Annotated in this window: 33 protein-coding genes; 32 read left to right on the forward strand and 1 reads right to left on the reverse strand. The window is 36.5% G+C overall.

Annotated features, from left to right (window positions below; translation table 11 throughout):
- The first annotated feature begins 170 nt into the window (after window positions 1-170).
- The 31 genes from EJN67_RS10480 to murJ all read left to right on the forward strand — a co-directional run bounded on the left by EJN67_RS10480 (window position 171) and on the right by murJ (window position 39,007).
- A complete protein-coding gene (locus EJN67_RS10480; protein WP_129724261.1) occupies window positions 171-800 on the forward strand; it encodes a carbohydrate ABC transporter permease in 630 nt (209 codons plus the stop codon).
- Between the two features lies 1 nt (window position 801).
- Window positions 802-1,620 (forward strand): carbohydrate ABC transporter permease, encoded by an 819-nt coding sequence (locus EJN67_RS10485; protein WP_129724262.1) that lies wholly within the window; start codon window positions 802-804, stop codon window positions 1,618-1,620.
- Window positions 1,621-1,818: 198 nt separating this feature from the next.
- Window positions 1,819-3,087 carry an L-rhamnose isomerase gene (locus EJN67_RS10490; RefSeq protein WP_129724263.1) on the forward strand — a complete coding sequence of 423 codons (1,269 nt, stop codon included), beginning with the start codon at window positions 1,819-1,821 and terminating at the stop codon, window positions 3,085-3,087.
- A gap of 61 nt (window positions 3,088-3,148) precedes the next feature.
- Complete coding sequence (locus tag EJN67_RS10495; RefSeq protein WP_129724264.1) at window positions 3,149-6,163, forward strand: glycosyl hydrolase; 3,015 nt, start codon at window positions 3,149-3,151, stop codon at window positions 6,161-6,163.
- Window positions 6,164-6,317: 154 nt separating this feature from the next.
- Window positions 6,318-7,883 carry an FAD-dependent oxidoreductase gene (locus EJN67_RS10500; RefSeq protein WP_129724265.1) on the forward strand — a complete coding sequence of 522 codons (1,566 nt, stop codon included), beginning with the start codon at window positions 6,318-6,320 and terminating at the stop codon, window positions 7,881-7,883.
- A 16-nt stretch (window positions 7,884-7,899) separates the two neighbouring features.
- The gene (locus EJN67_RS10505) at window positions 7,900-8,922 is read left to right on the forward strand and encodes an SGNH/GDSL hydrolase family protein (RefSeq protein ID WP_129724266.1); all 1,023 of its coding nucleotides are present in this window, start codon (window positions 7,900-7,902) and stop codon (window positions 8,920-8,922) included.
- Between the two features lie 235 nt (window positions 8,923-9,157).
- Window positions 9,158-10,111, forward strand: a complete 954-nt coding sequence (locus EJN67_RS10510; protein ID WP_129724267.1) for a carbohydrate kinase family protein — start codon at window positions 9,158-9,160, stop codon at window positions 10,109-10,111.
- Between the two features lie 13 nt (window positions 10,112-10,124).
- The gene (locus EJN67_RS10515) at window positions 10,125-11,609 is read left to right on the forward strand and encodes a glycosyltransferase (protein ID WP_243641286.1); all 1,485 of its coding nucleotides are present in this window, start codon (window positions 10,125-10,127) and stop codon (window positions 11,607-11,609) included.
- Between the two features lies 1 nt (window position 11,610).
- The gene (locus EJN67_RS10520) at window positions 11,611-12,552 is read left to right on the forward strand and encodes a galactose-1-phosphate uridylyltransferase (protein WP_129724268.1); all 942 of its coding nucleotides are present in this window, start codon (window positions 11,611-11,613) and stop codon (window positions 12,550-12,552) included.
- A 74-nt stretch (window positions 12,553-12,626) separates the two neighbouring features.
- On the forward strand, window positions 12,627-13,604 hold the full coding sequence (locus tag EJN67_RS10525) for a LacI family DNA-binding transcriptional regulator (protein ID WP_129724269.1): 978 nt from the start codon (window positions 12,627-12,629) through the stop codon (window positions 13,602-13,604).
- Between the two features lie 115 nt (window positions 13,605-13,719).
- Window positions 13,720-15,093, forward strand: a complete 1,374-nt coding sequence (locus EJN67_RS10530; protein ID WP_129724270.1) for an ABC transporter substrate-binding protein — start codon at window positions 13,720-13,722, stop codon at window positions 15,091-15,093.
- Window positions 15,094-15,163: 70 nt separating this feature from the next.
- The gene (locus EJN67_RS10535) at window positions 15,164-16,048 is read left to right on the forward strand and encodes a carbohydrate ABC transporter permease (RefSeq protein WP_129724271.1); all 885 of its coding nucleotides are present in this window, start codon (window positions 15,164-15,166) and stop codon (window positions 16,046-16,048) included.
- Window positions 16,048-16,875 carry a carbohydrate ABC transporter permease gene (locus EJN67_RS10540; protein ID WP_129724272.1) on the forward strand — a complete coding sequence of 276 codons (828 nt, stop codon included), beginning with the start codon at window positions 16,048-16,050 and terminating at the stop codon, window positions 16,873-16,875. The genes EJN67_RS10535 and EJN67_RS10540 overlap by 1 nt, the downstream gene beginning before the upstream one ends.
- A gap of 26 nt (window positions 16,876-16,901) precedes the next feature.
- Window positions 16,902-18,353, forward strand: coding sequence for a glycoside hydrolase family 32 protein (locus EJN67_RS10545; RefSeq protein WP_129724273.1), 1,452 nt, complete (start codon window positions 16,902-16,904; stop codon window positions 18,351-18,353).
- Window positions 18,354-18,364: 11 nt separating this feature from the next.
- Window positions 18,365-19,312, forward strand: a complete 948-nt coding sequence (locus tag EJN67_RS10550; RefSeq protein ID WP_129724274.1) for a carbohydrate kinase family protein — start codon at window positions 18,365-18,367, stop codon at window positions 19,310-19,312.
- A 117-nt stretch (window positions 19,313-19,429) separates the two neighbouring features.
- Window positions 19,430-19,978, forward strand: a complete 549-nt coding sequence (locus EJN67_RS10555) for an HD domain-containing protein (protein WP_129724275.1) — start codon at window positions 19,430-19,432, stop codon at window positions 19,976-19,978.
- Window positions 19,979-19,997: 19 nt separating this feature from the next.
- Window positions 19,998-20,693, forward strand: a complete 696-nt coding sequence (locus EJN67_RS10560) for a hypothetical protein (RefSeq protein ID WP_129724276.1) — start codon at window positions 19,998-20,000, stop codon at window positions 20,691-20,693.
- Window positions 20,694-20,786: 93 nt separating this feature from the next.
- Window positions 20,787-22,850, forward strand: a complete 2,064-nt coding sequence (locus tag EJN67_RS10565) for a putative bifunctional diguanylate cyclase/phosphodiesterase (protein WP_129724277.1) — start codon at window positions 20,787-20,789, stop codon at window positions 22,848-22,850.
- Window positions 22,851-23,031: 181 nt separating this feature from the next.
- The gene (locus EJN67_RS10570) at window positions 23,032-24,051 is read left to right on the forward strand and encodes a hydroxyacid dehydrogenase (protein ID WP_165000839.1); all 1,020 of its coding nucleotides are present in this window, start codon (window positions 23,032-23,034) and stop codon (window positions 24,049-24,051) included.
- 40 nt (window positions 24,052-24,091) lie between these two features.
- Window positions 24,092-26,329 carry a helix-turn-helix transcriptional regulator gene (locus tag EJN67_RS10575; RefSeq protein WP_129724279.1) on the forward strand — a complete coding sequence of 746 codons (2,238 nt, stop codon included), beginning with the start codon at window positions 24,092-24,094 and terminating at the stop codon, window positions 26,327-26,329.
- A 189-nt stretch (window positions 26,330-26,518) separates the two neighbouring features.
- The gene (locus EJN67_RS10580) at window positions 26,519-28,171 is read left to right on the forward strand and encodes an extracellular solute-binding protein (RefSeq protein ID WP_129724280.1); all 1,653 of its coding nucleotides are present in this window, start codon (window positions 26,519-26,521) and stop codon (window positions 28,169-28,171) included.
- A 78-nt stretch (window positions 28,172-28,249) separates the two neighbouring features.
- The gene (locus EJN67_RS10585) at window positions 28,250-29,173 is read left to right on the forward strand and encodes an ABC transporter permease (protein WP_207208013.1); all 924 of its coding nucleotides are present in this window, start codon (window positions 28,250-28,252) and stop codon (window positions 29,171-29,173) included.
- 11 nt (window positions 29,174-29,184) lie between these two features.
- Window positions 29,185-30,045 (forward strand): carbohydrate ABC transporter permease, encoded by an 861-nt coding sequence (locus EJN67_RS10590; protein WP_129724282.1) that lies wholly within the window; start codon window positions 29,185-29,187, stop codon window positions 30,043-30,045.
- A gap of 121 nt (window positions 30,046-30,166) precedes the next feature.
- Window positions 30,167-30,730 carry a YveK family protein gene (locus EJN67_RS10595; RefSeq protein ID WP_129724283.1) on the forward strand — a complete coding sequence of 188 codons (564 nt, stop codon included), beginning with the start codon at window positions 30,167-30,169 and terminating at the stop codon, window positions 30,728-30,730.
- 128 nt (window positions 30,731-30,858) lie between these two features.
- Complete coding sequence (locus tag EJN67_RS10600) at window positions 30,859-31,689, forward strand: MraY family glycosyltransferase (RefSeq protein WP_129724284.1); 831 nt, start codon at window positions 30,859-30,861, stop codon at window positions 31,687-31,689.
- 16 nt (window positions 31,690-31,705) lie between these two features.
- Complete coding sequence (locus EJN67_RS10605; RefSeq protein WP_165000840.1) at window positions 31,706-32,863, forward strand: glycosyltransferase family 4 protein; 1,158 nt, start codon at window positions 31,706-31,708, stop codon at window positions 32,861-32,863.
- A complete protein-coding gene (locus EJN67_RS10610; protein ID WP_129724286.1) occupies window positions 32,829-33,752 on the forward strand; it encodes a hypothetical protein in 924 nt (307 codons plus the stop codon). The genes EJN67_RS10605 and EJN67_RS10610 overlap by 35 nt, the downstream gene beginning before the upstream one ends.
- Before the next feature lie 53 nt (window positions 33,753-33,805).
- A complete protein-coding gene (locus EJN67_RS10615; protein ID WP_129724287.1) occupies window positions 33,806-34,066 on the forward strand; it encodes a hypothetical protein in 261 nt (86 codons plus the stop codon).
- On the forward strand, window positions 34,047-35,759 hold the full coding sequence (locus tag EJN67_RS10620) for a GNAT family N-acetyltransferase (RefSeq protein WP_129724288.1): 1,713 nt from the start codon (window positions 34,047-34,049) through the stop codon (window positions 35,757-35,759). The genes EJN67_RS10615 and EJN67_RS10620 overlap by 20 nt, the downstream gene beginning before the upstream one ends.
- A 17-nt stretch (window positions 35,760-35,776) precedes the next feature.
- Window positions 35,777-36,619 carry a polysaccharide deacetylase family protein gene (locus EJN67_RS10625; protein ID WP_129724289.1) on the forward strand — a complete coding sequence of 281 codons (843 nt, stop codon included), beginning with the start codon at window positions 35,777-35,779 and terminating at the stop codon, window positions 36,617-36,619.
- 3 nt (window positions 36,620-36,622) lie between these two features.
- Entirely contained in the window at window positions 36,623-39,007 is a 2,385-nt protein-coding gene (murJ, locus tag EJN67_RS10630) for a murein biosynthesis integral membrane protein MurJ (protein ID WP_129724290.1), read from the forward strand.
- A 92-nt stretch (window positions 39,008-39,099) separates the two neighbouring features.
- Here the strand turns inward: murJ and EJN67_RS10635 are convergent, their stop codons facing one another.
- Complete coding sequence (locus tag EJN67_RS10635; RefSeq protein WP_129724291.1) at window positions 39,100-39,297, reverse strand: hypothetical protein; 198 nt, start codon at window positions 39,295-39,297, stop codon at window positions 39,100-39,102.
- A 389-nt stretch (window positions 39,298-39,686) separates the two neighbouring features.
- On the opposite strand from EJN67_RS10635, the gene rbsK reads away from it, so the two are divergent.
- Complete coding sequence (gene rbsK, locus EJN67_RS10640) at window positions 39,687-40,580, forward strand: ribokinase (RefSeq protein ID WP_129724292.1); 894 nt, start codon at window positions 39,687-39,689, stop codon at window positions 40,578-40,580.
- The last annotated feature ends 167 nt before the right edge of the window (window positions 40,581-40,747 follow it).

Consider the following 40,747-nt stretch of genomic DNA (forward strand, 5'->3'; position numbering starts at 1 on the left):
GGGAGGCCGCCCTGGCTGACAAATCATATGGGCGATGCTTGTCGTCAAGAGTGTGACCGGATACAATGCTAATTTATTTATCAGGATGGCTGTATTTTTCTTTTCCCTACAGTAAATTGACGCAATCTAAGAACACTATATATTTTACGATCGTTACAACATTTTTTAAAATGATATTAGGATTGTTTCTTGCAATAGTGTTGAATAGGGAAATTCGAACAGCTAATATAATGCGAAGTATCTATTTTATGCCGGCAATCATAAGTAATGTAGCAATAGCACTAATATTTTCTTCTATTTTACATCCTGATGGGATTTTAAATAGTTTTTTGAAAGCAATAAATATGGACTTTTTAGTAAATAATTGGCTCACAGATCCAAATTTAGTCATGTTTTCAGTTTCGAGTATAGAAGTGTGGAAGTGGACAGGATTTACAATGGTTATTTTGCTAGCCGGGCTTCAATCAATACCAACTGAATATTATGAAGCATGTAAGATAGATGGTGCAACTGGCTTTGATAAGTTTAGATATATTACATTTCCACTTTTAATGCCTTCATTTAATAATGCACTAATTATTTGTCTGGTTGGTGGACTTAAGGTTTTTGATATAGTTTATGCACTGACTGGAGGAGGCCCTGGTAATGCCAGTGAAGTTTTAAATACTTATGTTTTTAAGGCATATGGAAGAGGTTATTATGGGGAGGCATGTGCAGCCAGTGTTATTATAGGTGTGTTAATTGCAACGATAAGTTTATTTACATTAAAACCATTAAGATCAAAGGAGGTTGAAATGTAATATGTTAAAAAAGCTGAAAACTAAATTATTGGACATCTTTATTTTAATATTAACTATACCAATACTTGTTCCATTTTATATGTTGGTAGTAAACTCCTTTAAAACAAAAGCCGAGGCTGCGGAAATGACTCTTAAATTGCCAACTGAATGGAATATCATAGAAAACTATAGAACGATGGCAGAAGTAGGTAATATATTTGTAGGATTTAAAAATTCAGCAATTATTACGGTTTTGTCAGTAGCTCTTACTATTATAGTATCAGCTATTACTGCATTCATAATACAGAGAAGGAAAGAAAAATTTTCTAATTGGATATTTATATTTTTGGTTTTAGGTCTATTTATTCCTGGTTTTACTGTACCTACGGTTTTATTAATACATCGTCTTCATATACCGAAATTAATTGGTCTTATATTAATGAACGTGGTTGGTGGTTTGCCAATGGGCATATTTCTGTATGTGGGATATTTGAAGAGTATTCCTCGTGAAATAGATGAAGCGGCTATAATAGACGGTTGTGGATTGTTTAGGCTATTTATGCAGATTATTATGCCACTTGTAACTCCAATTACTGCAACATATGCTATAATATCAGTCCTTAGTGTATGGAATGATTTTGCAATGCCTTTATACCTTTTATCAGGTTCAGAAAACCAAACAATTACACTTGCTATGTTTAACTTTTTTGGACCTCATTCAGCTGACTGGAATCTTGTATTTGCATGCATAGTTGTATCTACTTTGCCGGTTATTATAATATATTTTACATTGCAAAAGTATATTATTGCAGGAATGGTAGGGGGATCTGTAAAGGGATAATTGACTATATTATTAAAGCTAGTGTATTAAAATTATCTAAAGATAAGGGAGATCTAATTATTTGTTGCCATGAAATATTTAAAGATAAATAAAAAAATATAATAAAACTGCCATGGCTCAATAGAAGATGGAAGGCTAGCTTTGAATTCTGTTAAAGAAAAATACAAAAACATTTGATAGTAGATATGGAGGACGTATATGAATATAGATAAGCATATTGAGCAGCAGTATATTATGGCAAGGGAGCAATATGCGGCCATAGGGGTAGATACTGAAAAAGCTATAGATATGACGGATAGGATACCTGTCTCTATACACTGCTGGCAGGGAGATGATGTTAAGGGCTTTGAATATGACGATCGTGAATTAAGCGGTGGTATACAGGTGACAGGTGCCTATCCTGGAAGGGCTAGAAACGGAGACGAACTGAGATCTGACATGGAAAAGGCATTATCTATGATACCAGGAAGGCACAGGGTAAACCTTCATGCCATATATGCAGAAACTAATGGTAAAAAGGTGGAGCGGAATAGGCTTGAGCCAAAGTATTTTGCTAATTGGGTGGATTGGGCAAAGGAACATGGGTGGGGATTGGATTTTAATCCTACATTCTTCTCCCATCCCCTAAGCGATGATGGTTTTACCCTTAGTCACCCAGATAGGGCCATAAGGCAGTTTTGGATAGAACACGGGCAGGTATGTAGGAGTATAGGGGAGTATTTTGGACGGGAGCTTGGCACTCCATGTGTAACCAATATATGGATACCGGATGGTTTTAAAGATATCCCTGCGGACAGGTTTGTACCTAGGGAACGTTTAGAGGCATCATTAGATGAGATATTGAAAGTTCCAATAGATAAAAAGTATAATCTTGATGCGGTTGAGAGCAAACTCTTTGGTATAGGTTCTGAAAGCTATGTGGTGGGTTCCCATGAATTTTATATGGGGTATGCCATAAAAAATGGTATACTTCTATGCCTTGATGCAGGACATTTTCATCCTACTGAGATGGTTTCAGATAAGATATCGTCCATACTGCAGTTTATACCCGAAATGCTTTTACATGTAAGCCGACCTGTTAGATGGGATAGTGACCATGTGGTGTTGCTTGATGATGAGCTGCAAAACATGATGCATCAGATAGTAAGGGAAGATGTATATGACAGGGTACATATAGCATTTGACTATTTTGATGGGAGCATAAACAGGGTAGCTGCCTGGGTAATAGGCGGGAGAAATGCCAGAAAGGCTATTTTAACAGCATTTTTAGAGCCTTCAGAAAAGCTTAAACAGGCAGAGATTAAAGGGGATTATACAGGCAGATTGGCCCTTATGGAAGAGTTAAAGACCTATCCAATTCAAGCTGTATGGGATTATTACTGTCTAAGCCATGGCATTCTCCCTAGGGAACGCTGGTTGGATGAAGTTTATAGATATGAAAAGGATATATTGAGCAAAAGGGACTAAAAAATTAATAAGACTATTAGGATATGAGGATTTTGAATAAAGATTATCAGGGGGGTTGAATATGGATATAAAATCATTTAAGGCTCCTTCTGCCTTGTATAGACCGGCACCATTCTGGAGCTGGAATGATAAATTGGATAAAGAGGAGCTAAAAAGGCAGATCGACGAGATGTCTAAAGGTGGCTGGGGAGGATATTTTATGCATTCTCGGGTAGGTTTAGTCACAAAATACCTATCCGATGAATGGATGGATATGATACGCACATGTGCTCAAAAGGCTAGGGAAACGGGAACTTATGCATGGCTATATGATGAGGATAAATGGCCCTCTGGTTTTGCGGGGGGCGAGGTATCTAAAAATCTTGAATATAGGAGTCGGGCATTGGTGCTTTTGACACAAGATAAAATAACAGAAGATGATAGTGTGCTTACTACATACACAAAAGATGGAATAACATATTATATATGTAAGCGTATATCTCCTACAGGAAACCCATGGTTTAATGGATTTTGTTATGTAGATCTTATGAATCCAAAAGCGGTAAGAGCCTTTTTAGAGAGTACCCACGAACGTTATAAGGAGTCCTGTGGAGAGTACTTTGGGAAAGAGATACCGGGCATATTTACTGATGAACCTTGTTACCTCATGGAAAACCACTATGATGTACCTGTACTTCCCTGGTCAGAATATCTACCTGACTTTTTTAAAGCATTAAAGGGATATAGCATTGAAGACTACTTAAAAGAATTATTCTTTGATATAGATGATTACCAAAGGATAAGATATGACTTTTTTGATAGCGCAACGCGGTTGTTTATAGAGAGCTTTACCAAACAGTATTATAAATGGTGCAAAGAAAACGATCTTCTTATGACAGGGCATTTTATGGCAGAGGATAATATGCCATACCAATTGCAATGGATAGGGGCAGCTATGCCTCATTATGAATATATGGATTGGCCAGGCATAGACAAATTGGGGAGAAATCTAGAGCAGCTTGTGACAGTAAAACAGGTAACCTCTGTAGCAGATCAGCTGGAAAAGGACAGAACCTTTTGTGAGGTGTTTGGTTGCATGGGTCAGCATGCCAGCTTTTATCATAGAAAATGGATAGCAGACTGGCAGGCTGTGCTGGGTATAAATTTTGTAAATCACCACTTATCATTGTATTCCATGCGCGGGGAAAGAAAACGTGATTATCCTGCAAACCTATTTTATCAACAACCATGGTGGAAGGAAGAGAAGGGATTTGCCGACTATATAGGTAGACTTAGCTATGCATTATCAGAGGGTAAAAGATGTGTAGATATACTGGTAATACATCCTATAGGGAGTGTATGGAGCCAATACTCACCACTTCATAAACAAAATGATCTGGCCATTGAGGCGGGAGTATATGATAGGCCATTTACCAATCTATCTAAGGAATTAATAGCTAACAAACTGGACTTTCATTATGGAGATGAGATGCTCATTGAAAAATACGGAGAGGTAAAGGATGGGAAGCTATCAATAGGAGCACATGAATATTCTGCAATAGTCATTCCACCTTGTTTTACATTAAGGGGTAGCACTCTATCGCTTATAGAGGAGTTTATAGCGCAATCTAGTCCTGAAAATGTAGTTATGATACAGCCCTTTGTTCAGAGGATAGATGGAAAATCTAGAGATATACATTGGCCGGAAGGTACTGTAAGATGCCAGACAGTGTCTCAGGCAATCACCTGCCTGGATAATATGTATAAAGATAGGATAAAGATAATAGACGACATGACCGGCAAAAATGCCAAAGCCATCATATGCCATAGACGAACGGACAAAGACGGAAGTTGGATATTTTTTGCAAATACTGAGGAGAACAGGGAGATTGCATCTACTATAAATATAGATATGGGTAGGCTGCCGGTAATATTGGATATTATGTCTGGAAAGGTATATAAATCTCCCGCCAAATTGCTAAACGGCAGGGTGGAGATGAAGGTAAAATTCTATCCAGGTGGTAGTTTGCTCTTATATTTTCCTAAAGAAACCATGGATGTAGGGGAGTGTCCTGCATTTTTAGATAGCGGGGTGGAGTTTGAAACCCATTATTCTAATGTTGAAAAGATGGACGAATGGGTGGCAAAACTAAATGGGCCTAATGTCCTACCAATAAACGATGTGACCCTTTATATGGATGGGGAATTGATTCTTAAAGATATGCCAATATCGAAGGCTTGGCATCAGATTTTTTATAAAGCTGAAGAAGGTACCCAATTTAAGGCTATATACAAGTTTAATGTCACAAATATCCCACAGGGCGAGATGTTTGCGGCTATTGAAGTAGCAGAAAATCTGGACCGTATATCTTTAAATGGGGACAAGATTAATGCCTTAAAGAAAAAGGGCGAGCTAGGTGCATTTGATAATGACAAGAGCTGGCTTGATATAAACTTTACAAAGGTACCCATCACAGGACTTGTAAAAGAAGGGGAAAACGAAATTATAATAGAGGGCAGGAAGATTAATAACATAACAGGTCCTGGAACTCACGTATCGGTAGAAGACTATAAAACACATACGCCTACCGAAATAGAGACCGTATATGTTGTTGGAGATTTTGTAGTAACAGACGAAGATAATATTAAATTTTCTATAGACGGTAAAAAAACGATACCGGATGTTTATGACCTGACCCGGTCGGGCTATCCATTTTATGCAGGTGAAGCAGAATTTATCACTGGGTTTAGTTATGATAATAAAAATGATAATAAAGATGATAATAAATTGTATCTAAAGGTACAGGATGTTCGTAGCGCATTTATTAGTCTGTATGTAAACGGTGAGTTTTGTGGTACGAAATATTGGGCACCATATGTATTCGATATAACCCAGTTTATAAGGGAAGGGAAAAATCTTATATCCATAAAGGCTGGCAATACTTTATTCAATGCTATGGGACCTAACAGGATGGATGGGATATTGAATGAAGAATATGTAGGTCCCTATACATTTATAGATTTTGATAGATATACGGAAAAATATACATTGGTACCCTTTGGCATTGGGCATGGGAGCTTGATTATATCGGATTAATATGGCTCTCCTATGATTTTTACATATATGCTTTATATATTTCTACATGGACCTTAATTTCTACAAATCATGGATATAAAAGGGTTTATTATGCTATAATAGGGTGCAGTAGCAATAATACTTTTTTATTTTAAGCAAAAAGGGAGGGCTAATTTTGCAAAGAGCATATAAAGCAGATGTGATCATCATAGGAGGAAGTCTTGGTGGATGCGCTGCGGCGTTAGCCGCAGCTCGTATGGGTAAAAAGGTTATTATGACAGAGGAGACAAAATGGATAGGAGGACAGCTTACAAGTCAGGCTGTACCACCGGATGAAAATCCTTGGATAGAGAAATTTGGCTGTACCATGAGCTATAGGCAGCTTCGAAATGGGATAAGGACATATTATAAGAATCATTTTCCATTGACACCAGAAGCCAGACAGACATTTTACTTAAATCCCGGCAATGGGAATGTAAGCAAGCTTTGTCATGATCCTAGGGTAGCTGTAGCTGTTCTTCATGAGATGATGGCTCCATATATACTAAGCAATCACCTTGTCATATGGACAAGGCATAAGATACAAAGTGTAGAAGTGGATAATAATCATGTAAGATCTATGATAGTAAAAAACCTTGATACTGGCGATGAAAAGATATTGACTGGTAGTTATTTCCTTGATGCTACCGAATGCGGAGATGTATTACCCCTTGCAAAGGCAGAGTACATAACAGGTGCTGAATCTAAACAGGGGACTGGAGAGCCCCATGCCCTAGAAGGGGAGGCAGATCCTTTAGATATACAGTCCATTACATGGTGTTTTGCCATAGATCATGTGGAGGGTGAAGATAATACCATAGAGAAGCCTGAGCAATATGATTTTTGGAAAAACTATAGATGCGATTTCTGGCCAGATTCCATGCTTAGTTGGAAGAGTAGTCATCCACATACATTGGAAACTAGAGAGCATACCCTTTTCCCTGTAGATGAGAGGCATTCCCTGTGGACATATCGTAGAATTGCAGATAGGAATAATTTTGTACCCGGTACATTTGATAGTGATATTACAATAGCCAACTGGCCACAAAATGACTATTGGCTTGGGCCTATATATGAGGTGGATGAAGAGGAGGCTAACAAACATCTAGAAGGTGCAAGACAGCTGAGCTTATCGTATCTCTACTGGCTACAGACAGAGGCACCACGCCCTGATGGTGGTATAGGATATCCCGGATTGAGGCTGAGAAATGATGTTGTAGGTACGGAGGATGGATTGGCCATGTACCCGTATATAAGGGAGTCTAGACGTATAAAGGCTGAATTCACCATTTTAGAACAGTATGTAAGTCCTATTACTAGGGGAGATGAGGGCGCAGTAAAGTTTGAAGATAGTGTAGGGATAGGGTATTATCGTATGGATCTGCATCCTAGTACCTCTGGCAGGAACTATATAGATATTGGATGTCTGCCATTTCAAATACCGCTTGGCAGTCTCATACCTGTTAGGATGGAAAATCTTATTCCTGCATGTAAAAACATAGGTACTACCCATATTACAAATGGTTCGTATAGACTACATCCTGTGGAATGGAATATAGGTGAGGCAGCAGGTATGTTGGTATCCTATGCTATGGATAAAAAAATATCTCCCAGGGTAGTTAGAAATGATAATGAATACTTAGCAGATTTTCAGCAACTACTTAGAAAACAAGGTGTAGAACTTGAGTGGCCTAAAATATAAGAAGGAGTAATGATAGTTGAAATATTTTAATATAACAGACGAACCCTTTTGTTTATCAGGATTTCCATGGATAAAAAAAAATAACCTATGCCGCTTGCCTGTAGATGCCCTGAGTATGTTTTCAGAGAGCATACAGACTTTAGCCTGGCATACATCAGGTGGAATGGTAAGATTTAAGACCAATTCCAATAATATATCCCTAAAGGTAAAGCTAAAAGAGTGCTATTTACATCCCAATATGCCCATGACCGCCCTATGTGGGTTTGATTTTTACCTAGGGGAAGGAACTGATAAAAGGTTTTATGGCAGCATATTCCCACAATATGATCAATGGGAGATTGAAGAGCAAATAGGGGATGGGCTAGATAAAAGATGGCGGGAGTGGACCATATATCTTCCAATATATTGTGGTATAGAGGATATACAAATAGGCATCAACGAGGATGCTAAAGTGCTCCCGCCTTCTAGCTTTACCGTCGAAAAGCCTATAGTCTTCTATGGCTCATCCATAACACAGGGGGCTTGCTCTTCTAGGCCAGGTAATGCGTATACACATACAGTTGCAAGATGGCTAGATGGAAATTTTGTAGATCTTGGTTTTAGCGGCAGTGCAAAGGGTGAAGAGGAGATGGCAGAGTTGATAGCCTCTCTGGATATGGAGTTGTTTGTCATGGACTATGATCACAATGCCCCGGATCAGGAACATCTTTTAAATACACATGAACCATTCTTTAAGATTATAAGGGAAAAGCATCCTGATATGCCGGTGGTATTTATGACTGCTCCCTATTACCATTATCCTATGGAAAGAAATGATTATGCGGATAAGGATAAGAGGAGAGAAATAGTGTACAGGACGTTTAAAAGGGCAAAAGAGGCGGGAGATGGAAATGTATATTTCTTAGACGGTTATGAATTTTTCCAAAAGTCCATGGCCGATGCCTGCACGGTGGATAATATACATCCTACGGATATAGGTATGTTTTATATGGCAAAAAGTTTGTATCCTATATTGTATGATATTCTAAAAAATAGATAATATTATAAGAGCCCTACGTATATACGTAGGGCTCTTATAATATTATCTAACATTGAATGCTTCATGTGTAAAATAGTAAAAAAATTTATATATAAATAAGGATAAGTAGTCTTGCCCTGATATATGGAACCGGTTGACATACACATGAATATAATATAAAATGCTAATTAGATAATCAAAGGTTGATAATGAATGTTTATGTTAAGTGTAGTTCATATATGAAGGAAGTGGGTACATGGGTAATATAGAAATCAAAGATTTAAAGGATAAAAAATATGATATAGCGACTGTAGGTGAAGTACTTGTAGATATGATCTCTACAGAATATACAGATGGGTTTGATTGTGACACTTATAGAAGATTCTTTGGTGGATCTCCCGCCAACATTGCAATGAATGTAAAAAAACTGGGCATAAACTCCACTATTATATGTTGTGCAGGTAGCGATGAAATGGGGGATTTTCTAATATCCAAGATGAAAATGCAGGGACTTGATACTAGTAATGTTAAGAGAGCATATTCTTCAACATCCATGGTACTTTTAAATAAAAGTCAATCTAGCCCTATACCGATATTTTATCGTGGTGCAGACTATAGAATAGTATTTGATGAGTCTATAGAAGATGTTATAAGGACATCAAAAATAGTTCATTTTTCTACATGGCCCATATCAAGGGAGCCATCTAGAAGCGCTATAGAGAAAATCATAGAGGTAGCTAAGGAAAGTGGTACTATAATAGGATTTGACCCAAATTATCATCCTGCATTATGGGAAAAAGGTTATGACGGGGTTTCATATATAAAGGGAATTATAAAAGATGTAGATATAATAAAACCTAGTGAGGATGATGCAAAGCGTCTATTTGGGGAAGAAAGTATTGATGAGTATATTGCAAGATTTTTAGATCTTGGAGCAAAATTGGTTATAATGACATTAGGTAAAGACGGGCTTGTAGCTTCTGATGGGAAAACAACAATTAGAATGGATAGCGTGGCAGACAATGTGATGGATACCACCGGGGCGGGGGATGCTTTTTGGTCGGGCTTTTATGCAGCTATTGTAAAAGGATATGATGTTAAGGATGCGATAAGGCTTGGAAATGCATCTAGTGCATATAAACTTAGATATACAGGTGCAGTTGTAGATTTTCCAAGTATAGATAGACTAAAGGATTTGTATGAAATATAAGGGAGAGAAAATTATGCATATAGCTTTTTTAAATCCACAGGGTAATTTTGATAGGAAGGATTCATATTGGACTGAACATCCGGATTTTGGAGGACAGCTGGTATATGTAAAGGAAATAGCCTCTGCAATGGCAAAACAAGGTCATAATGTGGATATAATAACCAGGCAGATAAAAGATAAAAATTGGCTTGAGTTTTCCAATAGGTTTGACTCTTATGATAATGTAAGAAACCTTCGGATTATAAGATTGCCTGCAGGTCCAGATAAATTCTTGGCCAAGGAATCATTATGGGAACACCTAAGTGAATGGGTAGATAATATAATAGATTTTTATAAAACTGAAGCAAAGATGCCTGATTTTATAACTACCCATTACGGAGATGGCGGTATAGCTGGAGCTATGATGTATGAAAAGACTAATATCCCCTTTTCTTTCACCGGTCATTCATTAGGGGCACAGAAGATGGATAAACTGGGGATCAATTCTGAAAATATAGCACAGATGGATGCTAGATATTATTTTACCAAACGAATAATGGCAGAACGCACTGCTATGTCAAACTCAAGCATAATATTTGTATCAACTGCACAGGAAAAGGATGAACAGTATACCCATAGGGCTTATAGAGATGCAGGACAGTTAGATGATATGGGAAAATTCTGTATAGTACCTCCTGGAGTAAATATGGATGTGTTTAGTGCAATGATACCAAATAAGGATGATGCCTTAGAAATGAAGGCATTCATAGATAATATGCTTAAGAGGGATATAGAAAATACTCGCATACAGCTTCCTTCAATAATAGCTGCTAGTCGTCTAGATCCTAAGAAAAATCATATAGGATTAGTGAAGGCATTTGCCAAAAGTAAGGAACTTCAAAAGAAGTCCAATCTCATTATAACCTTAAGGGGAATAGAGGATCCATTTCAGGATTATTCTTTTGTGAAAAAGGAAGAGAGGGAGATATTAGACGAGATAATGGGGATTATAGATAGCTATAATCTTAGAGGAAAGGTGTGTATTTTTAGTATAAATTCACAAAAGCAGCTAGCAGACTGTTACAGGGAACTTGCAAGTAGAAACTCAATATTTTGTTTGACTGCGATGTATGAACCATTTGGCTTGGCACCTATAGAAGCTATGAGTTGCGGGCTTCCGGTAGCTGTTACAAAGTATGGAGGGCCTAATGAGGTGTTAAGGGAAAATGGGGAGGAATATGGAGTGCTAATAGATCCCTTTGATGAGCAGGATATTGCTTTAGGTATTTTAAAGCTATTTGACAATTATGCTTTTTATAGGCATCAGGGAATTAAAAGGGTAAGTAGTAAATATACATGGGATGCAGCTGCACAAGGGTATATAGAAGGTATACAAAAGATCCTTTCAGAAAAAAAAGATTATCATATTTCAAAACTTCATCCTTATTTTAAATCTTCCAATAAGACAAATAGGATAGAGTTAGACTGGCTGACAAGGATATATCTAAGGGGTGAATAATATGCCGGAAATTAGAAAAGATCCTTTTACAGATGAACAAGTTATAATAGCGATGGAACGTGCAAAGCGCCCTACAGATTTTCATGATGATGGGAGTAATAAGGAAGAAAAGACGTGTTTTTTTTGTCGGGGAAGAGAAAAGTTGACGCCTTCTGAGACCTTTAGAATAGACGATGATAATGGGGAGTGGATAGTAAGGTCATTTCCAAACAAGTTCCCTATTTTATGTTCTGATATGACCGATGGAAACGGTATTCATGAGGTAATAGTAGATAATTGTGGGCATGATAAAAGCTTTTTTAATATGAATATAAAAGAATTTAAATATATGCTTTTAGCCTATAAAAATCGATATATTGCACTGTATAATACAGCTTCCACTCAATATGTGAGTGTTTTTAAAAATTATCTCAAAAAAGCAGGAGCATCCCTTGATCATCCCCATTCTCAGATAATTTCATTACCGATTATCCCTAATATAATAATGACAGAATTGAATAATTGTAAAAAATTCTATGAATATAGAGGGGAGATAATGCATCAAGTTCTTATAAGAGAGGAACGTGATAAGGGAGATAGGGTTATATTTGAAACGGATAATTTCATTGTAATAGCTCCCTTTGCCAGTAAATATAACTATGAAACTCAGATTATATATAAAAATAAAGGTTTATTTCAATCCATGACAGACCGTATAATAACTGAATTATCAGAGGTGTTCTTTGGCCTTTTTAGCAGATATGGTAATGTACTAGGAAGATTTCCGTTTAATCTTTTTTTACATGCCCATCCAAACTTGATGGAAGATGCACCTTATAATTGGCATCTTCATATTACACCAAGAGTATCTCAGCAGGCAGGTTTTGAGCTGTCAACGGGTATATATGTAAATGATATCCCACCTGAAAAGGCGGCTAAATTGCTGATTTCTGCCGGACATTGATGAAAGATTGCAAAAAATAATTCTTTGCTATAAAATAGATATAAAATATAAGGGACTAGACGGAGGTTGATGTTATGCCCACAATAAAGGATGTGGCAGAAAAGGCGGGGGTATCTGTAACAACCGTATCTAGAGTGTTAAACAATCGAGGTTATATAAGTGATGCTACCAGAAAAAAAGTTCAGCAGGCAATGAAACAGTTAAATTATCAGCCTAATGAGCTAGCACGATCATTGTATAGACAAAAATCTAATATAATTGGTGTAATTGTGCCAACCGTTTCACATCCCTTTTTCGGAGAATTGGTAAGTTCTATAGAGTATTATGCATGTAAAGGTGGTTACAAACTTTTACTTTGCAATTCTCATCTGGAAGCAGAAAAGGAAAAGGACTATATAGATATGTTGAGAAGGAATCAAGTAGACGGTATAATTATGGGTAGCCATACGTTGAATGTAGATGAATATGCCTTTACCAATTTGCCCATAGTAACATTTGATAGATGTATATCCGATAGCATACCGTATATAGCATCGGATAACTATGAAGGCGGACGTATAGCTACAAAATTATTGGTAGACCAAGGGTGTAAAAAGATAGCCCATATAAGCGGTAATTTAACCCTGAATTTATTGGCAAATAAAAGATATGAAGCCTTTGTTGAGGTAGCAGAAGAAAATAATGTGGGATATATAAATGTCCAAACAAGTATAAATGTTTTTGATGATACCAAATATGAGAAGATTATTTTTGACCTATTAAAAGAACACCAAGATATAGATGGAATATTTGCCAGTAGTGATGTTATGGCAGCCTACGCAATAAAGGTATGCAGGAGATTTGGTAAAAAAGTGCCTGAAGACATAAAGATAGTGGGATATGATGATATAAATATCGCTTCTTTGGCCATACCTTCTATTACTACCATAAATCAGCCTATAGACGAAATGAGTGAATTGGCTATAGAGCTTATTATAAAGCAGATAGATGGTAAAAGAGTGCCTACCAAAAACATATTTCCTGTTACTTTGGTTAGGCGGGAGACAGCATAAAATTTTTTTGTTTTTGTATGTCAATCGGTTGACATACATGGCCAATTAGTTGTATAATAAAGTTGCATTGCAGAAAGGACACAAATATATAATAATTCATATAAGGAGGATAACTATGAAAAAAGTAAAAGTACTGTCAATCCTTATTTCTTTATTATTGGTAGTTTCCATTTTATCAGCTTGTGGCTCCGATGATAAAAAGACAGTTGATGAGGAAACAACCAATGAGCAAACGGATCAACAAGAAAAGAAGGAAGATGTTAAAGATGATTCAAAAGGTTCAGGGGAAAAAGTAAAAATAAGTCTTCTTAACTCAAAGGGTGAAATTCAGGCCCAATTAGAAGAAAGTGCAAAGGTTTTCGAAAAGGATACAAATATAGAGTTGGAGATTGTTCCTTGTGCTGCAGGGCAATCACCTTTTGAAAAGGCAAGTTCGATGTATGCATCAGGAAATGCACCGGCACTGCTTATGATAGATACAGGTGATATAGCCAAATTTAAGGATAAACTTTTAGATCTATCCGATGAAAAATGGGTAAACGATGTGGTAGAAGGTGCTTTAAACGACTACAAAATGGATGATGGCAGGATGGTTGGTTTTCCTTTTGCTGTAGAAGGGTTCTCATTTATATATAACAAACAGATATTAGATAAGGCGGTTGGAGGAGAATTTGATCCTGCGTCTGTAAAAACTCGTAGTGATCTGGAAAAACTATTTAAAGATATTGAAAACTCAGGCGTAGCGCCTCTTGTAATATCACCAATGGATTGGTCATTAGCAGGCCATTTCTTACCGATTTCCTATATAACCCAATCCTCTGAAGGTGATGCATTTGATAAAATGGTGCAGGATTTAAAAGAAGGAAAATCAGATTTGGCGAACAACGATCAGTTTAATGGCTTGATTGAAACTTTTGATTTGATGAAGAAGTATAATATAGATAAGGAAGATCCATTGTCAGGTACTTATGATAGAGGGCCTGAGCTATTAGGTAGCGGTAAGGTAGGTATTTGGTTTATGGGTAACTGGGCATGGCCTCAAATTGCAGAATTTGATACTGCAGACGGACAATATGGTTTTATACCTGTACCGATAAGCGATAATGCAGATGACTATGGAAATAGTCAAATACCTGTATCCGTAACCAAACCTCTGGTATTGGATAAAGAACAAAATTCTGAGGAACAACAAGAAGCAGCTAAGAAATTCTTAGAGTGGATAGTATATGAGGATAATGGTCAAGATGCATTAGTAAACAATGCTCACATAATACCTGCGTTTAAAAATATTACATTGGAGCCTCAGGATCCATTGGCTAAATCTATTAAGAAGTATATGGATGAAGGGAAGACATTAGATGCACCTACTCTTTTGCCTCCAGATCATTGGTCACAGGTAGGCGCATCCATGCAAAAATATTTAGATGATCAGATAGATAAAGCTGGATTGGCCAAAGAAATTGAAGATTATTGGAAGACTGTAGAATAGATGGGACTATTTCAAGGGCGGGAGAAATGTCTACTCGCCCTTGATTATCTAATTATAGGAGGTGTAACGCATGGAAGGTAAAAAGGGAACTTGGGATAAGGTAAAAACATATCTCATGTTTGCCGGGCCCACAACCTTTATTTTCTTTACCGTAGTTATTCTTCCATTTTTATTTGGAATATATTTAACCTTTACTAACTGGGATGGTGTATCTAAAGATTATTCTTTGGTGGGATTTCAAAACTATGCATCGGTCTTTAGGGATCCAAAGTTTTGGAGTTCATTTTTGCTAACGTTAAAATATGTGCTTTTTATTGTTGTATTTATAAATGTAATTGCTTTTTTACTGGCATATTTGCTCACTAGTGGAGTAAAGGGACAAAATTTTTTTAGAGCAGGATTTTTTCTGCCGAATCTTATTGGAGGAATAATATTAGGTTTTATATGGCAATTTATGTTTTCAAATGTATTGGTATATATGGGAAAAGCATTGGGCATCCAAAGTATTTCAACTTCATGGTTGTCAAATCCTAATAAGGCTTTTTGGGCTCTTGTAGTAGTTACGGTATGGCAATATTCCGGCTATATGATGGTCATATATATATCTGGATTTATGAATATACCTAAAGATATATTAGAAGCAGCAAGTATAGATGGTGCTAATGGCTTTGTAAGATTAAAGAGTATAATACTTCCACTTATGGTTCCTTCATTTATAATATGTGTGTTTTTGTCTCTCCAAAGGGGATTTATGGTATACGATTTAAATATTTCTCTAACAGGTGGAGGACCATATAAAAGTACAGAAATGATTTCTATGCATGTATATGAAAAGGCATTTTTGTCCCAACAATATGGAGTGGGGCAATCTGAGGCATTTGTCTTGTTTATAATAGTCGCTGTTGTAACATTGCTTCAGGTATATTTTAGCAAAAAGTTGGAGGTAGAGGCATAATGAAAAAAGAGGGAACAATATCTAAATGGATAAAAGTTATAGTACTTGCTATTTTACTGTTTCTATATCTGGTTCCATTTATTTTGGTATTAATAAACTCCTTTAAACCTAGAAGTGCTATAATCTCCAATCCACTGGCAGTTAGTTCTCAATGGAACTTTTCAAATTATGTAGATGCCTTTAAAAAGATGGATTATCTGCATGGATTTTTAAATTCTTTTATAGTAACCGCCGGTAGTGTGATACTAATTGCTATTTTATCTTCTATGACCGCTTATTTATTTGTTAGGTACAAGTGGAAATTTAATAAATATATGTTTTTTGTAATGGTAGCATCTATGATAATACCATTTCAAGCTATAATGATACCATTGGTACAGATATACGGCTCAATAAATATGTTAAACAGCAAATGGGTACTTATTTATATGTATATAGGATTTGGTACTGCATTAGCAGTATTTATTTATCATGGATTTATAAAAAGCGTGCCTGCTGAGCTGGAGGAAGCGGCTATGATAGATGGTTGCAATAAATATCAGACTTTTTTTAAAATCGTATTTCCACTGCTCAAGCCTATCACCAGTACGGTTATAATACTCGATGTCCTTTGGATTTGGAATGATTTTTTACTTCCATCTCTAGTCTTAACAACCCAGAAACAAAGGACTTTGCCCTTATCTACCTATTATTTTTATGGTACCTATACGGTAGACTATGGATTGCTAATGGCTGGGCTTATGCTTACAATAATACCGGTAATAGTAATATATTTGTTTATGCAAAAATATATAATAAATGGCGTAATACAGGGTTCTATAAAGTAATCTTAAAGGAGAGTATTTAGACAATAATGGATATGTTAGAAAAGGCAAATCGGTTTGTGGAGCAAAATCAAGGGAAAGTAGTTAATAAATATAGACTTAAGTATCATTTGATGGGTCAATATGGTTGGATAAACGATCCAAATGGATTTATATATTACAATGGTAAATATCATCTTTTTTATCAGCATAATCCCTATAAAAGTGTATGGGGTCCCATGCATTGGGGCCATGCAACAAGTAAGGATCTTATAAAATGGGAGTACCAACCTATAGCTTTAGCACCAGATAAGCCATATGATAAGGATGGATGCTTTTCAGGGAGTGCTATTGAAAAAGATGGTATTTTGTATCTTCTATACACTGGCCATGTGATAGGAGATTCTGAAAGGGAAGATGATTATAGTGAAACCCAGTGTTTGGCTTTTTCATATGATGAGGTAAAGTTTATAAAATATGATCATAATCCTGTCATAGGAGTAGATGATATCCCAAAGGTTATTAGCAGAAGGGATTTTCGCGACCCCAAGGTATTTAAAAAAGGCGAAACCTATTATATGGTGTTAGGGTCTAATAATGCTGATGGCAGGGGCGTAGCTGTTATCTATACTTCTTCTAATCTTAAAGAGTGGAGATTTTTAAACACTATAGGAAACGAAAGAAATGATATGGGCAATAATTGGGAATGTCCTGATCTTTTTGAGTTAAATAATAAAGATGTGCTTATTGCTTCTATACAGCATTTTAGTGATGATGGGTCAAAGAGCCATAACGATGTAATATATGCTGTTGGAGTTTTTGATGCTCACGAAGGAAGCTTCAAATTTAAAGATTGCAAGGCAATAGATGCAGGCTTTGATTTTTATGCTCCACAGACCACCATTGATGAAAAGGGGAGAAGGCTCATAGTTGCATGGATGAATGAGTGGAATACGGAAAATCCTACTCATACACTAGGACACAATTGGGCAGGTGCTATGACTATACCACGAGAAGTGGTGCTTAATGGAGATAAATTGAATTTCTTGCCAGTGAAAGAGATTAAGGAATATAGACGAAATGAATTTCTACGAAAGAATATATCCTTAAATGGGGAAAAAGAGTTAGAAATCGGTGGAGATTGCTATGAAATGGAGATAATATTTGATGCAAAGGAAGCTGATGAATTTGGTGTAAAACTTAGAACTGGCAATACTGAAGAAACTGTTTTATCATATAGTAGACAGGATGAATTATTCAGATTTAACAGGGATAGATCCGGTATAGGTCCTAAGGGAGAGCGTCAGGCCAAGGTTGAGTTAAAAAATGGTTTGTTAGATTTAAGGATATTTGTAGATATAAGCTCAGTTGAAATATTTATAAATGGTGGAGAGGTAGTAATGACTGGCAGAATTTATCCAAGCGAAGATTCCAAGGGTATAAAGCTCCTATCCAAAGGAGAATGTAATATACTATCTCTTAAAAAATGGGATATCATGTAAGGAGAATGATGATGTCAAGGATATTTACTATTGGAGAGGCTTTAATAGATTTTATTCCAGCAGAAAAGGGATTAAGCCTCAAAGCAGTTACATCCTTTAAAAAGGCTCCAGGGGGTGCTCCCGCCAACGTGGCAAGTGCAGTGGCAAAGCTTGGGGGAGATAGTGCTTTTATAGGGAAGGTGGGGAATGACCCATTTGGAGATTTCCTAATAGATACTTTAGATGATACAGGTGTAGACACTGGATATATAATAAGAACATCAATGGCTAATACGGCATTGGCTTTTGTGAGTCTAAAACTAGATGGTAATAGAGATTTTTTGTTTTATAGAAATCCTGGTGCCGATATGCTACTTGAAGAGGATGAGATAGATAGTAGCTGGTTCAATAAGGGAGATATACTGCATTTTGGTTCTGTAGACTTGATTGAAGCTCCTGTGAAATACGCCCACATAAAGGCTATAAAAACTGTCAAGGCTAGAAATGGATTGATAAGTTTTGATCCTAATGTACGTCTACCACTTTGGGATGATAGGAAAATGTGTAGAAATACCATAAGGGAATTTATACCTTTTGCCAATATTCTTAAGATAAGCGATGAGGAGATAGAGTTTATAACCGGTATAAAAGATGAAAAGGAAGCTATAGATTCCTTATTTATAGGAGATGTTGGAATAATTATTTGTACAAAGGGTTCGAAGGGTGCAGCGCTTTATACTAGAAAATTTAAGGTCGAAGTCCCTGGAGAAGATGTAAAGGCAGTAGATACTACTGGGGCGGGAGATGCGTTTATGGGTGCATTTCTCTATAAAATGCAATATGAAAACATGGATGTAAAGGGATTGGAACAGACTATGGCATACAATATGTTGAAGTTTGCAAACAAAGCTGCATCCATAAGCGTAACTAGGCAGGGGGCAATAAGCTCCTTACCTTCAATAGAAGAGGTTGATTACTAAACACCAATATTTTTTTAAAAATATTGGTGTTTTTTTATTTTGTTTATTCAAAGTACATAAATTGAGGTATATATTATATAGTATTTAATATAATTATTTTAAGAAAGGAACAAATAGATGTTACAATATGCTATACAGGTAGCCTTAGAAGCCCATAAAGGGCAAAAGAGGAAGGGGACTAGCATACCATACATAGTTCATCCAGTGGAAGTAGGCATAATACTTGGACAAAATGGCGCAGAGGAAGAGGTTATAATTGCAGGTATACTACATGATACGGTGGAAGATACAGATTTGACCCTTGAGGATATAGAGAGGATGTTTGGAACAAAGATACGGGATTATGTAGAAGGGGTTTCAGAACCGCAAAAGGGCATACCTGGAGTTACCTGGAGGGATAGAAAAGAACATACCATTGAGTATATAAAAGGGGCAAAGTTGGAGGTTAAGCTTATTTCATGTGCAGATAAGTTGAGCAATATGCGTAGTATATATAATGATTATATTAATATTGGCGATGGGTTATGGGATAGGTTTAATGCCGGATATGATGAACAGAAGTGGTATTATATAAATTTAGCTAAAAGTCTATCAAGTTTAGGCAGGTTGAACTATAATATGTACTTCGAACTGTGTGATATAATAGGCAAAGTGTTTGGAGTATAGTGGTGAGGGGGAGTGGATGATGGACAGGCAGAAATATAGTGAATGGGTTGATTATATATTGAGTGAAGGGCGAATAAAGCCGCCTAGGAAATTTATCGAAGATTATGATAGATGGGAGCATAGGATTATGCTGGGGCGGTTGTTGGCCCATGACAGCCAATATGTTCCCGCCATAGAGTTGTTTGAGAGTATAGCATATGAGGATATAGAGGACATAGACCAAAAGATATGGGCGCTTATGGATCTTGGAATATGTTATTGGTTAGGAAAGAGGGATATGGAAACGGCTATAGGCTGTTTAGATGTGGCATTATACCTTGCTGAAGATGAAGAGGTAAAACTGAAATTCTCTAGACGAGGGGAGATATGGTACAATCGCCTAAAGCTCATAAAGCTAGTATATGGCAGTGAACAAGCTAATCGGGAATGCAATGATACTATGATATCCCAAATTCTAGCTGGACAGGATACGAAATATAACAGCTATCTATATTATGGATATATTTATAAGGGAGAAGAAGAGAGGCAAAAGGGTAATTTAAGCTTGGCCATAGCATACATAAAAAAGGCGGGAGCATATGTCATGGAAGATACCCATACATTAGAGGTGGAATATATGTATAAGGAAGATATGGAGGATTTGGACAAGGCCTATAAACGGATCTATAGCTATGTAAATAGTGCTGCACGATTTCCGGCCATGTTTATAATTTAGCAAATAGCACAAAAAGCCCCAATTTGTTGTCGAAATTGGGGCTTTTTATGGTATAATAAAATATATCAAAATCTTCCATGGACGGTGAATTGAATGAAACATAAATATGATGATATAGATATAGAATACATTAAAAATAGGATTAATCCCAGAACAGGGGCATTGAAGGTTGCTCTCATCTACGGGTTAGTAGTTGGGGTATCCCTTTTTTTTCTTAATCGATTTATGGTTTTAGCGCTAGATGATATGAAAATTGGGCATAAAATTACCCTTATAAAGGATGAAATCTTTGTAACTATAACCATGCTCATATTATATATGATCGTCCGAAGACAAATGACATTGCTTAAGAAGTCAGTAGATAAGGTATATGATGGATACCGTGAATTAGATATTGCAAATAGACAGCTAAGTGCTACAAAAGAATTGTTGAAGGAGAATTTTGAGACCTTAAATCAGCATCAAGATGAGCAGATAAAATTGCAAGAGAGATTGTGGCATCAACGCAACTTATCCAAAAGTATCATAAATGATGTGGGAGCTATAATATTAATGTGGTATCCCGACGGGAGCATGAATATATTCAACCCTTTTGCTGAGGAGATTACAGGATATAAGGCATCAGAAGTATTGGGTAAGCGGTGGATAGATATCCTCATTCCTCTAGAAGATCGGGAGTATATGCAATCTGTATTTGATAGAATACTAGAAAGTGATTTTTTAAGGCATGAAAACCGTATAATATGTAAAGATGGAGGAATGATGGATATACTATGGAGCAATAGTATATTAAGAGATAAAGATGGCAATATCTCTGAGATCATATCCATTGGAACTGATATAACAGAGCGGAAGGAGATGGAAAAGCGTCTGCATATGATGGCATATTATGACACATTAACCGGCCTTCCAAATCGTATCATGATAGAAGAGAAATTTGACAAATTGCTATCGGGACATAATGATGATGGGTTTAGAGCAGCAATAATGATTCTAGATATAGATAATTTTAAAAATATAAATGAAACCCTTGGTCATAATGTTGGCGATATGTTGTTAAAAAATGTTGCTAATGTATTGAAAAAATATATAAAATCACCGAATATGCTAGGGCGAATAAGCGGTGATGGTTTTATAGTAGTACTAAATAATATGCAGAATGTAACTGACATAATAGGACGCGTGATGGATGTACAGCAATATCTAAAGAGGACATGGTATGCAGATGGGCGGGAGATTTTTGTATCTACCAGTGTAGGGATTGCGTTATATCCTGACCATGGTAAAGATGCTTCCATTCTTATAAAAAATGCCTCTACTGCAATGTTCTATGTAAAAGAGCGTAGCAAGGATGATTATGCATTTTATATAAAGGATATGGAAAAGAATGCGTTTGAACGCATGGAGATGCTTAATATGCTGTGTAGTGCCATTGAAAAAGGGGAGTTTAGCCTTTACTATCAACCACAGGTGGATATAAAAACAGGAAAAATAGTAGGTGCAGAAGCACTAATAAGGTGGACTCATTCGAAGAGGGGTGCTATCTCTCCGGCGGATTTTATTCCCATAGCGGAACAAGGCGGATTAATAGGAAAAATTGATAAATGGGTAATAAAGGAAGTATTTAGACAGAAGAAGATATGGGATAAAAAAGGTTACAAGGATGTGGAGTTGTCTTTAAATATTTCTGCGAAGACCTTAATGTATGGTGATTTGATAGAATATATTAAATCCTTGATTGGATGTATGGATGTTACAAAGGATTATATATGCTTTGAAATTACGGAGACTGCACTATTAAATGATTGGGAAACTGCTATTTTAGTTATAAATGATCTGAGAAGCATGGGATTTAAGGTGGCTCTAGACGATTTTGGTACTGGTCATTCCTCACTCACATATCTTAAAAAGCTGCCCATAGATGTATTAAAGATAGACAGGCAATTTATAAATGATATAGATGAAAGTAATGATAGGGAAGGTTTAATTTCGCCATATATTATTCAAATGGCCCATGCCTTAAAATTAAAGGTGGTGGCAGAGGGGGTAGAAACTCCCAAACAGCTGAAATTCCTTGAAGATCATGGTTGTGATATAGGTCAAGGATATATATTTAGTAAGCCTATCTTACCTGAAAAAATCGAAGAAATGTTTTAAAATTCTATACCTTATGATTTTTCTACAAGTTCTTATACTTGTATATAGCCCGTTGAAAATGCTTTTTATAAAGTATGTAGAATTTAACATAGGACCATAAAAATAGATGGTTTACAAAGCATATAAATGATGCTACCCTAGGTATAAATTAAATTCTGCTTAAATGAAGGAAGGGATATATGTGAAAAATCACAAAGTGCTTGTTGCAATACCCGATGGATATACTAGGGATACATTCTTTACCCCCATGGTAAGAGATAGGATGGCAAAGATGCCTGGATTGGAATTCATATGGAATATGGGTACAAAACAATTTTCCAAGGAAGAGATAGGCAATATTTTAACAGATTGTAGCTCATGTATTTTGGGATGGGGTGCTCCTAGGCTTACTACAAAAATGCTTCAAGAAAAGGACCAACTTAAACTTATAGCTATATTAGGCGGAGGGGTAAAACCATATATAGAAGAAGATTTTTTTGACAAAACAGATAAAACACTCATCAATCAGACCGATGTTATGGCAAAATCTGTAGCTGAGGCGACCCTGGCATATATGTTGTCAGGACTTAGGGATATACCATATTATGACCATGGTATGAAAAATTCATTTCAGTGGAGAAGCGATAAATTTTTTAATCAGGGATTATTCTACAAGACCGTTGGCTTAGTTGGTTTGGGTAAGGTAGGTCGGTATCTTATAGAATTCTTAAAACCATTTAATGTTGATATCATCATATATGATCCATATTTGGACGCCAGTACTATAGAGGGAGATAATATAACCATAGAGCAAAATCTCGATAGCCTTTTGTCAAGGGCTGATATAATCTCTATCCATGCGGGCTACACAGAGGAAACCCATCACATGCTAAATAAAGCTAGACTCTCTAAGATAAAGGATGGGGCTTTACTCGTTAATACTGCCAGGGGAGGGATTATAGACGAAGCTGCACTGGTAGAAGAATTGAAAAAGAATAGATTTAAGGCAGTGCTTGATGTTTATGAACGGGAGCCCCTATCAGAAGATAGTGGTCTAAGAAACCTAGACAATGTAGTACTCATTCCACATATGGCCGGGCCTACTATTGATATGAGGCAGTATATGGCACTGGCTCTTTTGAACGATATATATAAGTTTTTAAATGGTGATAAAGATCTATCATGCATACTAAATAAAGAACGGGTAAATATTATGACATGAAAATGCCATATATAAAGGATCTAGGGGGAAAAAATTGCTTATGCGGGGCAAGATTTATAATAGAAATTTGATTAGGATATTTTTAAGTTTTTTAGCCATAGTTACCCTGATGTCCATATTTAATTACATCATATTTCAAAACTCCATGACCGGTATGTACAATCAGGTTAAGGAGAATAACCAATTGGTCGTAAGAAATATGATACAGGCATTTGATAATTGTTTTCGGGATATTGATAATGTCTTCTATACAATAGATATGTTTGGATTAAGTGATGCAAATATCTATGCATCCACTGGGCATGAAAATTTTAATTTTTATAATGCCTACATGGGGAAGGATAAGCTGTCCGATATACTCTCCACTTCTCCGGAGTATGTTGAAGATATTATTATATATTCTGACAAATCCAATATGACTTTAACTCCAGATGGTACAATACGGATGGATGACCTTTTTAATAAAAAGTACAGCAGCTCCAAATATTCAATATCGTTTTGGAAAAATTTCAGCAACACTAGTCATCCTATGCAGATAATCGGACCTGATATGTATGTGGATCAGTTTAATTTTAACCGAGGCAGGGAGCTTATGGTTATTGTGTCGGGAAATATGGTAAATAAAAGAAATGCCACCGTTCTTGTGGTTATAAATAAAGGAAAGCTCCTCAATCATATTAATTATGACAATATATTAGAGGGTACAACACTTATGTTGCTAGATGATAGCAACAATATAGTATTGAATATAGGTGAAAAATCAATAATAGATGCACTTAATAGGCCTGATTTGGTGGTATCTGGGAACTCATTTAAGGATAGAAACTATGAGTATCATATAGAGAAGTCTGAATATAATAATTTTACATATATTCACATACTGCCAATTAGCTATGCAGGTATGTTTAGAATGGTAAAGACCAATCGTAACATACTCATTATAAATATTTTGTGCGGTATCATAGGATCCTTGTTATTAAGTTTATACCTATACAATCCCCTAAAACACATTCTATCTATGTTTGGAGTTACTACCCAGAGTCAGAAGATAGGAGATGGCTGGCAATATATAGGCAATAATATAGAAATGATGCAGAAGGAGAAGAGGAACTTAAGGCTTAAGGTATCTGATATGGCGAAGAAGGTACAGGTAAGTATATTCTGGCAGATGATACAAACAGATGAATATCAGATGGATTTAAAGGAGCAGGTGGATCTATATTTTTCTCCTTTTTTCCAGGATGGCAAATATGTTTTAATATTGTTTAATTTTTATCCTGTTAAAGACGCTGATATGGCTTCGTTTGACGGTGTTTATATATCAGAGCAGGTGGAGGGGATGCTAGGGGCAATTTTTAGTCATTCATTTGCTACATCTGGAGAAAATCATCAAATTATGGCGTTAGTGGGAGTTTCACATGATTATGAACGGGATCAGGTGGTGGAGGCTCTCAACAAGGTACAGAATCATATAAAAGAATATATTACCGTTATAGGCATTAGCAAATTCTATAATAGCGATATTGAGTTTGGAAATGCATATAACGATGTAAAGATATGTATGTCATGCCGAAATATAAGACCTTCAAACCAAATTATAGACATTGAAAATATAGAATATAATCCAGAGATGTATTATCCAGATAATTTAAAGGACAAGATATATAACTATATACTAAGTGGTAACAGTGATAAATGTAAAAAACTTATGCACGATGTACTGGATGAAAACCTTAAGAAGAATATACTCTATATAAAATATGTAAATATAGTGACTGATATATTTAACTGCATTATTCAAACCTTGGCCTTTTGTGGATATGACCAAAAGACTATCTTTACTATAGAAAAGAATTTTCTAAACATGCTAGAGGGGCAGATAGAAGATGATGAAATAAGGTGGCTTTTAGATACCATAATAGAACAGTCTGCAAAAAAGGTAAATATGAGCGGTAATAAGCTTAATAAGGCGTTTATAATTGAATATATCAATCTTCATTATATGGAGGATTTATACCTTGATAATATATCAGAAGTGGTAGGAACTACGCCTAAGTATTTTTCAAACTTTTTTAAAAGAGAGTTTGGCATTAATTTTGTTGACTACCTAAATCAGGTGCGGATAAATCATGCTAAGGAATATCTAAAGAATTCCAATATGACTATAAAGGATATAGGTGAAAAAGTGGGATATGCTAGTCCTACTACCTTTACCACCACTTTTAAAAAATATTGTGGTGTTTCACCATCAAAGTACCGAGAAAACGCAAAAGCCTAGATTATATAATTCTATGGCTTTTGCTTTTTCTATATACGGTATTTGCCTGTCTATATGTCTTTTTATTGTATAGCAAGCTATTGAGGTATTTTACGTAGCATGTAGAAAACGATAGATTTACATCTCAAAAGTCCCCGTGCTATATTGGGCATGCAAACAAAATTAATTTGCAGGGAGGTATTAAATACAATGAAAAATGTCTCATTTAAAAAAGTAATAAGCATGGCCTTGGTACTTAGTATGATGCTTTTACTTATTGTGGGTTGTGGAAGCAAAGATAATAATGATGCTGAACCACAAAATAGTACCACAGAGGATTCAAAAACTGATGATACAAAGGACCAAACGGAAGACTATGGTGATACAGGGGGGTTGGAGCTTCCGATAGTAGATAAACCGGTAACGATAAAAATACTGGCCTCTACCAACGTAACAAATCTTGAAGAAAAATCTGTAATGCAGGAACTGGAAAAAAGGACGGGAGTTAAGCTGGATATACAGGAAGTACCGGATACTGGTTCAGCATATAGTGAAAAATTCAATGTCATACTATCTTCTGGTAAATTGCCCGATATCATGTTAACCGGGGCATATAAGGAAATTAATGCCATAGGTGATAATAGCGGGGCTTTTGTAGATTTAAATGAATATGTTGATATATTACCTAATTTTAAGAGTATATTCGTGGATGATCCTGAGAATAGTTGGGCACTCAAATCGTATTCATCTCCCCAAGGCAAGATGTATATGTGGCCTAAATACAATGCAAACCGTACAGTAAATCATGGATATCTCTATAGGAAAGATATATTTGATAAAAATGGCATAAAGGCTTGGACCAATACAGATGAGTTTTATGATGCACTTAAAAAACTAAAGGAGATATACCCCGATTCCATACCATTTGCAAGCAAGCTGCAAGGTAACATATTCAATAGATTATCATATGGTTGGGGTATTGTTGTCCCAACGACAGCAGGTGGACAGGTGGTCTATTACAACGAAGATGAAAAGGTATGGAAACCATCTGTAACAGCTCCTGAGTTTAAGGATATGCTAGATTTTATGAAGAAACTATATGATGAAGGACTGTTAGATCCTGAGTTCTTGACTGACACCGAGGCTAGCTGGTCAGGCAAGATGACCCAAGAGGACAAGGCTTTTGTTACATTTGACTGGATTGGCAGAATGGATATGTTTAGGGAACAGGTAAAGGACAGTATCCCCAATTATGATTTGAGATATGCACTGCCAATAGGACCTGTAGGCAAATGGCTCACCCTTGACAAGGTGGTAAACTACGGAATTTGTATTGCAAACAATCCAAATAAGGAAGCAGCCCTCAAGCTTATGGATTATGTATCTAGCCCTTCAGGTGCAGAACTTATGACCATGGGTATAGAAGGTGTAACCTATGAAAAGGATGGTAGTGGTAATATCGCATACCCCGAACTTGCAGATCGAGAAGCTATAAGCATTAAAGACTTAGAAGAAAAGTACGGTATGTTTGCAGAAGGCACATATACCCGTATGGCGCCTGAATCTGTATATTTCAACTTGACTGAAAGGGAAAAGGAAGCAGAAGAGATAATGGTTAAAAATGACCGTCTAGCTCCAAATGACCCAATACTCAAGTTTACAGATGAAGAACAGGCAAAGCTCAACCAGCTTGAATCTAATCTAGCATCTGGTGCTATAGAGTTTGCCGCTAAGTATGTTATGGAATCTTCATATGGCGACAAGGAATGGGATGATTGGGTAAAGAGAGCAGAAAGCTTAAAGCTAAACGAGGTAAACGATATATATAATCAGGCCCAGAAGAGATTTGATGAAGGAAAATAAATTGTGCAGTGGGAAAGGGGGAGATAAAATCTCCTCTTTTCACTCTATTTTATCTAATGAATGGGAGTTGAAAATCGTATGCGAGCGAATTCAAATCAGGGCAGTGCTATAAAGCATCTAAAAAGAGACTGGCAACTTCTTCTTATATTGCTCCCTGGTATGTTGTTTTATATTATATTTCGATATGGCCCCATGTATGGCATAGTGATTGCCTTTAAAGATTATAATATATTTGAAGGTGTTTCCAAAAGTCCGTGGGTAGGTTTTAAATATTTTGATATGTTTTTTAAAGATCCTAATTTCTATAAATTATTTAGAAATACATTTTTGATAGGAATATACAGCCTGTTTTTTACTTTCCCTTTTCCTGTCCTCTTTGCTATTTTGTTAAATGAGGTAAAAAATGTCCACTTTAAAAAGACGGTGCAGACAGCTAGCTATTTGCCATCATTTTTGTCCGTAGTGGTAATATGCAGTATGGCCATAGACTTTTTGTCACCTAATAATGGGATGATAAATAACATAAGGGCAGCTTTGGGATTGGAAAAGATATATTATATGACCAAACCGGAATGGTTTCGCACAGTATATATTATGACTGAAATATGGCAAGGCACGGGTTTTAATGCAATTATATATATTGCAGCTATTACTGCTATAGATCCATCGCTTTATGAGGCAGCTGAAATTGATGGTTGTTCAAGGGTAAAGAAGATGTGGTATATCACTTTACCTGCCATAATGCCTACTATAGTTACGCTGTTTATCATAAAATCGGGGCAGGTATTTAAAGTAGGATATGAAAAGATACTCCTTCTATATAATCCGGCAACATATGAAGTAGCTGATGTATTTTCTACATTTGTATATAGAAAAGGACTGGTGGATTTGGACTACAGCTATGCTACAGCTGTAGGATTGTTTGAATCGGTGGTTGCACTTGCACTGCTGCTCATTACAAATACAATCAGTAAAAAGGTAAATGAACAAAGTTTGTGGTAGGGAGAATAGAGATGAATAAAAAATGGACTTTATTTGATTATATAAATACCATAATAATGGTTTTGATTCTCATAATAACCGTATATCCCTTTATCTATGTAGTGGCTGTGTCTTTCAGCGATAGTGTCTATATACTACAAAATAAGGTAAAGTTTTTCCCAAGGGGATTTAATGTAAAGGCGTACAAGATGATATTTGAATCGCCTAAAATTCCTAGGGCATATCTAAATACTATAATGTATACGGTGGTAGGAACAAGTATAAATGTCTTCCTAACTGCCATAACAGCTTATCCCTTAGCCAGGAAGGATCTGTTTGGTAAAAAGGTCTGGATGACGCTTATAATAATCACCATGTTTTTTAACGGAGGTATGATTCCTAACTATTTGGTTGTGCAGAAGCTCAAGCTCCTTGATACCATATGGGCACTAGTTATACCAAACGCTATATGGACATATGAACTGCTTGTAACCAAAAGTTTTTATGAATCTTTACCACATAGCCTGTATGAATCGGCTGTAATAGATGGGGCATCAGAGGCCAGAATAATGTTTCAGATATACATGCCCCTATCAAAGGCCTGTCTGGCCTCCATTACCCTGTTTTATGTTATGGGACACTGGAATAGTTATTTTCTTCCGATGATATATTTAAATGACATGGAACGCTATCCCTTGCAGGTGGTATTGCGGGAGATGCTCATACTCGATACGGCGAAACGTTCTGAGGCATTAGGTGAGTACTCCTCTTTGACTCCACAGGCACTTAAAAATGCCACCATATTTGTTTCCATATTGCCTATACTGGCCCTTTATCCGTATATACAAAAGTATTTCGTAAAAGGTGTCATGCTAGGATCCGTAAAAGGGTGATGAAAGGTAAAAAAGCCCTGTATTGCACTCTATAGAATGCAATACAGGGCTTTTTTATGTAACAAGATATACTTTAGATACATAATATGCAGTACATAGGTTATACAGGTAGGTGATAAAAATGGAGTCATGTAGAATTATTACGTTAAAAAAATGGTGGCGAATGATTGTCTGCATAATAGCCATAGCTGTTATAGTAAGTGGACTTGTGAGCGGATGCATTTTAAGCAAGGTATATATATCTACAAGCACCTTTATAGTAGATGGGCTGTGCATAGGTGATGAATATATAGTATCAAGGGGTGCAAAGGCATACAGAGCAGTAGCTGCCAGTAATCAGGTGATGGAAGAGGTCATAAGTCGTCTCAATCTTAATTATGATGTTAAGGATATGCAAAAGAAAACAAAGGTATCCTACGAAGAAAACACAGGACTTATATATATTGCAATAGAGGATAGGGATGCAAAGACTGCATATCAAATAGCCAATACATTAGTCGATGTAATGCAGGAGAGAATAGAAGAGATTTTTGGGAAAAACTATCTTAGGGTATTGGATAATCCATGTATCCCGTCTCGTCCCTCAAGACCTAATGTACCGCTTAATATATTTATATCAGCTTTGATTGGTATATTCCTATCTGCCCTCATTATAGCGTGGAATGAACGGGACAAGGGAAAATAATATGTCATGCTTTATAATCTCATTTATGATCTCCAGCATGATGATGCCGTATAGCAAGACGATTTGATATAACCGACAAACCTGGTGGTAGGAAGGCGCACAAAGGGTCTGTTCCCATTTTAGGGGGCATGGGAATTTATATAGCATTTATTGTGTCCATATTGATAAGCATGGATTATACGATTGATATACAGCGCCTTATCATATATTCAGGATTGATGTTGGTAGTGGGGATCTTAGATGATATAAAGGATATAAAGGCCATATACAAACTTGCGCTGGAAACTATAAGTGCATTATTAGCAGTTCTCTCAGGCGTAATGCTCCATACTATACCAGATGGTATGTGGTGGTCATCCTTTGTCAACGTAACAATTAGCATAGTATGGATGGTGGGCATTACAAATGCAGTAAATATAGTAGATGGGCTGGATGGATTGGCAGGAGGCATTGCATTTATTGGCAGCTGTGCTTTTTTAGCTATATTTATGATATATGATTATGCTATGTTAAGCCAGCTTGCGTTGATATTTATGGGTGCCATACTAGGATTTTTAATATACAATTTTTATCCCGCAAAACTTTTTATGGGTGATGGCGGCAGTCTGTTTTTAGGATTTATATTGTCTATATTTTCCATAATATACATCAACACGGATAAAAGTGATACATCCGTATGGGTGCCCATAGTAATACTGGCCGTGCCCATATTTGAAACCGGTAGTAGTATGCTAAGGAGGTTTTTAAATGGTAAGAGCATGGTTGCAGCTGATGATGGACATATACATTACAGGCTCATAAAAAAGGGATTTAGCCCTGTAGCAGCAGTATCCATCATATATGCCTGGGCTGTATTGTCAGGGATGCTGGGAGTTTTAATAGCCATTCAAAACCTTTTGCCTTTAGCATTGTTTATCATTATATGCCTTATAGCAATAGGTGTGAGGCTTTATATATAGATGGATGGTGAGGAGTATGAATGATGACGGACGGATAAAACTTTTAATGGGTATAACCCTTTCGGAAATGGGAGGTGCCCAAAAGGTAGTATATGATATTATATCCTCTTTGCCCAATGACAGGTATGAGTTGACCCTTGTCACCTATCCAGGTGGGGAACTCATACAATGGGTAAGGGATTTGAAATATAAAAAGGATATTGATGTACGGATAATAGAGGTACCACAGCTTAGACGGGAATTATCCCCCTTTTATGATCTTTGTGCATTTTTAAGACTGTATAGCATTATGGAGAAGGGGAGATATGATATAGCACATTTTCATAGTTCCAAGATGGGTATCTTAGGTAGGCTTGCGGCCCATATGGCGGGAGTGCCCAAGATATATTTCACTGTCCATGGATGGGGGATTAATGAATATCAACCGAAATGGCTACAGGGTATGCTAGGGTTTGCTGAGCGGGTAGCAGGGCGTAGGTGCACCATGTGCATGTGTGTATCCAATTACCATATGGATATGGGGCTGAGGCATGGGTGGCTGGAGGGGGATAGGGCCTGCGTTATATATAACGGAATAGATGAACCTCCCGCCTCTAAGGGCAAACTCCCTATGGAACTTCAAATCGGGGATGAAATGCCCATAATAGGCACTGTAATGCGCCTTCGTGAGCCTAAACAGCCTGTATATACAATAGAGGTATTTAATGAAGTGTTAAAAAGGGGATATAGGGCAAAGCTGGTCATAGTAGGAGATGGACCCATGCGAGCAGACTGTAAAAATGCAATAGAACGTCTAGGACTGGAGGAAGATGTGTATATGCTAGGTACCAGGCTAGATGCTAGGGAGCTTATAAATGATATGGATATAGTTGTAATGTTTTCAAAATGGGAAGGACTGCCCATATCCATAATAGAGGGCATGTTTGCTGCAAAGCCGGTGGTGGTTAGCCGTGTAGGCGGAATACCGGAGATAGTTAGTCATGGGATAGACGGATATGTAATAGATGGTTTTGGTATACAGGAAGGAGCAGACTATATATGTACCTTGTTAGAAGATAAAGAATTAAGGGCATGTATGGGAGGAGCAGGAAAAGAAAAGGCAATGGCGTGCTTTTCGAAGGGTGGGATGGTAAAGGCGTATGAAAGGATATATAGGGAAGGTAAAAAATATTGACAAAAAAGCATTATACATTCTAATAGGTGTGTTAGCCGGTCTATTACCCATGATAAGTGGTATGGGATGGTTATACATCTTCTTGTTTGCAGTTGGATCTATTATTACAATGCTCCTCATATATAGATACGATTTAGTATGGATCATCAATATATTTTTATTGTCTTTTGTGCTGTTTGAGCCGGCTCCCTGTGATATATTGTTTATTCTGCTTTTTATCTTTGGTATCTTAGGTGGACATATGGACTTTTATAGATTTAAAGGTTGTGGAGTTATGATCGTGTCTATTGTAATCTTTGCGGTTATAAACACGCTGCAACTTTTCTATATACCAGAACTAGAGGTAGGTATAAAATACTTTTTAATAACATTGTATCTTATACTGTTTTGCCTTTTTGTATTCATGTATGTCTCAAGGGGAAATCTAAAGGGATTATTAAAGGCTTATGTATTGTCGGCTAGTCTGTCGGCCATATTGGGGATAGCCGCATATGCAGGATTGTTTCCATCTGTGCTGATGTATGATGCATATAGGATAAAGGCGTTTTTTAAAGACCCAAATGTTTTAGGACCGTTTCTAGTACCTTCTGTACTGATTCTTATGGAAGATATGAATAAGGGTCATATAATAGGCCATTCAAAGTGGGCTTACAGGCTGCTTATTGTCATAAACCTACTAGGTATTGCAGCTACATTTTCAAGGGGAGCATGGGGTAATCTTATATTTTCAGTAATTATCTACCTCATATTAAATAGGAAAAATATAGATTTTAAAAAATTGAACTATAAAAGCATATGTATTCATTTAGCCGTTATAGCTATAGCATTATGCCTTATATGGTATTTTGGAGCAGGTGCTGGATTTCTGGACAATTTGAATATACCGTAATAAATCAGACGGGAGTAGAATTTTCACCCCACAATCTGTATATAAGGGTGCTTATGGAAAACGGCATAGTGGGATTTGTAGTATTTATAGGTTTTCTTGTTGCAATATTCTATAAATTGATACTCGATCTTAAATCAAAGAGCGCATATGGTATTATAACGCCTTCGCTTTTAATCGCCATATTGTCCGGTATTATGTTAAACAGTATGGTAATAGATACCCTTCATTGGAGGCATCTATGGTTTTTCCTAGGTCTTGGTATGGCAAATTTTTTACTGGGAGGAGGCGGGAGATATGAAGATACACGTAATTGAAAGCTTCGATAAAGTTTTTATATACAGGGATACATGGAATGAAATACTATCTAGTATGGACAGCGATATAGTATTTGTACGCCTTGAATGGCTCCATATGTGGTGGAGATATCACGGTTCTGATAATAGGCTGTTTATACTCATGCTGACAAAGGATGATAGTATAATAGGTTTTTGTCCCCTTATGAAGGTGCCTAGAAGGGGCTATGAGGAGGTAAGGTTTATTGGTGGAGACGAGGCCAGCTATATGGATTTTGTAGTCGAGAAGACATATATGAAGGAGGCAATAGAGGGGGTGCTCGATTATCTTGTGCATATGGATGGCAGGTTTTTGATAAACCTGCATGGATTTTTTAAGTCGTCTTACGGATGTAGCATAATAAAGGGGTATTTAACCAATTTAAAATGGGCATTTTTAGAGACTGGTATGGAATGCTTCTATACGGATATAGGCAGACGGGATTTTGACGACTATCTAAAAAAGCGAGTAAGCCGAAACTCTATAAATACCATGAAACGAAAGAAAAAAAGGCTTAAAAGATTGGGAAATATATCATTTAAGGCTTTTAATACTAATAAGGACGATATTGAGGTAATATTCAATATCCATGACAAGAGGTGGCAAAGGAAGATTGGTTCTAGTAAATTCTCAGAGGGCATAACCCGTGAATTTTTTAAAGAATTGGCCCTATCAGATGACATGCCATTTAAAACTACCATAGATACCATATGTATAAATAACAAGATAATATCATTCATATATGGCTTTGAATATAATGGTAGATATATATTCTATCGCATAGGCCATGATGATGATTTTGGTATGTTCAGCCCGGGGGAGATGGTCCTTAGAGAAAAGATTCGGGATTGTTTTGAGGAGGGGCTTGATGTGTTTGATTTTGGCGCAGGTTACGAGCCATATAAGGCGGTGTGGGGCGAGAGAAGCATAGATGTTATAAGCTTTGTTTTCCCATCAGATAACCCATTTTCTAAGATGGTATATAAATTTCGCTTGGCTAAATGGCGCATTAGACAGCACATTAAGAAAAACCCCAGGATATATCATTTTGTAAAATACAAGTTAGGAAAGATAAAATTTTCCCTATATCCTGAGAATGCAAAAAGGGCTATAAAGAGGATACTCTTTGGTTTTAAGAATAAGATTATGCATAATTTGTCATTTATATATACCAAAGACGATTACTATATAATGGGAAAACAACTGGAGTTTTTGTATGGTGGTGGGCGGGAGAGATACAGAGTAGAGGATGGGTCGGTTTATAATCTAGATCTTTTGATGGATATTACCCATATGGCATCTCCTGATATTTTAAGACGATTTTTAAAGGGGGATAGATGTATCATAGTATATACAGATAATGGTGTTCACTGCCTGTGGTTTGATTTTTCCACCATAGATATTAGAAAAGCCCGGTATTCATGTCCTATAGATAAAAACTCGGGATTTTTATATGAGCATTACACAAATGAAAGAAAGGCAAGGCTTAATAAGCATATGCTATATGTTGCGCTTGAATATTTAAAGGGAAATGGCTTAGATAAATGTTATTTGGCAGTGGAAAGAAAAGATCATGCATTTATAAATCTATTGAAGGAGGAGGGTTTTAAAAAGCTCTGGCATGTCAGGTATACAAGATGCTTTGGCAGGCATAGTTATAAGGTATACAAATAGAATTTGGAGTGAAGCCTATGGCACTTTTTATAAGAACTATTATAAAATATATTCTTGTACCGATCGGCATAATATATGCTGCATTTAACAAGTCAAAAGACGAGATCCTAATATTGATGTACCATAGGGTAGACGATGATGTAAAAAGGGAACTGGCAGTTACCAGACGGGATTTTAACTGGCAGATGAACTACCTATACAGGAAGGGATATAACGTGATCCCGATGGATGAAGCCTATTTTAGGATATGGGAACATAGTATAAGGGGAAAGAATATAGTAATCACATTTGATGACGGATACGAAGATTATTATACAAATGCCTATCCAGTGCTTAAAAGATATGGATTTCCATCTATTGTATACCTATGTCCGGGATATATAGGTACAGATAAAAAGTATTGGTGGGATAAGGATGAAAAACATGCGCGTTTGATGCAATGGAAGCATATATATAGATTAAACCAGGAGGATTTGGTGGATTTCGGTAGTCATACCATGACGCATGTAGATATGGACAAATTGAAGAGGGAAGAATTTGATACAGAGCTCGGTATGTCTAAAAGGCTAATGGAAGATAGGTTAAATAGAAGCATCAGGCATTTTGCATATCCAAGGGGCATATACAGTAAGTTTGGGGAAGAGGCCCTAGGTCGGTATTATGATACGGGGGTACTTATCTCCAATGGAAAAAAGATAGATAAAGAATGTAATATATGTAATGCCTATACATTAAAGAGGATACCAATATTAAAAAGCGATGGACGATATCTTTTTATAGCTAGGATAAAGGGTTGGCTCGTGTTGGAAGAGGTTATTAGAAAATTTATCATGTCATATCGTACTGGCAGGAGGAGATAGCATATGTCCCGTAAGGATCAGATGGTAAAATCAGTATTCATGGTGACTATTCTATCTATTTTAGGCAAGATAACGGGTTTTTTCAGGGAAACTGTGATTGCTGCATATTATGGGGCGGGAGGGGCTTCTGATACCTATTTTGTAGCCTATACCCTGCCATCTGTATTATTTTCCATAGTAGGTGCCAGTATGGGTGTAATATTTGTGCCAATGTATGTAGAGAGATTGAAAGAGCATCAAAAAGCCGCGCAAAAGTTTTCTAGCAGCATAATAAGCATAACCATCATCGTAACTTCTATTCTATCCATATTGGGCATAATTTTTTCAAAATATGTGGTAATGTTTATTGCGCCTGGATTTAAAGACCAGGCGCTTAATACGACTATCCATCTTACTAGAATAATGTTTCCCATGTTTATATTTATAAGCTTATCATACATAATAACAGGAGTGCTGCAATCCCATGAATCTTTTTTAGTGCCATCCATAATAAGTGTACCGTCTAATATCGTTATAATATTAAGTGTTATATTATTTTCTAGAGAGTATGGGATATATGCCTTGGGTTGGGGGACGATGCTAGGTGCAGTTTCCCAGATATTAATACAGTTACCTGCAGTTAAGGGAAAGCTTGATTATAGATTTTGTGTTGAACTTGATGATCCATCCATTCGCTCCTATTGGTATTTGCTAGTGCCTGTTATCCTAGGAACTGCAGTGGATAAGGTAAATATAATGGTAGACAAAATGCTTGCCTCATCTCTTATGGTAGGGAGCATATCTGCTATAAACTATTCAACAAGACTCCTTGATTTTGCAGGCAGTGTATGTACCGGAGCTATTATAGCAGTTGTGTATCCCAATTTTGCAACTATGTCGGCAAATGAGGATTATAAAAAGCTAACACATACGACATACAGCGCCGTTATAGGCATATCCCAGATAATTATCCCGGTAACCGCAGCTGCGATAATGCTAAATAAGGACATAGTAAGGTTTGTATTTGAACGAGGTGCATTTGAAGAGAAGCATACCAATCTAACTGCATATGCCTTTTCATATTATGCCCTGGGATTATGGGCAATGGGCATCAGGGAGGTGTTAAACAGGGTATTCTATTCATTGGATGATACCAGTACGCCGATGAAGATTAGTATATTTGCCATGGTATTAAATATAGGGTTAAATATTCTGCTGGTGAAGAATATGGGTATAGGGGGATTGGGTCTTGCAACAGCTATATCCAGTACAGCTGCAGTTTTGTTTTTACTGCGTCTGCTTAGGAAAAGGATGGAACATTTTAAGTTAAGGGCATTTTTAAAGGAAGGATTAAAAATAGTGTTGGTGGTGTTTATTATGCTGTATGGGATGTTAGTGTTTAGAAACTATGTACCCATGGATAATTTTAATATAAAGTTTTTATCCAGCGCAGCTATAGGTTTTGTTATATATATGAGTTTGTCTTGGTACCTTGGCATAGGTATATTTGGCAGTATTAAGGGTAGAGATAAGCAGCAAGGCAATGACTGTATAGAAGGTATGGAATTTAATAATGATGCACCAGTTAGTGTTATCATTCCCTGCTATATGTGTAGCGATACCATTGCAAGGGCTGTGCATTCGGTATGGTATCAAACATGGAGGCCAAGGGAGGTAATTTTGATTGAGGATTGTAGCCCGGATGATGGAGCTACCAGGGATATGCTACATTATCTAATGTACGTATATCCAAACAATTGGATAAAAATAGTGACGCTAAATAAAAATGGGGGACCGGGTAATGGGAGAAATATGGGTTGGGATTTTGCCACCCAGGAATATATAGCGTTTTTAGATGCCGATGATGCCTGGCATCCACAAAAGATAGAAGTGCAGCTTAAACTCATGCTGAAAAATCCCCATATAATCCTAAGCGGGCATTCATATGAACTGGTAAAGGGTGGATTTAATGATTTTTACACCATATATACATTGGAGTATTTTAAAAGTCTAAAAGTGGATTTTATCAAAAATAAAAAAATGCTTCTATCTAATCAATTACCCACATCTTCGGTTATGCTGAAGGGAAGGGATATAGATGAGCGTTTCGATAATAAAAAGTTCTATTCCGAGGACTATCTCTTATGGCTTAATATAATGCTATCAGGGCATAAGGGTATGAGGATTGATATGCCGCTTTATTATATATATGAAGAACATAGAAGGGATGGGCTAAGTAGCAGTTTGTGGAAGATGCAAAAAGGGGAGATAGAGACATATAAAATAGTATGGAGAAAGGGATTTATAAATGGCTTTGTATTGGTGATTCTTGAAATGGTATCATATATAAAATATATTAGAAGGTTAACAATAGAAGGTATGACATATATAATAAAAAGATTTAAATAGCTATAGAAAAATTCCATCAGAAAGCCCAATATCCTGAAGCTAAAAGCTTCAGGATATTGGGCTTTCTGATTTAGTATCCCCTATGCATATTTTTACTCTACTTTATCATCTGGTCCCAACTCTTTTTTTGCTTTGATGGATACGATAAATCCCCAAGCAGCTACAACTATTAGTACAATAGCATACCAAATCGGTAGGGCGAAGCCTTCGACCGCTATCCAACCTAAGATACCTGTCAGTATGGATAATAAGGCCAAGATCATCAAGAATAAAATGCTTTTCTTTGTCATTTTTATTCCTCCCCTCTTTATGGTTTAAGATATTATGTAAACCATATCTCTTATTCATTATATAACCTCTGTGTCCAAAAATAAACAACTTTTTAGAAAAATTTTATTTATAATTATTTTTATTATAAATAAATTTAACAAATGTTTAAAAGGATGGTAGAATTTTTAGTTTGATAGTGGAAATATAAGGGCATATAATATGGATGGTTATGGGGCTTGCGTAGAATTTAAACTTAAGAATTATTTAAACATAATTGGTAGGTAAAATGTATTTGTATATCTAATTTAATGTGTACTATAATGTTACTATGATAATTTTATAAAAATGATATAATTATGATGTAAAGGATATGCCATTAATATCAGTATAAAATGAGGAGGAGATGGGGATGGATATAGTAGTTGTTGGAAGTATAAATATGGATTATACTACAAAAGTAACAGAACTCCCACGTAGGGGTGAAACCATAATGTCCAAATTTTTTACCACGGCATCGGGAGGCAAGGGTGCTAATCAAGCGGTAGCAGCTAGCCGTCTGGGAGCGGATGTATTTATGGTGGGCGCAGTGGGGAATGATTTAGCAGGGCAAACATTGCTAAAGAGGTTAAAGGATGAGGGAATAGATACAAAAGGTATTTATAAATCAGATTTTCCTTCAGGTAACGCTATGATTACAGTTGATGATAATGGTTCAAATACCATAGTGGTATACCCTGGTGCAAACCAGAGTGTAAGCTGTGAAAAAGTAGAGGCATTTGCCAATGTATTAGAAGGAGCCAAGGTTGTAATCGTGCAGCTTGAGATACCTTTAGATACAGTTGAATATACCATAAAGCGAGCCAATGAAATGGGGACGAAGGTTATACTAAATCCTGCACCGGCGGCCACTCTTCCAAATGAATTATATAAATCTGTAGATATAATAACCCCTAATGAGACTGAGCTGGAGAGTTTGACCGGTATAAGTGATATAGAAAAGGGAGCTAAGACTCTATTAGATCTAGGGGTAAAGAAGGTATTAGTTACATTAGGCAGCAAAGGCTGTTTTTATATGGATGATAATGAGAGCTTCTATATGGAGCCATTTAAGGTAAAAGCGGTGGATACTACTGCAGCAGGGGACTCATTTAATGGTGCATTAGCAGTTGCTATGGTGGAAGGTATGGGCATAAAAGAGGGTATAAGGTTTGCAAATGGAGTAGGAGGTCTTACCACTACCAAGCTAGGTGCCCAGGATTCTCTACCGTATAGGGAAGAAGTAGATAAGATGCTAAAGGATTAATAAAAAAATAGGGATAGATACCCCTGTGATCTATAATTGAGTTAGTGTATAATTTTCATGGGCATTGGGTATTAGATTCCAAAAAGAGGAAGACCCCCACTAAGGGGGCCTTCCATATGCATAGTCAATCCTATATAATGTAATCAACAACGAAAAACATTAAGGAG

It is taken from the genome of Xylanivirga thermophila (assembly GCF_004138105.1).
GTDB classification, from domain to species: Bacteria; Bacillota; Clostridia; order Caldicoprobacterales; family Xylanivirgaceae; genus Xylanivirga; species Xylanivirga thermophila.

Coding starts and splice junctions, on each gene's coding strand:
- EJN67_RS10510 (WP_129724267.1), top strand. CDS start 9,158: ATGGGTAATATAGAAATCAAAGATTTAAAGGATAAAAAATATGATATA.
- EJN67_RS10495 (WP_129724264.1), top strand. CDS start 3,149: ATGGATATAAAATCATTTAAGGCTCCTTCTGCCTTGTATAGACCGGCA.
- EJN67_RS10625 (WP_129724289.1), top strand. CDS start 35,777: ATGGCACTTTTTATAAGAACTATTATAAAATATATTCTTGTACCGATC.
- EJN67_RS10635 (WP_129724291.1), bottom strand. CDS start 39,297: ATGACAAAGAAAAGCATTTTATTCTTGATGATCTTGGCCTTATTATCC.
- EJN67_RS10545 (WP_129724273.1), top strand. CDS start 16,902: ATGGATATGTTAGAAAAGGCAAATCGGTTTGTGGAGCAAAATCAAGGG.
- EJN67_RS10540 (WP_129724272.1), top strand. CDS start 16,048: ATGAAAAAAGAGGGAACAATATCTAAATGGATAAAAGTTATAGTACTT.
- EJN67_RS10525 (WP_129724269.1), top strand. CDS start 12,627: ATGCCCACAATAAAGGATGTGGCAGAAAAGGCGGGGGTATCTGTAACA.
- EJN67_RS10515 (WP_243641286.1), top strand. CDS start 10,125: ATGCATATAGCTTTTTTAAATCCACAGGGTAATTTTGATAGGAAGGAT.
- EJN67_RS10530 (WP_129724270.1), top strand. CDS start 13,720: ATGAAAAAAGTAAAAGTACTGTCAATCCTTATTTCTTTATTATTGGTA.
- EJN67_RS10560 (WP_129724276.1), top strand. CDS start 19,998: ATGGACAGGCAGAAATATAGTGAATGGGTTGATTATATATTGAGTGAA.
- EJN67_RS10535 (WP_129724271.1), top strand. CDS start 15,164: ATGGAAGGTAAAAAGGGAACTTGGGATAAGGTAAAAACATATCTCATG.
- EJN67_RS10490 (WP_129724263.1), top strand. CDS start 1,819: ATGAATATAGATAAGCATATTGAGCAGCAGTATATTATGGCAAGGGAG.
- EJN67_RS10550 (WP_129724274.1), top strand. CDS start 18,365: ATGTCAAGGATATTTACTATTGGAGAGGCTTTAATAGATTTTATTCCA.
- EJN67_RS10590 (WP_129724282.1), top strand. CDS start 29,185: ATGAATAAAAAATGGACTTTATTTGATTATATAAATACCATAATAATG.
- EJN67_RS10580 (WP_129724280.1), top strand. CDS start 26,519: ATGAAAAATGTCTCATTTAAAAAAGTAATAAGCATGGCCTTGGTACTT.
- EJN67_RS10595 (WP_129724283.1), top strand. CDS start 30,167: ATGGAGTCATGTAGAATTATTACGTTAAAAAAATGGTGGCGAATGATT.
- rbsK (WP_129724292.1), top strand. CDS start 39,687: ATGGATATAGTAGTTGTTGGAAGTATAAATATGGATTATACTACAAAA.
- EJN67_RS10485 (WP_129724262.1), top strand. CDS start 802: ATGTTAAAAAAGCTGAAAACTAAATTATTGGACATCTTTATTTTAATA.
- EJN67_RS10610 (WP_129724286.1), top strand. CDS start 32,829: ATGAAAGGATATATAGGGAAGGTAAAAAATATTGACAAAAAAGCATTA.
- EJN67_RS10565 (WP_129724277.1), top strand. CDS start 20,787: ATGAAACATAAATATGATGATATAGATATAGAATACATTAAAAATAGG.
- EJN67_RS10480 (WP_129724261.1), top strand. CDS start 171: ATGATATTAGGATTGTTTCTTGCAATAGTGTTGAATAGGGAAATTCGA.
- EJN67_RS10600 (WP_129724284.1), top strand. CDS start 30,859: ATGGGAATTTATATAGCATTTATTGTGTCCATATTGATAAGCATGGAT.
- murJ (WP_129724290.1), top strand. CDS start 36,623: ATGTCCCGTAAGGATCAGATGGTAAAATCAGTATTCATGGTGACTATT.
- EJN67_RS10575 (WP_129724279.1), top strand. CDS start 24,092: ATGCGGGGCAAGATTTATAATAGAAATTTGATTAGGATATTTTTAAGT.
- EJN67_RS10520 (WP_129724268.1), top strand. CDS start 11,611: ATGCCGGAAATTAGAAAAGATCCTTTTACAGATGAACAAGTTATAATA.
- EJN67_RS10585 (WP_207208013.1), top strand. CDS start 28,250: ATGCGAGCGAATTCAAATCAGGGCAGTGCTATAAAGCATCTAAAAAGA.
- EJN67_RS10555 (WP_129724275.1), top strand. CDS start 19,430: ATGTTACAATATGCTATACAGGTAGCCTTAGAAGCCCATAAAGGGCAA.
- EJN67_RS10615 (WP_129724287.1), top strand. CDS start 33,806: ATGGAAAACGGCATAGTGGGATTTGTAGTATTTATAGGTTTTCTTGTT.
- EJN67_RS10605 (WP_165000840.1), top strand. CDS start 31,706: ATGAATGATGACGGACGGATAAAACTTTTAATGGGTATAACCCTTTCG.
- EJN67_RS10620 (WP_129724288.1), top strand. CDS start 34,047: ATGAAGATACACGTAATTGAAAGCTTCGATAAAGTTTTTATATACAGG.